The sequence below is a fragment of the Sporosarcina sp. QA0331 genome, from assembly GCF_055808055.1.
The window spans coordinates 573,996-631,666 of sequence record NZ_CM147850.1 but is presented as its reverse complement, the minus strand read 5'-3'; the positions used below and the strand labels follow the sequence as shown (position 1 = coordinate 631,666).

Sequence of the window (57,671 nt, the reverse complement as noted above, 5' to 3'; positions counted from 1 at the left end):
AGCATCAAAGAAGGAAGATCCAAGTGCTATCAAGTAACCCTCTTTGAATTTCTCCTGATCTCTTAGCTCCGTAAAGCTGCTCCATTGCAACAAATTCATTTCTGTATGGATGCCTGCTTCTTCAAGCATTCCTGCGATCAATTGCATGACTTCACGGTCTTTAATATATCTACCTGTTGGACCAGCCAACTCAATTGTCAAGCCATCCTTATATCCCGCTTCTTCCAACAATTTTTTCGCTTTATCAACATCATAATTGTATTTATCATACAAGCTTTCTTCAAAGCCGATATTACCAGGATTCACCCTCGTCAAAGTCGGTGTTCCTCCGCCGTCTAATAAACTTTCGACTAACGCTTTGTCGTCAATTGCATAGTCGATCGCTTGACGCACCTTCACGTCTGACGTCGGCCAGCCTTCTTGTGTACGAAGGAAAAGCATATACGTACGGTTGGACGGTCCGTTAGCTATTTGACTATTTTCAGAGTCATTGATCCGTTTCCAATCACTTGGCGGAACATTGGCAATAATATTGACACTATCTGTCAATAGTTCAGCTACACGTGTCGAATCCTCCGGGATAGCTCTAAATACAACTTCATCCCATTCGCCTTTCTTCCCAAAATAGTCATCGTTTTTCACTAAAGTGATTTGGTTGTCCTTTTTCCATTCTTTGAATTTATATGGGCCTGATCCAACCGGAGCCCTCAGAAATTCATCCATCCCTTTTTCTTCAATGTAATTTTTTGGAAGGATACCTGACGCTTGTCTGGAAATACGGCTGATCAGCATCGGATCCGGCTCGTGCGTAATGATTTGAAAAGTTAGCGGATCAAGCACTTTTACTTCTTTAATCGTATCGAAATCACCATGGCTTTTTAATGTCTCGTCGTTTGCAACGCGCTCTAACGTGAATTTAACATCTTCTGCTGTCAGATCATCACCGTTATGGAATTTGACGCCTTCCTTCAATTTGAATTCAAACGTCGTGTCATCCACCTGCTCCCATTCTTTTGCAAGATGCGGTTGGATTTCCCCTTCCGTGTCTCTCATTAACAGATAGTCAAATACGTTAACGTGAATAGCCTCTGTAGCGGTTGTCGTATGGTTATGAATATCCCAAGTCAGCATATCTGGTCCTAATGAAATCGTTAATGTACTCGTATCTTTACCGCCTAATGCTGAATCATTACTTTGATTGGAAGGCTTGCTCGTCGTCGTACACGCAGATAGCACTACCATTAAAGCCGCCATCATCAAATATAAAATCTTCTTGGCCATAATTCTTCCCCCTCTTATTGTAAAACCAAGTTTTCTTGTATCTCTTTTTCTGCAATAAATTGTGCCTTAATAGCGTTCAGCAACTCCGGAGACGAAAGTACGTCTACGCAAGTGGCTCCCATTGTCTTGGCCGCTGTAATGATCGCTTCGTTCCCATCTTTGCTATTAGAAGCCGCTACCCATTCTTTTGTATGATTCGGCGTGCCTTGCGGAACAAACGCAACGCGGATGCAAGCACCTGGAACCCTATGTGTAACGATACTAAAATCCGTGGACCCTGTTTGCTCGCGAGGCGGTGTAATATTTTTCGCTCCCACCAATTTGGCATTCTCTAAAAGTACATCATTCAACGCTTGAACGTTCAACTTACTCTCCAACGATTTCTTCGGATGGATATGAACCTTCGTTCCCGTAGCTAGTGCAGCACCCCTGGCAACATTCAATGCTCGTTCCACTACTGTATCCAAGTATGGACGATTGATAGCGCGAATTGAGAACCTTGCAGCAGCCCTCTCTGGCACGATATTCGCCGCTACTCCGCCGTCTGTAATGATGCCATGGATTCGAACGTCTGAACGTACATGCTCCCGCAAATACTCCATCCCATTAAAAGTCATTAGAACGCCATCCAAAGCACTGATCCCTTTTTCAGGAGCTACAGCAGCATGGGAAGCCTTGCCTTCAAATACAAATTCAAAATTATCAACGGCTAGGGAGCGTCCATCCACAGTAGTCCGATCTCCCCCATGCATCATCAACGCAATATCCAAGTGATCAAAGTATCCTTGCTGAGCCATAGGGATCTTTCCACTTGTTGTTTCTTCAGCAGGTGTTCCTAACACTTCAATTGTACAAGGTGGCAGATCTTCTAATTGGGACAAAGCTATTGCTGCCCCTAGTACAGATGGAGACTGTAAGTTATGACCGCAGCCATGACCCAAATCCTTTAGCGCATCATATTCGCATAACAGGCCTAACACAGGTCCTCCAGATCCAACCTTGTATGTAGCACGGAAAGCCGTATCCAAGCCAGCCAAACCTTTCTCAACCAAAAAGCCATCACGCTCTAAAATCCCTGTAATGCGATCCACTGCCTGAAACTCTTCATTACCCAATTCAGGATTCGCATGCAAAAATTCACCTAACTCCAATAACTCTTGTGACATTTCCTCAACCTTATGAAACAAAGCTTCCTTATTCATCACTAATCGCTCTCCTGCCCTTCTTTGTTGTAATCGCTTTCACATGAGGAGCGAATACTCTGTAAACAAATCGTACAAGAGATTTTTAGAAAAAGGAAATTGAAAAAATTTAAACAGACGATAAAAAAATTTTATACCAGCTGATTTTACTACATTCATTATGTATAAGGTCAGCACGTAAATGGCTAAATGAGAAAGGAGATTTTGGTGAGTTGAGAAGATTTAGAACTTGCGTTGCATAAAAAAAGCCTTGTAACCAGGTTCGGAAGTTTTCTCCAAAGCCTAATTAAAAGGATCTAACACATGAACTAGAATAACATAAGAAACAGCTTTATTGCACTCCAAAAATAGCTGGGCTGGAAGGAGACACTTCCCTCTATTATTGTCTGTAGTATCGGTGTGTGTTCTACGGATTGCGTAGCTGCAATTTATAAGCGAGCGCGAAACAAGTAAGTATGTACACAGATACGGATTTTATGAGCGTTCATCAAGAAAATAAGCATACATTTTCGATGTCGTTTCAGCCAGAAATAAGCAGTCGAAATTCCCCGGTTAAATAATTCTTAATCCTATAGGGAAATCTACATAAAAGTTGTATAATAAGAGTTAGATTATTCTATCAACAAACCTCTTTTTACAACCACACACGGAAAGGGAGACTTTTCTCGAAATTGTGGGGAAATAGATATGTAAGACTATCCAGATATTAGCGATAGACTACTATTCCAACAAATGCGCCCGTTGCTGGCACGTTAGACAGAAAAGATAGAGATGGGAATAGTAGATTTTGGGGAAAGCATGCATAGGGGGCTTTGCTTACTTTACATTCAGAAACAGAACTGTTAAATAGAAGGGATGGATGAATCATGATTTCTTTAAATGATGTTAAGGCTGCAAGGGAACGCATTAGCAATATCGCACATATAACACCGATCCTACAATCAGAGCAACTCTCTACACTATGTGGTAATCAGTTATTCTTAAAATCGGAGCACTTACAAAAAACAGGCTCCTTTAAAATACGAGGAGCTAGCAATAAAGTCATTCATGCGATTGAAAATGGTGCGAGGTATGTGACAGCAGCATCTTCGGGCAACCACGGTCAAGCCGTTGCCTACGTCGCCAATAGATATGGGATTCCGGCTACAATTGTCGTTCCTGAAAATGTTAGCAAGTGTAAGGTGAACGCAATCCAGGCTTACAATGGCAAAGTCGAATTATGCGGGACAACTTCCGCAGAGCGTTTACCAAGAGCACAGGAGATTGCCGATCAAGAAAACGGCGTATTCATTCCCCCTTATGACGACCCATTTATTATGGCCGGGCAAGGGACGGTTGGGTTAGAAATTTTGAACCAAGTGAAAAATGTCGATGCAATTATTGTCCCTATCGGTGGCGGAGGGCTAATTTCCGGAATCCTCACTACAATTAAAGAAACGAATCCGAGAATAAAGGTGATTGGTGTTGAGCCCGAGCTTGCCAATGATACATACCTATCACTGCAAAACAAGAAAATCACTGCGATTGATGCTACTACTACAATTGCGGATGGATTAAGATCCAGTCAGCCAGGCGACCTCACTTTCCCTGTACTTATGAAATATTTAGACGACCTCGTCCTTGTAAGCGAAGATGAAATTCGTCAGGCCTTCAGTTTTGTTATGGAACGTACGAAACAGCTGATCGAACCATCAAGTGCCACAACGATCGCAGCAGCTATGTTCAATAAGCTTAACTTCCAAGGTAAAAACATCGTAACCGTCATCTCCGGTGGTAACGTAGATCTAGATAAGGTTAATCAATTGATTGTAAATGTTACGGAATGATGTAAAACATTATACCTGTAAAAGAACGTCCAGTGCGGACGTTCTTTTCTTATATATATCAAAAAAAGAAGGACATCCGGCTTGCTCCACAGTGAACTGTGACGTTTAACTAAAATCTACCCTTCCATGCGAACGTTCATTCGTGTACACTTAATACATACCTATTAAAGGAGAATAAATGATGAACTCAATCGATTTAATTCTTTTAAACTTTAACGAAGTACGAAGAAGAAGTATTAAAGTATGGACATCTATTCCCCAAGAAATACTAAACTGGAAGCCCGATGATGAGGCAATGACTTGTATAGAGATGATTAGGCATGTGCTAGAAAGTGAACATTATTACCATCTAGCCATCCAAAATCGAGGTAGTTTAGCGGTATTTGAATCTCCATTCGAAAAACAACCTTTTTCTACCGTAGATGCGGAATTGAGGTTTGCAGAACCATTTAGAAATCAGTTCTTACAAACGATTAAATCATTCTCAGTAGAGGATTTAACTACTATTAATATCGATCGTTCTGAATCAGGTTACATAAGAGGTTTGGGTGACATGTTGCTAAGAGTCGCCTATCATGAATCGGTCCATACCGGTCAATTGCTGGATTATTTAAGAATGGCAGAGGTTCCAAGAGTACGTGTTTGGGATTAATTTATCTAACTTTTTATTTTGGTCGTACCACTTAAAATACTATTTGAATCGGAGGATCATATAATGCTGTCTAATGACTTAAAAGCCTCAGTTGTACTTGTTGAGTACACCGATACATACGATGAACATTTATTGAACTTCCATCTACCAGAAGAACAACTCCAGTTTACAAGTTTGCCTTTAGAGAAAATTAATAATCCCATTGTTTCTAGGACTGCTAAACATCTCTTAATTCTCGAAAACGGCGTTCCTGTAGGTTATTTTGCTTTAGAAGATGGCGAAAAGCTTTTAAAGTATAGTACTAATCCAAATGCTCGTTTGCTGACATCTTTCTCAATCAATTCTAGAAATCAAGGAAAGGGATTAGCCAAGATCGGGCTGCAGCTATTACCTGAGTTTGTTAGAAACAATCTTTCCGGAACTGATGAAATTGTCCTCGGCGTCAATCAGAGAAACACGCCTGCGTATAATCTTTATTTAAAAACAGGATTTGTAGACGAGAACGAATTTTATGAAGGCCCCAATGGCCCTCAACATATTTTGCATTTGAAAGTTTAATAATGATATCTGCAATTTTAAAGGATTTTCTTAAGCTATGTTGAATATGCAACTTATACTAAATTAAAGGATGGGATATTATGAATACAATGGTTTCACCAATCTCTTGTAAGGTAAATAATGTTTTTATCCATGTTAGTAATCTTAAAAAGTCTGTAGAGTGGTACAGTAACTTGCTTGGAGTATCATTTGATGAAAACGAAGTTAATTCACCTGTTTATAACATCCCTGTTACTACCGAAACTGGACTTACATTAGACGACCACACTTTCGATCCAAGCTTTAAATTGAATCCTTCAGATCATGTTTTATTTAATTTTTTTGTCAAGGATATTGATGAAGCATACAAATTTATAAAGGACAATGGAATTACAATTGTTAAAGAAATAGAGCGTATCGATGAATTTGCCTACTTTAACTTTCAAGATTTAGATGGAAACGTATTAATGATTTGTAATTGCTAAATGATTTGAGCAAAGGTAGACTCTTCTACCTTTGCCCTTTTCTTATTGCACATTATTTTGTCTGATCTGCAGCAACAAATGGTCGAACTACAAAGTTTTTAGCTCACACCATTTATACAATACAGACGCCCGCTACCTTCGTTTCGTCCTCCTCATCCTTAACAAAGAAATTAATCTCCTTTAAGTGCCGATTATGTTCTACATAATAAATCCGGATAATATTTTTCTGAATTTCAACCCATTTATTTTTATGCTAATACCATTGACTCCTACCAGAGTCCAGCCTTATTATATTTATATTGACTCAATCTGTTATAAATAGTCATTAAAGGAGTAGAGCGTATGCCAAAGATCATAAGTGAGCAGGAGAAGGAGCATATCAAAAATGCAATGTATATCAAAGGAATAGAGCTCATTCGTAAGAAAGGTATGAAACGAGTTACGGTTGACGATATTGCAGCGGCTGTTCAAATAGCCAAAGGTTCTTTCTATTCCTATTATCCTTCCAAGGAGGAATTTCTCTACCACGCTATGAAACAAAATGAACAAGCTTTATTTGACCGAATTCTTGAAATCGATGCTAGATCCGGGAATTTTAAGGACAAGATTAAAAACGCACTTCATGAAATTTACTTAGCACCAGATAGTCTTGCACTCTATGTTCAGCCATCGGATCTGGAATATTTGCTGCGCAAGCTTCCAGATCCTATTAACAGAATGGAACAGGATAAATCCAAAACAAATTTTCAGCGTACATTGAATTGCTTGGGAATAGAGGATGCCCAATGTGATTATAGCGTACTTGCGAATTTAATGGATGGCTTGCATTTTATCGCTTCTAATCAGAACCAATACGGTGAACAAGGAAGGGAACAAGCATTAAGCATTCTTGTAGAAGCAATTGCGGAATATCTAAGCAAGTCCAAGCAGAATTCAACCAAAAATAACTAGAGGAGGCATTCACATGAATCAACCTTTGATTATTTTCATAGCGGCAATTGCCTGCGTCAGTCTGGCGATTTATTGGTTTCTCTACACAAAGAAGAGTGCAGCAGCCTGTCATATCAAAACACCAAACGGAATAGATGAGGGCGAGTATGTGACGATTGGTGGAATCAAGCAGTTTTTATATCATCGTGGTGAAAATAAAGATCATCCCGTCCTCTTATTCCTGCATGGTGGTCCTGGCAGTCCGATGCTTCCATTTGCCCAAGACTTTCAGTTTCCTTGGGAAGATAAGGTAACCGTTGTTCACTGGGAACAGCGGAACAGCGGTAAAACCTTCTTTGCGAATGATCCCCAAAAAGTCACGCCTACAACAACGATTGAACAAGCATTACAGGATACCTATGAAGTTGTGAGCTATTTACAAAAGAAATATAACATTGAGCGAATCCTTATTCTTGGTCATTCATGGGGTTCTGTCTTAGGCAGTCTATTCACCTTGCAGTATCCGCAGATGGTTCAAGCCTATATTGGAGTTGGGCAAGTTGTAAATATGTTTGAAAACGAACGAATTGGCTATGAGAAAGCATTGGAATGCAGCAGACAAGCAAAAAACCGGAAAGATATTAGCACCTTACAGGCTTTAAGCCCTTATCCCGAGCACCAATTTAGTGATGCCTTGACCAAGAAGCTTATGAAACTCCGAAAGTTGCAAGGTAAGTATAAGCTTGCGATGCAACCCTCACCTCAACTAGTCATGAGCGTACTAAGTTCTCCCTTTTATTCGTTAAAAGATATTAAATACATGTTAAAGAGTGATGTATTAGAAGTAAAACAGCGTGCTATTTTGGAATATTTGTTTATGTCCTATGATCTGAACAATATAACTTCAGACTATCAAGTTCCAGTATTCTATATTCATGGCGAGGATGACTGGCAAACTCCTTATTCTCTCGCTCGAACATACTTTGATCAAATCAATGCGCCAATGAAACAATTTTACTCCATATCAAATGCTGGACATGTGACGATGCTTGATCAGAAGGAGCTATTCAACGAAGCTTTATTTGATATTATTAATCGAATCGAACATTAATTTACAATGCCATCCCATCATACGCCACTATGATGAAGCGGAACTCTAATATCTCAACCAAGTCAGTGTGCAAAAGCTGCACATTATGTGTCTGATCTACAGCACCTAATGGTCGAACTGCAAAATTTCAGCTCACATCATCTATACAATACAGGCACCCATTTCTTCTCTTTCAATATGATGTACTATAATGCTTTTGAAGGAGTGAAGACGATGCCATGGCATCTGAAAATCAGATATCTGATTGGTCAACCTGTTGGTGTTTCATTTACAAACGGTCAAGGGACGTCAGGTGTTTTGTGCGGTGCCTCTAATGGTAAACTTCTTGTTATTGAATATTTGTACCAAACTCAATTTGCTTTAAAGCAATATGTTTTTTTTATGATTCAAGATATTAATGGGTTTCCACGTTGTCAGAACCAACAACCTCTTTATTAAAGTATAGTCCCTCTCTTATAGAGAGCTTTTTCTTTCTTCGCATTATGCAGCAATAAGTGATTTTATTTCTTTTATTTGTTCGATGTGGCGCTTTTCGTGCAAATAGATCATTTCAATCCATTGATCTAGTGGCAGTTCACCGAAAGCAGGATGCTTCACTGATTTCTCCGCCAATACAGATTGATCCTCTATCGTACTAAGAAAAGTCATCAACTTTGTTCTTGAAGTGTTCAGCAAATCAATTATTTGTTGAACTTCAAAGGGCTCATCATCTGGTTCAACGATTTTTGGAGCATTAATCTTTCTCGTCCTATCCAATATAAGTTGTATTTGTTTACGTTCTTTTTGATGACTTTCAATCTCCTTAAGTCCCCATGCAATAGCCTTTATTGTTGACTCTTCAACTAACACTAAGTGATGACATACTTGCGCTATACTCCACTTATTCAAATCGGGTTTACGATTAAATTGATCATCATTTAATGAAGTAATCTCCTTCACCAAGTTAGTTCTCGTTTCATATAGATGGTCATTTATTAACTTAGTCATGAAACCTCTCCTTTCATATTGACTCCTATATTTATTTCAACACGAAGGAGATTATTACCTCTTAGAAAAGTTCATGAATAATAACACTAGCTAATGCTTCGTTTTCGATTGTTGTCTTAAATAGGTTACACATCCGGACCTCCCATATTGTATGTAGTTAGACCACAGTTGACGGCTGGATTCCTCTCCCGATACATACTCGCATCGGATGCAATCAGAACAGTTCAGTTCGTATTTTTGTAATACGCTGTAGACAACCAATGCAAGCAACTTAAGCTCCGTTGTGGCAGCCGATAAAAAAAGAAAGCGCCTAACCGATGATCGATTAGACGACTCCTTGGATTCTTTGGTACGATAGTATCTGTCACCTAAAATTTTTCCAAATCAGCACAAGATCGTTCCTAGTCGATTCACGGATACTTCGAATTAAAAAAGACCATCCCTATCAAGTTACAATCTGCCCAAAACACTGAGATCCCTCCGAACGCAGTTCACATTTTAGAGGTATTCTGAATTGTACCGGTGTCAGGTACCAAAATTAAGCCATACAAAAAGAGCTTGGTCATTTCCTCGGCGAGTTCCTCTGGAGAATGGAGGCCCTTCCATAATTTTGTTAATGTCAGGTGCTCAATAACACCAACGATCGCTATGGCAACCGTATTTAAATCTACATTATCGTGGAAGTACCCATTTTCAACTTCCGTTGCAAGATTTTCTTCAATCTGTTTTGCCATTTTCTTCTTCATATCAAGTGCCTCTTCTGAACCGAAAAAGCCGATACGGGCTATTTGTTCATTATCTTGGAATAGGTGAAAAATCGCGGTAATACCGTTGGCAATTCGATTCTGTAATTCCGACGACTCGATACCAGAAGATAATCGACTTTGCTCCACTAATGTATATAACTTTGCTTTAAACATATCGACCAGCTCTTGAAAAATGGCATCTTTGCTTTTGAAGTATAGATAGAACGTTGGTTGCGTGACATGCGCTTCCTTAACAATCGTACTGATTTTCGTTTCATGGAAACCATGAAGAGCAAATTGTTTTGCAGCAATTTCCAGTAAAAGCTCCCTGCTTTTCTCTCCATCCGCGCCTTTTTTCCGTCCTCTATTATTCAATTAGAACAACTCCAACCTTTATGCTTTTTCTAGATGTTGCCTCGATTGCAAGCTGAGTAAACAACTCTATGGTAACAATATTGTACTATTAATCGAGACTAATTAAAATTACTACCGATGCATCATCATATCCATCTGCTTTCACAGTAAATTCATGCGCCCCAGGATTCAATGTGGCCTCTTTAAAATCAATTATGATCATACCTTCGATGGTCGAAACCCTTGAGGGGTGTATTGGAATCGAGTTTCCATCTTTATACACACCTATAAATTTGTCTCTCCAAGTTGCATCCTCATTAAATGTAATGTGGACGGTTTCCGGATTTGGCGCTATTCCGGACAAAGTAGGCGGTTCCATTGGTGCAGGTACTTCGAATATCACTACGGCATCCGCATACCCTTCCGCTTTTACAATTAATCTCTGAATGCCTGGACTAAATGGAGCACCTGAAAGGTCGATCGTAATCATGCCTTCAGTCGTTAGGTTCACTCTTGAAGGATGAATAGGTGAGGTACTTCCCTCTTTGTATACACCTGTAATTTTTCCTCTCCACTCTGGATTTTCGGTAAAAGTGATGTTTACGGTTTTCTGGTTTACTACTATTCCAAATAATTCAGGTGGTTGTAATGGTGCAGGTACTTCGAATATCACTATGGCATCCGCATACCCTTCCGCTTTTACAATTATTTTCTGAATGCCCGGACTATACGGCGCACCTGATAGGTTGATCGTGATCAAGCCTTCGGTTGTTAGGTTCACCCGAGAAGGATGAATAGGTGAGGTACTTCCCTCTTTGTAAACGCCTGTGATTTTTCTTCTCCACTCTGGATTGTCGGTAAATGTGATTTTAACGGTTTCCTGATTTGTTGCTGTTCCTACTAAAGATGGCGTAACTAACGGCGCTTGTACTTCGAAGGTCACCTCGGCGTCTGCATACCCATCCGCTTTTACAATTATTTTCTGAATGCCTGGACTATACGACGCACCTGATAGGTCGATCGTGATCAAGCCTTCGGTCGTTAGGTTCACCCTTGAAGGATGAATAGGTGAGGTACTTCCCTCTTTGTAAACGCCTGTGATTTTTCCTCTCCACGCTGGATTATCGGCAAATGTGATGTTAACGGTTTCTGAATTTGGAGCAATTCCAGATAAAGTAGGAGGTTCTATTGGCATAGGCACTTTAATTATTACTTCAGCATCTGCATATCCTTCCGCTTTAACGACGATTTTGTGTTCACCGGGACTCATTGGAGCATCGGTTAAGTTGATCGTGATCATGCCTTCAGTTGTTTTTACCCGTGATAAATGTATTGGAGATATTCCATCCATGTAGACACCTGTGATTTTCCCTCTCCACTCTGGATTGTCGGTAAATGTGATGTTCACAGTTTCTGAATTTGGAACTATTCCAGATAAAGTAGGAGGTTCTATTGGTAAAGGCACTTCAATCATTACTTCGGCATCCGCATACCCTTCTGCTTTTATAATTATTTTCTGGATGCCTGGACTCAACGGAGTATCTGTTAAGTCGATTGTGATCAAGCCTTCAATAGTTCTCACCCTTGAAGAATGAAGTGGAGATTCATCTCCTTCTAAATAAACATCCGTGATCTTCCCTCTCCACTCTGCATCATCGGTAAATGTGACATGAACGGTTTCTGAATTTGGTGCTGTTCCGGCTAATTTAGGAGGTGTTAACGGTGCTGGCACCTCAAATGTTATTTTGGCATCAGCATATCCTTCCGCTTTCACGATAAATTCATGTAGCCCGGGGCTCAAATCAGTCCCCGTAAGATCGATCATTATAATGCCAGGTATAGATGTGTTTACCTGAGTGTGATGAATAGGAGAAGATTCCCCATTTTTATACACACCTGTAATTTTCCCTCTCCACTTAGCGTCTTCGATGAAGCTGATTTGGACGGTTTTTGGATCCGATGCTACTGCATTTAAAGCAGGCGGTATAGATAATTGACCAAGTAAACGCTGTGCAATTGCAATAGCTTCCTCTAAGGAAGCTCTGTCAGCCCCTTCAGCCAATTGCTTCACCTTTTCCCAAGCTGCGTCAATATCCGATTGACTTATATTATCTTTCAACTTTGTTTTTGAGCTATCTACAAACAAATTATTGACAGCTTCTGTGGCTAATCGTAGTTTTTTTGCAGCTTCAACTATCGCTGTTAAGAAGTCCTGTGCTTTTTGGAGATCAGCCAGTAAAGATATTTTCTCAGGTCCATTGGCCACTTTATCCACTTTATCCACTTTCTCTTTTGCAGCATTGATTGCAGCTTGATCCACACCTTCTTTTAAAGCTGTTTTATTCCCATCTGAAAATAGTGCAGCAACAGCAGCTTTTGCTAATTGTAGTCTAGTATTCTCAGTGGATTCTGGCGGTACATAGTTTCCTTCCTCGCCATTATCAACAATACTATCTATTGGTAAAGAGCTTTCTATATTGAGACGTCCATTAATCATGAGGATTTTATGCTTATTCATCTCATAGTTTAGAAAAAGACGCTTAACGGCACTCTCGGAAACTATATAGACATTTTCGACTTTCGCATTGTTCTCGAGTGTAATTCTACTATTCATATTTCCAAGATAAAGCGAACGTACAACTACATTCATCGTTACATTAATTAAGTCCTTGGAGTCGATTATCATTTTTGGAATGATTATGCCTTCATCCGCCTCAATGGAAGAATTTGCGGAGAACTTAACTTCCTGAATAGAAGTATCACCTGTTAATTTAATTGAAAATCCATTTGCGTCAACCTTCATAGATTGTATGCCTGAATTATGAAACAGGATTTCCATATTGAACGCGTCGGATTTCGTTGCCAAATCAGAGTTTCCTATCGGCTTCGACAGAATTGTTGCCCCCATCATTCTCACATTATCTATATAAATTTTGTTTTCCCCATTACTGTTTATGCTTAAGTCATTTGTTAAAGTAATATTTTTCAGAGACAAGTTGCCTCCTTCTATGAATATCTTTGCATCAATCACAGCCCCATTGCCATTCAATACTATGTCCACTTTATTTTTTTCCTTAATTGAATTCTGATCTGCACGAAGCATAATCGACTCAATTTTATTGATTGTATTCCCTACAACCCTAACTCTCATTTTTGCATTTTTAAGTGCCGAGAAATTCTCCGGTGTTAACCATTTTCTCTGTTCAGTTGTTAACGAATAAGTTTCGCCATCCAATTGTATTGAATCCTCATTGATGTCTAATACTTTAGATTCAATTACTTTCTCTATCGGTTGTCGCTCCATTTGTTGGGAACGATAAATAAATAAAGCCATTTGCCCACGTTTCACTGGGTCATTAGGTGAAAATGTTGTTGGTGTAGTCCCTGTCGTTATTTGATTTTTAACAAGTGTTCTAACATACGGGGCATACCACTTCATTATATTTATATCCTGAAAAGGATTTATATCTAATTCCTCTTCAGGAAGTTGATAAGCAACTACCAGGATTTTCGCTAGTTGCGCTCGTGTAATCGGTTGTTCAGGCTTGAATGTTCCATCAGGATATCCTTGGAATAAACCAGCTTTCACTAGTGCGGCAATAGACTTGTAGTAGTTGGAGTTCTTCTTTATATCCTGAAAACCTGGATCCTCCACATTTTCCAAATCGAGTTGAAGAGCTCTAGCTAAAAGAACAGCTGCTTGTCCGCGCTTCAAATTTTCTGATGGACGGTAAGTTCCGTCTGAATAACCGTAAACTATACGTTGTTGAACTAGGCTCGCTAATGCTTCTTCATATTGACTATTAGGTGGTATGTCAGTAAAACCTGTGACTTTACTGGATGCTGCAATAGGTCGGTCAGCGACAACCGTGCTAAATGCCAGTGAATAAGCTACAGCTGCGAGAAATAACTTTTTACTTTCTTTCACTCTCTTTCCCCCTCAAATGTCACAAAGAAAAAAAGCAGTAGTTTCCTCTGTGAAATTAATTTTCAATATAATACTCGTGAGTAATATAAATATTACTCACGAGTATTATCCTTAATAGCTGATTTGCTGTCAATTGAAATTTCCAAGTTTCAAACTATTCGGCAGTGCTTTATCGTACATAATTTGGATTGCGCAATAAGTGGAACGGGCTTAGTCCTCTTTGAAGAATTAATTCAGATGGAGCATGCCGAAGGGGTAATCTCACACTTGTACGAACATGTAAAAATAAAATGGCGGTTCGAGGAAGTACCCCGACTGGTGCATCCGGCGATCCAAGCATCGCAACACTGGAAAAAGGTAAGAAACTCGACGAAGTTGTGCTCGCAAATGTTGGAGGTTTTTGTGAGGAAGATGGATGAATGTGGATGGGAGTATGGATTGAAATAGTAATATGATGTATGACCATTTTCTATCAGGAAAGTACAAATTGAGTTCCGTAAAGAGAGACTGCACTGACCTAAGAAAATGAGAAAAATAAAAACACCTTACATTGCAAAACAGTCAGAACTAATTTTGACGGCGCACGGGCAATTATAGAAAAAAGCTGCCACAGAGAATCAGTTTAAACTGACTTTCTGGACAGCCCCTTCCCTCTATCATTATTCAGTTGCATTTTATTGAAAAAATACCGGTCTAGCCAGGTATCTAATTCGTTTTTCGTTAATAACTCGACTTCCCGCATCAAATTAAGCAAATACTAACTTTCCATCCTATTGTTTTAATTAAATATGTTTCGCAGTGTTATCCATTTCAACAAAATCATTGAAAAGCTCTTTAGATGATCGCAACCGTTTTACCTTTTAGAATTAATAAAAATAAGAATAAGTAGTATAATTGAGCTAATCGGATGCTTCCTAGTGTCCTTAGAGGCGGAATAAACAGGCTTACAATTTCTTCAAAATTCATCAGATCATCTTATCATACTACGTTACTATGATGTAGAATTTAACTGTAAAAGGAGCAGATTATGTTCTCTAAATCGGACGTAAAGAGCATGTCGGATATTATCGAAGGCCAATTTTCTTATAATGAATACAATGGATTTGAACATTCTCTTTTACCATATGAAGTGAAGCTTGGGACGAAGCCGGTTCTCATTTCAGCACCGCATTCTGTCAATCATATGAGGAATAATAAAGTGAAAAAAGCAGATTTATATACGGGAACGATTACGTCTATGATTCAACTTTATACAAATTGTTTTTGTATTTATAGTAATCGAATAGCAGATGAAGATCCTAACTACACGATTGGTGGCAAATACAAGGATGCGATTAAAGAGATTTGCGCACAAAATGATATTCGTCTTGTTATCGATTTGCATGGTGCTGCTGCCGCTCGAGAATTCGATATCGATTTAGGAACGATGTACGGAACGTCTATTGATGAAATCAGCGTTTCCTTTATGAAAAATCTGTTCAATCAGAATGGAATTCATGATATTCGAGTGAACGATACCTTCCCTGCTTCCCACAAAGGAACGATCACTCATTTCACAAAAAATAAACTTAATATCAATGCCATACAAATGGAGATTAACTATTTGTATCGCAACCCGAATAATACGGCTCAGTTTTCGACATTACTGCAATCGTTAATTGACATTGTCGAACACTTCGGAAAGGACTCATTGTAATGGAAACACCCAGCTATATTTTGACAAACACGCCTTCATTCGTCGCAAGATATCAAATAGAAGTTCACCCAAAGGATTTAACAAAATTAAAAACGGAAAACTATCTTTTCGTTACAGTTGGGGACGAATACGGCAATGAAGTTAGATGTATGATTCTTTCCAATTCTACTATTAAAATTGGACAAGCAAAGCTATCGAAAAGGTGCTTACAATGTTTGGATTCCAAAACGAAGTCCGTCTTCATTCATCCTGCTGAATTTCAATTTATCAATCGAGGAATTCCGAAAGTGGATGATATTAAAAAGAAAATTGTCTATGCTTCCCCTGATATAATTGCAAAGTACTCGAACCGAGTAGAACTTATTAATACCCAAACTGGTTTTAGAATGAAGCTACAGTTACGTGCAAGAAAAGATAACACGACACCAAATAAAGTCTTTATCAATCGATATCATATGTTACTTCTAAACATAGAAAAAGATAGCGATACAAAACTTGTCATTATTCAATCACCCATTGATAATGTCTCAATGACTCGAAAGATCGTAAAAAAGGTAAAATCTTTTTGTACCAATACAGTAAAAACTATCGGAAATTGGTTCATTGGATATCGTGAGATAGAGCTAAGAATCGGATATATTTATCCGTTCGATGAAAGCCATAAAGTTTCTAGGATACATCCAAACATCAGGAGATTTCTAGGTGTTGAAGAAAGCGAAAAAATCGTTATTGCCTACAACGGGAAACGTGTAAAGTTACCGATACTGGAACTAGATACGAAACATATCGGGGAAGTTTTTAAAGTCGAAGACGAATTTACAGATAGTCACTTATATATCGGTATTCCTGCAACGACAAGAAACGAATTGGACATTCCTAATATAGGGACGGTCGTAAAAGTAAGAAGAAGCATGAAGTTTTTATTAATGAAACATATAAACAAGCTCATTCTACCGATCATTGCGCTTTGGTTTACGATATTTAACTTCGTCAAGGCCGATTCCATTGAAAACATAGTGAAAATAATACTTCTGATTGTGACGATTTCGCCTATTGTTATCTTTGCATCTCTTTCTGTTGAACGATCGAAAGTGAAGTAAATTTTGACGACTGCTCATCCGGTCGTTTTTTGCAGGAGACCATTCGCTGACAGGTGCATTTCACGTCTCTGTGCCTTTTCTCTTTTTAGTTAAAACAAAAGAACGCCCAATTTCGGACGTTCTTTTTTCAATTGACACATAGTAGAATTAATGAGGAGTCAAAAGTGGAATCATATAACTAAAAGTGCTTTCATTTGGCGACTCAAACTTTTCTAACTTTAATCCTTTCGACTTAAAACCAAAACGATGGACAAGCCTCATAAAATTAAAACACATAAACGGATCGTACACATTACACTCCATCGTAGCATAAATCGTTGGTTCTTGTTTCTCTATATACATAGTACCGGCATCGTCAATCACGTTGGATGGATACCCTTTATTCAGAATGAATCCAACTTCGCCAACCATTGTATTCCCTTTTGATTCTAATGTTCTTATAAAAATACCAGGTCTAGCTCCTAGCCCCAATTTTTTAACCTTCTCCAATTCAGAGATCATCAGAGACTGAAAAGGGTTTGTTTCTCTTGGCACTTCATGTCTAAACCATATAAATATTATTGGTTCGTCCCATTTCACTAAATTGATATGTTGCTCTTTAGCAGTCACACCATTTAAATATTGTTTGGCAATCTTCAATGAAGATATCTTCGAGTCTACATCATGTCTCCAATTGGAAATTAAGCGTTCCTTCTCTTCCTCGCTTGAATGCAAGTATTGGTAAATGTCTTCAATGCAAATATCAGCCAAACGAAGCGAATGAATAATCAATGCTTGGGATACTTGATCGTCTGTATAAATTCGATAGCCGTTCTCTAAACGTTGTTTAGGCTCCAACAACCTTTTTTGATCATAAAAACGAAGAGTACTAGGCGGCAGGCCAGTTCGCTCAGAAAACTCATTGATTTTCATCCCCATTTCTCTTCACTTCCTTTTGCTGTTACGCAGGATAAGACCAAACGTTAATGCGATTTCCATCTAAATCAAAGAAATGAAAACCTGCCCAGCCATTATGGGGATTACCAGCAACTTCAGATGGGTGCAAGCCATTTTCCTTAAGTTGATTGTACGTTTCATGAAATAGTTCTGGCCTGATGTCAAAGTAATTACGAACTGTAGGGTTTGCTTTTTCGAAAGGCATATCTTCAATCTTTTCCAACCATATATTGTCATAAAACACTTGAGAGAGCTGCATCCAGTCATATGCATCCTCAACTTGTAAGTGTGCGTAATTGTCATTTTGTTCTACTATTTGAACCCCAAGGTTCTCTTTATACCAAGTGACAGCCTTATTGATATCTTTTACACCTATTCTTACATTAACATCACCAAAACCCGTTACCCTAGCTTCAAGGAATTGCCCTTCCAAAGCTTTATTGTGTACTGCTGTAAGCCTTGCATTATCAAAAGCTTGGATATCAAAACTAACTTGTCCAGCAGGCAACGTAACCATATTCGAAATCTTGATCCCTTCCTTTTCAAAATAGGAAAGAGTATCCTCAAGATTCGCCACCTCAAATCCTACCCTAGTATGTCCTTCAAAACCGCCTTCAGATTTAAAATGTTCAAATTCCCCTTCAAAGGACTTCAATGTCACCACACCTAATCTCGGCATTTTAAGGAAAGCCTTTTTTCCGACAGGTGTAACGACACTATCTAAACAAGTCCAACCCATATGCTTGGTATACCATTCAATCCCCTCTTCAAACTTGTCCCAAGCCACCATAATAAATCCACCATCCCAACGGAAAGCCATTTGTTCCATCCCCTTTTTGAAAATAAATTCGGTATGTTCTACCTATTTTAATTATAAAGGTTCGAGTAAGTTTAAGGTCAAGACCTTCTTATCTCAATTCCTCAATAACTTCCTTTGTCACCGCCAAGAACTGTTCAGTGGCAGCTGTTTGGATAGAGTTTTTTAAAGTAACTAGGTTGAGTTTAGCTTCAATGGTTGGGTTAATTAGTTCGACGAGAGGTGGGAGTTCATAGTTGTTAATATTTTGGAAGAGAGCAGGAGCGAATGCAATTCCGAGATTTTCTCGGACCATGTTAAGCATAGGAAAAGTTTCGGTACCCCAATAGATAATATTAGGCGTAAAGCCAGCTGCATCGCATCCTTCCAATATAAAGTCAGAGATACCATAGCCAAGGGTAGTGTGCGGCATAAGAAAGTTTTCGTTTTTAAGTTCTTTCAATTCAATTGTTTTCCTATCCGCAAGCGGATGTCCGGGCGGCAGCGCAACATAGAGGGACTCAGTCAGTAGGGCGGTCGTATGAAAGTCTTTCTTGTCGAAAATATTACGGACAAGTCCTATATCCATCTTATGCAATCGAAGCTGTTCCAATATAAAAGCAGTATTCCCTTCAAGAACACGGATTGTGATTCGACTTCCGCGCTCATTTAGCCGCTTGACGACCTCGGGAATGATAGTGATATTAGCAATTGTCGAGCATCCGATTGTGACAGTTCCGTATTCCCCGGAATCGTGTTCAGCAACTTCTTTCATAATTTCACTAGTAGATAGCATCAATTGTTTTCCCCGTTTATAAAGGAGATGACCCGTCTCCGTTAACGTAAGTCGTTTGCCACTTCGAATGAACAAACTAACGTCTAATTCCTCTTCCAATTTCTGAATGGCAATGCTGAGAGGTGGCTGTGTCATATTGAGGGCAATCGCCGCTTTTGAAATGGAGCCTGTTTCTACAACCATAATAAAATACCGCAGTCGATCAAAATCCATAAAAACCCTCCTTTATATATTTTTTATATACATACTACTCTTATTATATATTTTACATGTAATCGTTTTCAATATAAGATTCTAATTAGCATCAATTTTTAATCAGATAAAAATATTGGGAGGGAAAATGAATGAAATTCAAAAAAATAATGAGTGTTTTAATGGTTGGAGGATTGGTAATGGGGTTGGCTGCCTGTAATGGCAATGCAGCAGATGCAGACAAAAAAGATAATTATCCGTCAAGGGCAATTTCATTGACCATACCATATGCCGCTGGAGGTAGTGCAGATCTTCAAGCTCGTATTATCAGTGACTCCATTCAGAAAGACCTTGGTCAGACGGTCAACATTATTTCAAAGCCTGGCGGTGCAGGTTCTACAGGAATGACTGCTGTGAAAACGGCAAAACCGGACGGTTATAATATTATCCTCACAGCGGTCGGTCCTTCTACACTCACGCCGAATGCCAACAACGTAGGGTATGACGTTACAAAAGACTTTAAGCAAATTGCACAAATTACAGAAGCTCCCTATGGAATTGCTGTAAATTCAAGTTCTGGCATTAGTAGTTTAAATGAGTTGCTTGAAGTTGCAAGAATAGAGAGTGTGACATATGGAACGACCGGGGCAGGGCTTCACCAGCATGTCGTAACAGCTGCATTTGTTGAAAGTCAGGGAGATCTTGACATGGAGCATATTCCTTTTGAAGGCGGAGCAGAAGCAGTAACTGCAGTGCTCGGTAATCATGTTGATGCGTCTGTTAACACAATTTCCGAACTGTTACCCCATGATGGAAATGGTCTTACGATTTTAGCGGTGACTTCTGACGAACGTCTGAAAGAACTACCAGATGTACCTACGTTCAAAGAACTTGGCTATGAATTGATTAGTACAGGTGCATGGTTCGGATTTATGGCACCAAAAGATACTCCGGACGACATTGTTAATAAGCTTGAGGAAAGTATTAAGAAGGCTCTCGAAGATGAAGAAGTCATTGCTCAGTTCAAGAAAGCAGGCTTGCCAATCTCCTTCCTAAATTCAGAGGATTTTACGAACAAAACATTAGAAGAGAATGAAAAGAATAAAGAAGTAATCAAATCGCTAAACAACTAATCAAGGAGGGATGTGTAGATGAGAAAAGAAATATTAGACATCTCTACAGGCGGAATTCTATTGCTGCTATCAGCAATAGGGTTCTTGATGGCCGGACAATTTGGAAATGGACAAGCTTATGGGCCGGATTTCTTTCCGAAACTGATTTTGACGCTATTAGCGATTACTGCAGCCTTGCTAATTGTGGGAGGAGTTTTACGTCTCAAGAAAGAGAAAAGCGTTTCACATATTCAGTTTGATCGGTCAGCTGTTGGAAAGATCATTTTATTCATCGTATTGTTAATAACTTATATATTACTTTTCTTTTGGGTAGGATTTATCATTTCCACCATCCTGTTTCTGCTTGCAGCCCAATGGATTTTTGGATTACGGAAGGTTGTGTTGCTCGCAAGTGTTGCTGTTGTCCTGCCGATTTTACTCTATTTCATCTTCACAATGGCATTTAAGATTCCATTACCTTAAATTAACGTATCGAAAGGAGGATGCTTCATGTCTCAAGAATTCATCGCTGGCTTATTATTCGCCTTAGCACCGGCCGCAATTCTTGCCAACCTGCTCGGAGTAGGCCTTGGAATTGTTTTTGGCGCACTTCCTGGGCTGACTGCAACGATGGGGGTGGCCCTACTCATCCCGCTTACATTTGGATTAGATCCAGTAGTAGGTTTCAGTGCCCTGCTCGGGGTATATGTTGGTGCGGTATACGCTGGTTCAATCACCGCAATCCTCGTTGGTACGCCTGGTACTGCTGCAGCTGCTGCTACCCTTTTGGAAGGTCCAGCGTTGACAAAAAAGGGAGAAGCCAAGAAGGCCTTGACGATGACAACAGTTGCATCTGTCATAGGCGGATTATTTAGCTGTGTGGCCCTCATTTTCATCGCACCTCAACTAGCAAAAGTTGCTTTGTCGTTTGGACCTCCAGAATACTTTGCTCTTGCCCTGTTCGGAATTTCAATCGTTGCTGGTGTTTCTGGCGACTCTCTATTAAAAGGGGTTATCGCGGGTTTAATCGGTCTGTTCATTGCTGTTATCGGTATGGACCCTATTACAGGGGTCAACCGTTTTACGTTCGGCAATGCAAACTTACTGAATGGCATCGATGTAGTACCCGCGCTTGTTGGACTGTTTGCCATCTCTGAAGTATTAAGCCGTTTGGAAGGGAAAACAGAACAGCTGAGAAGTAAAATCGGCAACTCTTCTATCGGTCTGAAAGCTGTGGAATTAAAGCGCAACTGGTTCAATTTATTGCGTTCATCCGCTATTGGAACATTTGTCGGTATTATCCCGGCAACTGGTTCGGGTGTAGCTTCATTTGTCGCTTATAACGAATGGAAACGAGTCGCAAAAGATAAATCGTCAGTCGGCAAAGGAAATGTCGATGGTATTGCCGCAACCGAATCGGCGAATAATGCGGTCACGGGCGGTGCCCTTGTGCCCCTTTTGACACTCGGCATTCCAGGAGATGTAATAACCGCTGTTATGCTTGGAGCTTTAATGATTCAAGGGCTGACACCAGGTCCTATGCTATTTACGACAAATGGCGATATTGTCTATGGTATTTTCATAGCATTGATCCTTGCAAACATCTTCATGCTTGTTTTAGGTTTAGGAGCATCAAAAGTGTTCCCGAAAATCCTTAAAATTCCCGAAGAAATCCTAATGCCAGCAATCGTTGTACTCTGCTTGCTTGGTTCGTATTCGATTGCGAACTCCACATTTGATGTGCTGATCATGCTCGTATTCGGATTGTTAGGCTACATTATGTTAAAAGTCGGCCTTCCACTGGCGCCGATGTTGTTGGCATTGATCTTGGCACCGATTGTCGAAACAAACTTCCGTCGTTCGATGCTACTATCGCATAATGATTTTTCCATCTTTGCAACCCGCCCAGTGAGCGCAGTAATTCTCGCTATTACTCTCACGATTTTCGCGGTGATTATGATCAAGGAATGGAGAAAAAGGAAATTGGAAGCGTAAGGAGGAGTAAGGAGCAAATGCAGACTGAAGTACTAAAGGAGATCACACGTTACATAAAGGAAAGACAGCCATCGGCGGTTGATTTTCTGGAAGAATTGGTGAATACGGATAGTTCTGCTTTAGACAAGCAGTCAGTTGACCAGGTAGGAAGATTGATTCGTCAAAGGCTTGACCGTGATAGCATAAAATATCAAATCAAGCCAAACGAAAACTATGGGGATACAATCATTGCAACGGTGCCCGGAAGACGGCATGGTAAAATTCTACTCATGGGACATATGGACACAGCATTTCCCATTGGGACGGCAGATGAGCGTCCTTTTGTAAAAGACAACAACATGCTTCTAGGCCCGGGTGTATCGGATATGAAATCTGGGCTTGTGACAATGATGGAAGCCGCTGCGACTCTCAAAGAACTTGCAGAAGAAGATATTTGCGAAATAGAACTTCTCTTCACGCCTGACGAGGAAATCGGTTCTCCTAATTCCCGATCGATTATCGAAGAACGTGCAGCTACTGCACTTGCTGTATTTAACCTCGAGCCCGGCCGTCCGGATGGATCAGTCGTTACTGCGCGCAAAGGTTCAGCCCATTTGAGGATTGACGTAGAAGGAAAAGCAGCCCACTCGGGGGCTTTTATTGAAAACGGTATAAGTGCTAACGATGAACTTGCAAGAAAGATGATTGAAATTAATAAACTAATGGATATCGAAAATGGTATAACAATAAATTTCGGCAAGATTCATGGCGGAATAGGTAACAACGTCGTGTCGCCATCCGCATCAGCTACCATTCACCTTGCTTTTTGGACATTGGATCAGTACGAACAAACAGTAGAGAAAATCCGTAAAATTGTCGACCATTCTTATGTCGACGGATCTAAGAGTACACTGTCTGGAGATATTGGCATGTTACCAATGGAAAAGCACAGTGGTGTGGAAAAACTATTTAATGCAGTAAAATGCGCTGGCAGTGAACTTGGTATTAATATAACCGAACAACGTACAAAAGGTGCTGCCGACGCGGGATTCACTGCCTCCTTAGGCATCCCGACAATCTGCGGAATGGGTCCAGTAGGCGGAAACTGGCACGGGATAGATGAATATATGGAACTTGACACTTTTGAGCCAAGAACCCTGCTGCTCGTCCATTCCATTCTTGAATTTCTAAAAACTCACAATTAATTAGCTGAGCACTGTGCATAAAGCACAGTGCTTTCTATTCAGAAAGGAGGAAACCTGTTGACGCTCGGTTTAATCTTTCATTCTATCGGAATTATCACTTTGATGATTACGATTGGAGTCATTCTGGCGCGAACATTCCATTTTAACGAAGACACGCGGAACGTCTTTATTAGTCTCATTGTAAACGTTGGTATGCCCTGCATCATTTTGTCGAGTATTTTACAAGTGGACATTAACGGGGATCTTCTTCAAAAAATACTACTTGTATTCTTCCTTTCCATTGGTATTAACGTACTGGGCATTGGGATTGGATATCTTTTTGCAATTGTATTTCATAAGAAAGTCGACCGAGCAAAGGAACTTGCCATTCTATCCGGATTAGGGAATACAGGATTTATCGGAATTCCACTATGTGCTGTACTATTAGGACCTGAAGGAGCCTTGTATGCAGCCATGTTTGACGCAGGGGTGGACTTTACAATCTGGACTGTTGGTGCTCTGTTGCTTCAAAAAAACCGTCGAATTGGATTAGGCATGTTGCGTACAATGATCAATCCTCCAATCATTGCCATCATCGTAGGAATATTAATGGCGATTTTCCAATACCGCCCGCCGCTACTCATTGTAGATTTGTTCGATCGTTTAGCAGCCATTGCAGCCCCGCTGGCCATGTTCTACATCGGAATCATGATGATGAACCTCTTTCAAACGAAACCTGCACGAGGGCTGCAAATATCGAGATCGACTCTGTGGCTGCCGATAATGGTCAAGCTCATTTTGCTGCCGGTCTTTACCGTCTTGATCGGCAAAACCTTGTCTCTTAATTTGGTGATGCTGCAAACCTTGCTCATTCAGGCTGCCATGCCAACCTTGACTCTTTCATCCATTCTGTTTGCTAAGTATTCCGCAGACGAAGAGATGGGTGTCATCACGACTATTTTCTCCACGCTCGCCGCATTGCTGACGATACCGATAATGATTTATTTGCTGAATTTATTAATAATCCCTTGATGATTTTTAAGTCGAGCTAATGGTGATTATCGTCATTTTGGTGACTACAAGAAATCACATATAAACAGAAAGCTGACGACATGTTTTAGTCATCAGCTTTCTGTATTACAATTTACAAGTTATAGCACAGGCACCGCATTCAGCTCTTCCAAGTAATGCTGGACGCTTTGGGCTGCAATACTTCCGTCTCCGGTTGCCGTGACAACTTGGCGTAGCATCTTTTCACGGATGTCGCCTGCTGCGAAGATACCAGGTACAGCAGTTTCCATCCGCTCGTTCGTTTCAATATAGCCGTTCTCGTTTGTAATGCCCAGTTTTGCAAACGGGTTGGACAACGGAAGCATGCCGACATAGATGAAGACTCCGCTCGTCGTGAAATCGCACTCTTCTCCCGTTTTCGTCGAAACAAGCGTCACACTGCTTACTTTACCGTTCTCATCATTGACTTGCTTGACGGAATGGCTCCAGATGAATTCTATCTTGTCATTGTCAAACGCCCGCTTTTGCAAGATTGCTTGTGCCCGCAATTCGTCCCTACGGTGGATGAGCGTCACTTTTGAAGCGAAACGCGTCAAATAAGCTGCTTCTTCGACTGCCGAATCACCACCCCCGATGACGACGAGTTCCTTCCCTTTGAAGAACGCTCCGTCACAAACAGCACAATACGAAACGCCGCGGCCTCTGAGCTCGTGCTCCCCCGGCACGCCTAGTTTCTTATACTCGGCTCCGGCCGCAATAATAATCGCCTTTGCCTTGAACTGCTTGGCCCCTGCGAAGATCGTTTTGTATGCCTCGCCGTCAATGATTTCTTTAATGTCGCCGTATGCATATTCCGCCCCGAACTTCTTCGCATGCTCCAACATTTTCTTTGAGAGATCCGGTCCGAGAATCGTTTCAAACCCCGGGTAATTCTCGATTTCCTCCGTGTTTGCCATTTGTCCGCCCACTACGCCACGTTCTATCAGTAATGTCGATAAGTTTGCACGTGATGCATATACAGCTGCCGTCATGCCTGCAGGACCTGCTCCAATAATGATTACGTCATATATTTTTTCTTCATTCATCTCTGTTCACTCCAAGTCAGTATAAAATTATGTCTTTATTTATCCATCATCAATTTCAAAATCCATTCGTCCGTCCGGCGCGTCCCTTCATTTCCTAACGTGCAGAACGCGTCGATCGATTTCTCCACATCATCGTGGATGAATCCATCTGTCGACTGAATTTCTTGTTCGTTCAGTGCGAGTAAAGCGGATTGCACCGCCACGTTCGAACAGGTCGACACTTTCATCGCACAGCCTGCTTTCGCCCCGTCGCAAATCATGCCAGATACGTTACCAATAGTGTTTTTCACAGCAGCCTTCACTTGCTGCAGCGTCCCATCGAGCAAATAGACAATCGCTGCACTCGCACCCATCCCCGCCGTCGTCACGCCACATAACGCGGAAAGCCGTCCGAATTTCGATTTAATATGGATTGTCACCAAATGGCTGAGGGCCACCGCCCGGATCATCTTGTCCTCAGATACGCCAAGCTTCTCTGCGACACCGACGACCGGCAACGTAACCGCAATCCCTTGGTTGCCGCTTCCAGTATTCGCAATGACAGGCATCGTGGAGCCGGCCATCCTTGCGTCCGAGCCGGCAGCAGCAAGCGCCATCGCAGCTGTCGTCAGATCGTCAGAAAGAATTCCTTTCTTGACGTTTTCTTTAATTGTTCTACCAACATTCAATCCGTAATTTCCCGAAAGCCCTTCCACTCCGATCGCCCGGTTCAACTCAATGCTTCGTTTCACGAGAGAAAGCTCGTTCACGTCGGCGCGGAGGACCCAAGCATAAATCTCATCGATCGACAACTCTGCCGGTGCAGAACCCACCGATTGGACGCCGATATCTTCGCAACCACCATGCACGATCGGCTTGCCGTCCACTTCGATCAAGGAGATATTGCTGTGGTTGTCCGTAATGATAATCCTTGCATGCTGTTCATCCGTCTTCACTATCACTTCTATATATAATAGCTTTGGCGTATATGCCTGTTCCGCCTTCACTTTTCCCGCATCAATCAACTCAAAAGCGCGGCGTTCATCATCTTTCGTCAGCCCAGCAAGCACTTCCAACTTCCTCTCCGGGTTCCCCGCAACTGCGCCAATTGCGGCAGAAAAGTCGAGCCCCTTCCCGGACATCCCGGGAATGCCGACCGATTTTGCATTCTTAATTATATTGCCGCTAGCCTTCACGATAACTTCCTCGATCGAACCGCTCACTTGGCTTTTTGCTGTCGCAGCCGCGAGCGCAATCGCCACCGGCTCCGTACAACCGAGCGCCACAACCAATTCCTTTTCAAGCAACGCTAAAAACTTATCCTTCTTCACTTGTAACAAATCGTTTCCCCTCCATTGAACGCAAGACATCCCTTCGCCCACACTTAATATCCTCGCATCCATTTCCAATTCGAATGTTTCAGAACTTCTCTTCATAGCCTATCCTCCGACTTAACAGAGTTCAATAGAGATTGCTAATCATGGTAGGATTCGTGCTAATTTTGGCATTAGTATTTTCTCTATATCCATAAATATCCATTAAAGATATTTTTTTCTCCCTATTTGCATGTGAATATACCCTGATTGGCAAAGCGTATTGTACTTGAACGAAAAGAAAGATATTCTCAATTTACATCATAGAAAGCGTATAGTGATGGCACTTCTATTCACAAGCGCTACCAACCAAAGATGATCTTTATAGAGAAAAGCGAGGGATAAGAATGACGAATTCAAACGTACTTGATATTACGAAAGAACAATTCAATCAAGAAGTGCTTCAATCTGAATTACCAGTGTTAATTGATTTTTGGACCGAGGGGTGTGGACCTTGTGAAGCAATGGTTCCTGCATTGGAAAGTGTTGCAAGTATGCTTGCAGGCAAAGTGAAGTTTGTGAAACATGAAGTGACGATGGAAGATGTGCTGGAAAACCAAAGTGAGATAGTAGCTGCTTATGATGTGATGGCATTTCCGACACTGCTGCTATTTCAAAACGGCGAAGTTGTAAAATCGTTTATCGGTGCTATGTTTGAGGATGAATTACTCGATTTCTTGAAAGATGCATATTAATTTGGATGAAACCTTGTCGGACAAAAAACCACCAACAGTAGTAAATTGGTGGTTTTTCCGTGTAATAAATTAGAAATAGCAAATATGCTTTAGAAAAAGGTTAGTGGATTGTCAATCCCTCTGTCTGTTCCTGCAGCTTATCTTTCAATTCATTATAGTTCTTCCTGCTCAAGGGAACGAGAGAATCATAGCCTTTCAATTGGACCGTGTATGAACGGGAGAAAGAGTCAGGTGTTACGGATATAATAGTGTTAAGCGGGATAAGAAAGGATTGGTGGGTACGGAAAAATCCGAACGGACCAAGAATCTCCTCCAGCTTCTTCATCGTCTCCCGCGTTTCATATCTCATGCCTTCTTTGTTCTCCACAAAGATTTTCCGCCCTTTCTTTTCAATCAGCCGAATGTCACTGACAAGAATCATATGAATACCGCCCGGAACATTCAGACCGATTTTTGCATCTCTCGTAAACGTCATGCCCAGTAAGCGCTCCTCGATCTTATAGAGTGTTTTCTGAAGGCGTCCAGGATTGACGGGTTTGGTTAAAAAGTCGACTGGATGGACTTCATAGCCTTCCAATGCAAATTGGGGATGGCCGGTCACGAAGACAATCATCATTTTCGGATAGAGAGACTCAACTAAGCGTGCAAAATGGATTCCGTCCTCCCCGCCCATTTCTATGTCAAGAAAGATCACATCGACTGGATGAGTTTCCAAAAAACTGACTGCTTCTTCAGAGCTATTCACTTCACCGACCAAGCTGATAATCGGATAAGATGCAAGATAGCCTTTCAAATCGGCAATACAACTATTATCATCATCGACAATTAACGTTCGTGCATTCATGACTCTTCACCCCCTCTTCGTAGAGTACACTTCCGGAATGAACACATGGAAACTGATGTTATCCCCATTCAATTCCGGATAAACGACTCCGTGGTATTTATCCACAATCTTTTTTACTGCCGGCAATCCAAGTCCCTCGTGCTGCTCTTTTGTAGAATAGCCCACTTGGAACAAATCGGGCAATTGATCACCTTTCATGCGAATTTCATTCGTAACCACAATGCTCAACTGATCCCTCTCAGTATTCAGTTCTACGATAATGGGTTGTACAAGGTTAGGGAGTTGCTCGACCTCGTCAATCGCGTTCTGAAGCAGATTACCGATCACTTTATTGATTTCGTAAACTGAACAAGGACAATTCCGCAAATCATTCATGATTATAAAATGAATGGAAATACCTTTCACGGCAGCCCGTTCCTTGAATGTGCTCAACATGGCGGCAGTTGCCGGATGATGAAGAGGCAGCAGATCATTGACAACCGTTGCCGATTTCACGATCTCATTGATGTATGCTTGACATGCCGCATACTCTTTGTTTTGCATAAGCCCATTAATGGCGGCCAAGTGAAAATTGAAATCATGCCGTTGCGACCGGACAATGCTAAAAAAGGACAACAGCTCCTTCTGGTATTGCTTATCCAAGAACAACTGCACTTTTTCATTTTTAAATAATATAATTTTACGCTGAAATAATAAAATGGCAACTGTGACTGCAAGCAGCCATAATGTAAGGAACCAACGATAATTTAAGCGGACATGCTGCAGTTCCAGCAATGTATAATAGAGGCCCGCCACAAGCAAAAACAATATGATAATGACAGAATAGACTTGTCCGCTAAATGATATTTCAGGATCTTCCGCATGCAAAGACTTCTCAAATAATGCTTTTGGAAATAAAACTGGTGACTTAGATGCGATGATGATTGATAGGAAAACATTATTCAACATTACAAAAAGATTGATCGACACTCTCGTCCCCGCATCTAAAGAAGCGCCAGCAATCTCCAGTAACAGATAGAAACCATTGTACTCAAGAAGCTCTATTATGAGGAGATTAAAAATGATTGCAAGCAATACAGCAACTAACACTTGTGTAAACGGCTCTTTCAATAGGATGACAAGTGTTAGAAATAGCCCGATAATGACTGCTATCACAAGCATGTGAGAGGGGTAAAAGTGATTAGCAATCTCATAGACTGCTCCGCCTATAACACTGGGCACTACTAATCGTTTGATGAACTTTTTGACCTTCAAACCAACTAGCGACAGACCAAGCATCAGTCCCGTAAATATCTGAATCGCCCAAACAAGTATATCTAGAATGTTGAATAACACAGTCATACTCACTTCTTCACCTGTTTCCAGTCAAAATGCTCCACTTATCACTAGCACTTGGCTCTCTGTTTCCGTTCAGTTATAATATTCGATCAACATTTATTATTAAAGTATTATATCTAAAAATTTGTCGAAATTCAATTTAATGAGAAGAAATACACAGGTAGTTATATCCAGTAGAGGTTGTTACTTGGAAATCTTTCTATTAGAAAAACGCAAAAAGGACGTCGGCCATTTTGCGTTTTTCTACATTTTATTTCAACTTCTCTTGAAGTAGTTTGTAAATGGCTTCTTGGTCCGGGTGGCCTTCTGCTAAGAAGAAGTAGTGATTATCAATGACCATAACCGGAATTTCTGCTACTTCGCCTTCGAATTCCGCTTGTCCCATTCCCGTATTAGCAGCGTTTTTCAAATGTTCACTGTTAGGATCAATTTCAAAAATTTGCAACGTCAATATATCTTCTCCGTTGACCTCAGCTGAAAAAGCGGATTGCGTATCGGTAAAGAACTCCGGATCTCCTCCCGTAATATTCGTAATCTCATAACCTTCCTCTTTTAGAAGCTCAACGACTTTATTATAGAATTCATTATCCGTCGCTTCTGCAGTTTCTCCATCATCCGATTGTGTGCCCTCTTCCTGTTCAGTTGAGGCCGCCGCTTGACTGTCGTCCTTCTTGTCATCCCCACTGCATGCCGCTAAAGCTGAAACGAGAAATGCCATAAGCAGTACCATTAAAAGTTTTTTCATCTTCTCTTCCCCCTATGAATATGAATATTTATTGAACACTGGTCATCCAGTGATTCAAACTATTTTTTGTTAGCAAAACGCCATTCTCTCATCTTTTGTCGATTGAATATCGACAAGCAGTTTGTACAATTTATTTCTCTTCATTAATTCATCATGCGTTCCCGATCCGGAAATTGTTCCATCATCGATGACGATAATTTGATCTGCATCTTTAATAAAGTTCATGTCATGAGCAATCATGATTGTCGTTCGGTCTTTCATAAGCAACGCCAACGATCTCTCGATATTATGCTCAGATTGTGCGTCAAGACTCGATGTCGCCTCGTCAAGCAGCAAAATCGGAGCATCCTGTATGAATGCACGTGCAATAGCGATCCGTTGTCGCTGTCCACCCGATAGCCTTGAGCCGAATTCACCGACTTCTGTATCGAAGCCGTCCGGAAACTCCTCTATGAATTCCAATGCATCTGCAAGTTCAGCCGCCTGCCGCACTTCCTCGACACTCACTTCCCTTTCGAGACCGTACGTGATATTGTTACGAATCGAACCGGAAAGCAAAGGACTCGATTGTGAAACAGACGCAATGGATCTTCTCCAATCATCCAGATGAATTTTTTCAGCAGGCGTTTGCCCAATGATGAGACGTCCAACGTTCGGTTCATAGAAACGTTCAATCAGCTTGAAGATCGTCGACTTTCCGCAACCGCTCGGTCCGACAATGGCTGTCACCTTGCCTGCTGGGATGGATAAGTTTAAGCGGGACAATACATTCCTATCCCCATAACCGAAGGATATGTTCTCAAGCTTCAAGTCCAATTTTTCCATAGCCGGCATGGACTCTTCCCTTTTCATCCTTTCACTTTCCGAATCTAGGATGCTGGAAATTTTATCGGAAGCCCCTTTTGCCTCCTTCAACGTTTGCCAGAACAACCCATATTGCAAAACGTTGCTATGGATGAATTGGACATATAAATAGAAGGAAATGACTTGACTTACCTTCAACTCCCCTTGGGAAACGAGGTAACTTCCGTATAGCAGCACAGTTCCGACGATGATTGCACGGACACTTTGCATTAACGGCTCTGCATAGAGATCGACGGTGATCCTTTTCTTCTCCGCCTTGTATTGCGCAAGCAAGATATCTTTCCCAAGTCCGATTTCTTCGTTTTCTTTATTGAACGACTTTACCATCCGGATTCTTGGCAGCCGCTCCGCAAAAAACGCTGTCACTCCGGAGTATTGATTTTGTACGTCTTTTTGTGTCTTTTGCGTATAATGTCCGACAATTGCCGAGACGATCAAAATATATGGAATGACCGGCAACAACGCAAATGTCAATTTAGGATTCATACCGTACATGATTGCATATGAACCGACAAGTGAATAAGTTGACGTCAAAACCGTCTTCATCCCGGAAATGACACTGTCAATGTAAAGCGGGTCATCCGTAACCCGGCTGATCAGTTTCTGTGACGGCTGTTTTGAATAGTCTTTCATTTTCATATGCATTATTTTCGACCAAACTGTCTTCTGCACATTTCTCATGGCAATCGGCGGCGTAATTGAGAAAAACAGTGCTGAGAGAGCTATTAGTACGTTTGAGAGTACACCTAGCAAAATATAATTTCTCACAACCTCATTATTAAAGATGTCACCTTCGAATATCCCTTGGATATATTTAGGCATAATTAACCCGACGGTTGTGGAGCCCATTGCCACTATTACACCTATAATATACAAATGCCAAGGCAATTTGGATTTGAAGATCAGCCCAAAAAACTCTTTCCAACTACGTTTTTTCGTTTCAGTTCCCTCCATCATTACCCCCCCTTACTCAGATTGCAGACTTCAGCCTGCAGATGAACCTGTATGGAGTTGAACTAAAAGACGATACAACTCATTTGTTTTTATGAGTTCTTCATGCGTACCTGTACCATCCACTGTTCCGCCATTCAATACAATGATTTGGTCAGCATGCTGTACATTGGATAGGTCATGAGAAATCATGATCGTCGTTCTTCCCATCATCAATGTATCCATTGCTTCTTGAATAGACCTTTCTGCTTGGCTATCCAAGCTTGCTGTCGCTTCGTCCAACAACAATATCTCGGAATTTCGTAAAATAGCCCTTGCAATGGCGATTCTCTGTCTCTGTCCGCCCGACAAATTCGAACCTGCCTCGCCGACATACGTATCGAAACCATCCTTGAATCCTTTGATGAAATCCAAGGCATTCGCTTTCCTGGCGGCTTCCGCCAACTCGAATTCTGTCACACTGCGATTTACGCCGTAGACGATATTTTCACGGATCGTCCCGGAAATCATCGGACTATCTTGAGCAACGCCGGCAAATAAATCACGCCAGTCGGTCAAATGATATTCCGAAATCGGTGTATTGCCTGTTAGGATTTGACCAACGTCCGGTTGATAGAACTGTTGGAGCATGGAGAAGATTGTTGACTTCCCACTGCCGCTCGGACCGACAATAGCCGTCACTTTCCCGACTGGAATAGTGAAGTCGAGATTGCCCAAAACAGGCTTTTCACCGTAGCTGAAGCCGACATCCTTGAATACGATGTCCTCTTTCAAATTTGAAATTCCGAAACTGCTTTCACTTTTTTCCAACTCGCCATCCATCAATGCAGCGATGCGGTCCGTTGCTCCCTGACTCTTCTTGATTTCCACATACATCATGAGGATGGAGCCTAACATTCCCCAAAGCATGCCGATGTACATGAAGAAGCCAAGCCATTGTGAAATCGTGATAATTTCAGTTTTCACGAGGTATCCGCCATACAAGATGACAAGAATATCGGATGTCACGCTCAAAATTCCATTGATCGGGTTTTCCACCCACATGACGATATATCTTCGCATGTTTGCTTTATAGTAATATTGCAAGTTCTTATGACCGCGTTCGTCCTCTTTCGATTCCATCACGAATGTCTTGATGAGTGGAACACTCATGAGCAACTCGGATAGAAACTGCGTCAAAGTCGATAGCCGATTGTACGTCTCCTTAAAAGCGCGGTAATTCCATTTCCCGTAGTACAAGTTGAATAGGAGATACAACGGAATATAAACGATTACGGATAATGCAAGACGCCAATCATATGTGAAGATGACTGCAACGACCCCGACGGTGCCATAGATAGTCGCGGCAAAGGACGGCAAGTACGATCCCAACACTGTACTGATCTTCGTCGCATCGGTCGTAATCCGGGTGACCATCGTCGTCGGCTTCATCTGGTCAAAGAAGCGCAACGGTGACTTGATGAGCCGTTCCCATATCAATGACCGGTAACTGACGTCGATTTTGGCGACAAGCAATTTATTGAAATACCGGACAATACCCGACATCGTGACGTCCGCTACAATAAGTGCGACTGTACCCCAAATGATGTAGGGCTTCAATACACCTGTAGCCACTTTTGAGGCGAAATTCGGAAACGCTAATGTGATAGTTGAAGAAAACATATAGAGGACTGATACAAAGATGATCCAACCCCATGGTAATTTTGCTTTGAACATCAGACGGAAATAGGATTTCCATATTCCCTTTTCAGCATGTTTTTTCAACTGTTTTTCACTGGATGCCATGCGCTATCCCTCCCTTATGTCAAATACCATTGACCTATCGGCTTACAATGCAGCATCCAGGAAATTAATGAGCTCTGATCGATTCAGTGAGCCTAAATGGGTATGTCCCACTTTTCCATCTTTGAAGATGAGTAGGGTTGGAAAGCCCATTACATCATATTTGCTGACGATTTCATTCGAATTATTTAGCACGTCATCCATCGGTACGTAGAATTTTGTGAATTTCAACCGGCCTTCGTATTCTTCTGCCAGCTCGTCCAGGATCGGGGCGATGAATTCGCATGGCCCGCAACCGTCAGCATAGAAGTCGACCAATACGGGATGAGCGGATTTTATGACTTCCTTGTGGAAATTTTCTTTTGTTAGATTGTGCACTGTTGACATTGTTAGTTCCCCCTTAGTGATAGCTCTCTTTCTCTTTTAACTTAAATGATTTTTCAGAAATCAAAAATTGTTATTATACACAATTTATACGGATTGATTTATCGATTCAATATGGTTGGTCGATTGCGTCCTTTTTTGTGTTGATTAGGGTTTCAAAGAGCATACATGTCCTTCTCGAGGACATGTATGCCGTTTTTTATATTGATTGACTTCCAGATACTTGTAGTGAGTTAACTTTAATTGATGGGAGCGTGATGGACCCTCGGATGCGGAGGTCTTTTCCGATTTCGCTTACATCATATAGTACGTCAAAGATATTGCCGGCGATGGTGATCTGGTCGACGGCACGGACGATTTTTCCGTTCTCGATTAGGAAACCGATGGCTGCAAGGGAGAAGTCCCCGGCGGTGAAATTGATGCCGGCATTCGTGCCTTGCAGCTCGACGATCAACAGCGCTCTGTCAGAGTCTGCAATCATTTCTTCGAGCGTCGATGTGCCCGGTTGCAAATAGAGATTGTATGGACCGACCCTAACGGTTGACCTGAAACCGCCTTTGACAGCATTCCCTGTCGATTCCACTCCGTCCTTCTTCGCGGTTTTACGGTTATGAAGGAACGTCATTAGTTTTCCATTTCGTATGAGGTCCTTCTTTCGAGTGGCAAAGCCTTCAGAGTCGAATTGGGCGTAAGTGATAGCGCCTTTCATTAATGGATCATCGACGAACGATATGTTTTCGCCAGCAATTTGTTTGCCTAGCTTCCCTTTCAGCTTGGAGTATCCTTGCTGGACGGATTCGGCGGATAATTGACCTAAGTAGGAACCGACCAGTTCTGTAGCTGTGTCGTAACGGAAGAGGACTGGATACGCTCCAGATACAAGCGAGCTTGCGTGCAATTTGGAGACAGCCTCGTGTACCGCTTTTTCGGCAATCTTCGTCCGGTCCAATTCCGAGAAGGAGGTCATCGTGAAATCGGACTCCCCGCCGGTAGCGGTCGACTCACCATCCTGCGCCGTCAAAAAGATGCCAGCCGCAGCAAATGCAACTTTTGAATGGCAATGCATCCCTTTCGTATTGGCAATTAACATTTCTTTGATGGTTTTGGATGTATATGACGCTTGAACAAAAGCGATGCGTTCGTCTTTTTCATATGCAATCCTTTCCATATCCATTGCAGCTTGAATCATTTCTTCCGTTTCAAGCTGATCGATCGCTTCTGAAAACGGTCTTGGGTCAGCGTATCCATCCGATCCTTCGAATAGGTCTTCACCGTCGTCCACTTCGATGATGAGTGCATTGTTCAACGCTTCTTCCAAAAGAAGCGGGATGGAGTCAATGTCGATCCTTTCGGCATACGCATAGCCCATCTTGCCTTTATATAAGCCGCGGAACGAAACGCCGCCCTCTTCCATAATTGTATAATCGTCGATTTCCTGGTGATAAACAGAGATCGACACCGATTTGCTGGAGGAGTAGAAGATTTCCATTTCCTCGAACCCCATATCATTCCCGACTGCAAACAGTTCTACTTGAAAGTCTTGGATATTCATCTTCCATCCCCTCCTCTTCCGCCAATCGTCAGTTCGGAAACACGGATCATCGGCTGTCCGACCGTGACTGGCACTGTCCCGCTCGATGCTCCGCACATTCCCACACCAAGCCCTAGGTTGTTGCCGACCATATCGATTTTCTTCAAAGTATCGATTCCTTTGCCGATAATCGCTGCCCCTTTAATCGGCTCGGCAATTTTTCCGTTTCGGATCATATATCCTTCACTGACCGAGAAATTGTAATCACTCGTCGTCGGATTGACAGATCCGCCTTCCATATACTTGGCATAGATGCCAAGTTCCGTATTAGCGATAATCTCTTCCGGTGTCGAATGCCCAGGCGCGATGAATGTGTTATTCATCCTGGACGTCGGCGCGTATTTATACGATTCACGTCGACCCGACCCGGTAGGCGCCATATTCATCTTCCGGCTGCCTAATTTGTCGATTAAATACCCTTTTAAAATACCATTCTCAATCAAGTGATTTTTCTGCGTTGCCATGCCTTCATCATCGATATTGAGCGATCCCCAGGCGTTCGGTATCGTTCCATCATCGTAGGCGGTCACAAGTGGCGATGCGACATATTCACCAATCTTATCCGCAAATACAGATGCCTTTCTAGCAACTGCTGCCGCTTCGAGGCCATGTCCGCATGCCTCATGGAAAATGACGCCCCCGAACTCGTTGTCAATGACGACCGGGAAGTTCCCGGATGGCGCATGGTCCGCAAATAGAATCGTTTTTGCGCTTCGTGCCGCTTCCCTTGCAACGCCTTCAATGTCAAGCTGTTCCATGAACTCCAAGCCGCCGAATGATCCGGGACCGAAATCGGAGGACTCCCTGTCATTCCCTGATTCCGCGATAACACTAATACCCATACGGTTATACGCCCTGCGATCCTCGACGAACAACCTTTCCGAGTTCACGATGCAAATATCTTTCACCGTATCAATGAAAGTCGCTGTCGTTTGGGCGATGACTGGATCAAAATCCTTGGCAGCGTTATGTGCCCTTCTAAGCCATTCCACTTTTTGCTGTTTCGATACTGTGTTCGGCAAGACAAGGATATTATGCTTATTGTCAATTACCTTTTTTTGAAAGTTCAACGTGATATCAATCGGGTTGCTCTTGATCGCTTGAGCAGCGGCTTGTGCAACCTGCATCAAGTTCGCTTCCGTGTCATCACTTGTAAACGCATACACCGAATACTCACCTTTTAAAATTCGGATGCCGATTCCATAATCCCGTCCGGCCAATGCCCGTTCGACAACTCCTCCAATCATGCTAATTGTGGAATTCCGCTTATCCTCAATAAATATCTCCGCAAAATCGCCGCCCGTTTCAAGCGCCGCATGGATGATATTTTCCGCCACTGACTGCTGTATCATATCCACACCCCTTATCTAATAACCAAAATAACCATTTCAATTGTTCTGAAAGGTTTGATATAGTACGACCTTATCCCCGATGACTTTCATTTTCAATACGGTTTGACGATATGGGTATTTTTTATGTTTATTCGGACATGGCATATCGCAACCCGTTATATATCTAAATGAAGAGCTCTCTTCTCCTCTATGTTACATAAGAATACTAATTTCCACGCTTGACTAAATAAACATAAAAATGGACGTTATCGTCCAACCATATTGAATCGACCGTACAAAACAGATAATGTTTGCTTTATTAACTCCATAGATATCTGAAAAATAGGAATGGTTCATAATTTCCAAACCTCCATTGTTCAGAGATCGTATGGGATTTACGGCAAAAGTATTTGCCTTCTACCCCACGGCAAAATGGTAGTAGAACTTCTTATATTGCATTATCTAAATAAGGGGAGGAAATAGGAGTGGCTAATCAACCAAAGTATCAAAAGTTTCTGGCCGGCGCTGCATCAGCAGCACTCGTAGCATCTGCAGTAGCACCAGTAGCAAGCGCGAAAGAGTTCTCAGACACAAAAGGCAACACACACGAACGAGCGATCGACGCACTATCTGATGCTGGTATCATCTCGGGTTACGAAGAAGGCTCTTTCAAACCGAACAAAACGTTGACTCGTTCTGACGTTGTTAAATTGATGGGTAAATGGCTTGTTTCTGAAGGCTACGAAGTCCCTTCAGACTACAAAACGAACCCACGTTTCACAGATTTGACATCTGCTTCAAACGACGAGCTTCTAAAATATGCTGCAGTTGTTAAAGACAACGGCGTATTCAACGGAAGCAACGGTCGCCTTCTTGCAGGCGACAACATCACTCGTGAAAACATGGCAGTCGTACTTGTTCGTGCATTTGATACAGTCAAAGAAATCGATCTAGTACAATATGTAGATGGTCAAAACTTCGACAAAGAAGTTACTGACCGCAACGCTGCAAAAGCTGAAGCTCGTCCAGCAATCGATGTTCTAGACTTCTTTGACATCACAACAGTTGCAACTTTCAACCCGAAAGATACAACAACTCGCGGACATTTTGCTTCGTTCCTTAACAATTTCTTGAATGCAGACCTTTCAAACGTGACTGGTACTGAATCAGATATCCCATCAGATGTTGCATCAGTTAATGCAGTTAATGCTACTACAGTTGAAGTAACGTTTGTTGACACTATAGAGAACATAGACTCCTTAATGTTCACAATCGAAGGGTTAACTATATCTAATGCGGCAATAAAACAATCTGACGCAAAAACAGTTGTATTGACTACTGCGGTTCAAGAAGGTGGAAAGAAATACACTGTTTCATACAATGGAAGTGAGTTGGGTAGCTTTGATGGCGTCTCTACTGTAATCCCTACGAAGATTAATATCACTACCCAGTCTGTGCAAGGACAAGTCGGGGAACAAGCTATCATCTCTGCTGATGTGGGAGTAAAGCAAGCAGGAATCCCTGTAACATTCAATGTAATGGCTGATTCAAAAAACACCCTTAACAAAGACCAAGTTTTTGAAGCTGTAACAAATTCTGAGGGTATTGCAACATTATCTTATACTCAGTACGCTGCAGGCGATGATGCAGTAATCGCCTATCCGACTGGGGCACCAACTCTACGCAGCCATGCATTTGTTTTTTGGGGAGTTAATAAAATCCTTACAATTGCACCAGCTGACAAAACAAGTGAAGATAAAGGCAATACACTTAACAACGGCGAAGATAAGACATATAAGCTGACGTACCTTGACCCAAAAACCGGGAAGCCGATTGCCAATCAGCGCTTCTTCGTTACTTTTGAAGAAAACATTAACGTCAACATTGATAAAACTTCAAAAGCAACTGTAAACGGTGTAAACCCCTACCAATTATTGAACAACGATCAGCCTAGCGTTGCTTCAGTGACTACTGATGGCAAAGGGGAAGCCATTTTCACTGTGACAGGTTCGAACGCAAGCGCGACCCCTATCGCCTTTATTGACAACGGCAAGACGGATGCAACGACTTACGGGACAGACAAACTTCAAATACAAACAGAGAAAGTAACCTTTAACGCAGCACAATCCGAATACACGATTGAGATGTTCGGAAGTTTTGGTGAAGATCCGAACACTGCAGCTGGTTTTGAAAACGGTCGTGAATTTACGATAATGGTTTTTGACAAAAATGGTGAGCCCGCAGCAAACGAAGTTGTAAATATTGCCTTTAATGAAGATTTGGATCGAAACATCGCAACAAACACAGAAGCGTTTCTAATAGATCTAAGTGACTACTCATTTAAAAAACAAATCTCCGAAAAGACAAACGAATACGGAGAACTTATATTTACAATTGTGAGTGAAAAAGTCGGCGATTACGCAACCCCACTCGCATGGATTGACGTAAACTCTTCAAATGCTGCAGAAGGAAAACTTGACGAGGGGGAATCGTTCCAAATCGGCCAGATCACGTATTTTGAGAAGTCAATGCCAACCTACGGAACGCTTTTCGTGACAGACGGCAACGGTGCTGTGCCTAGACCGGATAAAAAAGTATTCACTGGCAAAGAAACCGCCATAGTCGAATACTACCCTGCTAATCAAAGCTTCTTCCCATTTGATCTGCCAGAAGAGTATAGCCATATCGATGCAACTTTTACAATATGGAATACTGGTGGAGAAGATGTAGAGATTAGCTACACTACAAATGATGGCGAAACGGAAACTCATGTCATTTCACCAAATCGGAGCATTACTACACCAACATTAAGCGGCTCTAGATACATGAATCCAGAAATCACCATTGAAACAGTTGGCGATACGTCATCTTCCGTCCGTGTAGTTGGTAGTGGTATTGCACAGCCTGATAAAAATCTTGCTAATAACAAAGCTCTTCCGATCATCTTGAATAGTATGGAGGACAAAATTGAATTTGTATCCACTCTATCTGTAGACCCAATCTATACTGGAATTGTTGAAACGATTAATACAGAAAAGAAATCTCTTACATTTTTCGACAAGTCGCCAGTATCCTATAGTGGTGCATCTTTCACTAACGAGAGAGGTGTAACCATTGATATTTCATACTTTGAAAAAATGGTGAAAGAGAATGAAGGCCGAGCGAAAGTCACTTATAAAAAAGAAGGAGATAAAGTTTCTTTCGCATTGATTTCTATAGATAATGTCAACAGCAACTATTCCTTTTTAATCACTACAACTGAAGCCGCTGCAAATGAGACGGGATTTACGTTTTTGGTAAATGCCACTATTGGGAATGAGTTTCCTACTGGTATACCGGACGTAAATGTCACGTTAGTAGATGATAATGATAATGCTATCGAAGTTTCAGAAATTCAGGCAACAGCTTTTACTGAAGGGGCATCGACTGTTACTGTCACTACAGATCCATTGGCTACAGGCGAATATACATTAACCGTAGTAATAAATGGAGTTGAAAAAGTATCTAACTTAACAGTGACATCTGAATAAGGGCAATGTGAATTCACTCACCTCAAAAAGGAAACCCAAAGTATAATGGGTTTCCTTTTTACTTTACTATCCCTACAAGTTTCCCACTTCAATTCACCACATATCTAACCAATCCAGTCGCATTGGCATATAACGCGGCGTGGGTTCTGTCTGCCAGTTCGAGCTTGGCAAGCACCTGACTGACATGTTTTTTCACGGTGTATTCAGTGATGTACATTTTTTGGGAGATTTCCTTATTTGAAAAACCTTTTCCGAGTTCCATTAACACTTCCATTTCCTTAGGCGTTAAGACTTCGGTTTGTTTTTCCGATTTATAAGAGGTGCTCGGTTTCATTACAAATTCGAGCACGCCTTGGTCGTAATAGGTTCGTCCTCTATTGATCATACGTAATGCATGCAACATTTCTTCAGGCAACGCTTCTTTTAACACATACCCGTCGACTTCCATTTCTTTTGCACGCGTGAAATCTTCTTTATCCGTTGAAGAGGTAAGCACAACAAACTTGCAAGTTGCACCTTGCCTTCTTGCTTCTGCAATCAAATCAAGACCTGATTCGTCTCCGAGCCTTAAATCGACAATCGTCAATTCCGGCTTTAAAGAATTCAATACAAGCAGCCCTTCCCTACTGTTTGCCGCTTCTCCAAGAATCTCTATATCATTTTCAAGAGAAAGGATAGCAGTTAAACCTTTTCTTACTAATGGATGATCATCAATAATTACAATTTTCATAGCTCTATCATCTCCCTCATTTCCCCTGTTTTACTTTTTGGAATTTCGATGAGGATAGTTGTTCCAAAATCGGGCGGACTCTCAATGAAAAGATTGCCTCCAAACAAATCAACACTCTGCTGCATATTGTAAAGGCCTATCCCTTGTTCTTTCTTTTCTAGTCCCCTCATTGACTGAAAACCATATCCGTCATCCCAGATTGTTATGACAGTATTTTCACCGGTAATTACAATTTCTAATTCGATTCGTTTACATTTGCCATGGCGCACCGCATTGCCACAAGCTTCACAAACGATTCGATAAATCGCTTCCTTTAACTCGGATGAAAGAATAGATTCATGCCCCTTGAGATTATGGTTAATGCTTATGTCATTAAGTTTTGCAAAATCTTTAACATACTTAGCAATCCTTGAAAAGAATGGTTTCTCTCCCTTTTTGACAGAGCTTAGTCTATAAATAGCTGCCCGTAATTCCTTCATCGTTTCTTGAGCGGATACAGAAAGAAATTTAAACTCCTCATCAAGTTCCTCTTTCGTCATGAATTGATTCTTTCCTCGCAAGCTATGAAGAGAATAGACGATACCAAACAATCTTTGCGACACACTATCATGTATTTCATTCGCAATACGGTTTTGTTCTTCTAAGATAAGCATCTGGTCCATCATTCGATCCATTGAAATCCGTTCTAGCATAATTTCACCAAGTTCTGCTATAACTTCAAACGGACGGTTTATAATTAACGGTTTCCAATCCTCTTGTAAATTGCCGATTTTCACACCTACAACTCCATTATTCGATGAAGTACGAATGACTTTCATCAGGTAAACTTCTTCACCGAAATTCCCCGCAAATGCCCCAGTTTGATTGCGAATCCAATGCCAAGCTTTTTGAAGCTCCAATTCCAGTTCAACAAATTTTGTCCTATTAACAATCTGGCTTTGTTGTTGCTCAGCATTTATAAGCCAGAAAAAAGCCTCCTCATATCGAGTGCATTTCCGTAATGACTCGGTCACTTCTACCATGACTTTTCCAGCGCTTTTTTTGCTCGTCATCCCCTCTGTCAAATGGTAGAACGACATGATATGTTCCATTGTTTCTATATGTTTTTCATTCATTACACTAAGCTTTTCGTTCACGAGTAAAAGTTCATCTTGCTGGATTCGCAGTAAACGAGCATTGGTATCAAGTTCTTTCGTCAGTTTGGAAAATAAACTAACAAGCAAAGTCGTCAACAAACATACTAAATAAAAATAAGATCTTTCCTCGAACACTTGCCCAATAGAATCTGCTCCAGCTAACCAGAACGTGATGAAAGTCGCGCTGCCAAGATAAAAAGTTAATGCTCCCCAACAATATAACGGTGCCAAATATCCTGCCGCTATAAGCACTGGATTCAAGGCATACCAGATGAATGGACTCGTAATGCCACCAGTCGGAATTAACAATAACGTTAACCCGATTGTTTCAGTTAGAACTATAGCTTGAACCACTTTTAAATTTCCTATATATCTTTTTTGCAAATCAGTGATCATCCATGCTGCAACTAGTAAGGCACTAATAATTCCAAGTTTGAAAATCCAGGGCGCTTGGGGGCCGAAGAGAAAAAAGACCGAAGTTAACAGTAGTGATATAGCCCGAAATAACAACGACAAGTTTAGAATATTCCCAGGGCTCCCTGTTAATGCTCGTAAAATCTCCTTACTCTTCCGCATAAATACTTCTACCTTCATCCCACATTTCATCGGTTACGGTCAAGTGCTCTTCAATCGCTTCATATTTATATAATTGGTTCCCGTCCACAATAAAATAGCTAGCCCTCACTACCCCTTCCTGTTGAACGAAAATAGGAAGTTCCTTCTCATCCGCTATTTTTAAAAGCGACTTTATATCTGACAACAGCAATATTGATTTTCCATCCATGCCTTCATTTCTCGATACGGCAATGATTCTATTTCCATACTTTTTATTAATCAATTCAATTTGTGATTTTCGTTTTCTTGGTTTCATAATGTTGTTCAAATAAATCCATAGCAGCGACAATACTATTGTCGACAGTAAACTAGAAATCCTTACAATAGTGACAGGTACATCGACACCTAAAAATTGGAGTGTGCTCGTAACAGTTTCAAGAGAACCGAACTGAATCGATGAGGTAAATTCTTTTTCGCTAGCCAAAACAATGCTGTCGAATAAATAATGGAAAACAAGGTTTTCATTTGCTTGCAATTCCCTTTCATTTCCATCAAAACTAATAGTCCCTTTTATCATCGGAGTTACTATTAAGGAATATTTAGAAGGAGTAATACCAGTTTCCTCTTCCGCCTGAGTAATGAACGCATTTATTTTATCCAGATCAATCGTATAGTTGCCATCAATAATCGAAACGGTTGTCCCTTTCTGTTGGAAGGATTGTTTTTGCTCCAACGGAAATGTCTTTTCCCAAAGATCTTGGGCGACTACTGTTAACTGGACTTCATGTTCCCCCTCAACCTTTACATCTTCTGCCGAGGTAACGATCGTTTTCATATCAATTGGAATTGCCGTTGTAATCTTCTTTAAAATCGTTTCTCCGACTGGAACTGTTCCTCCAGACGTATTGAGGACATTCGGTTTGATGGTAGCTTTATAGTCGTATATTGTCGTTATTTCAATTGGGTTTGAATGGGTCGTCGTAGTTGAAGTAGTTGGTTGTAGGAAGGAGTAGATTAAAATAGCAATGGATACAGCAAGGATACTAGAAAGGATTAAATTCCGTTTATTATTCCATCTTGTCAGAAATTGTTTCAAAACAGCCACTCCTTTACTCTTCGATTTCATCATCTATTTCGGTAGTCATTTCTAATTCGTCTACTTGCAGCGATTCTTCCGCATGTTTTTCAGGAGTATTCTCTTCTGGTTCTTCTTGCACAATAACCGCTTCTTCCTTCTCATCGCTATCTTCTTGTTCAGGATTTTCCACTTCCTCTTCTTCTTTTTCATCCTCTTCTTCCAACAGCTCAAGAAGGATCTGTTCTATGTTAGATTGGGGAATACTTGACTCTACCAATGCATAGCCACCATCCCATTCGACATCCAATAAAATCGATTCGCTTATTTCTTCAGGATGGCCTAGAATTGTAAAACTGGCACTTCTTCCTGGTCCGATTTGAAATGATTCATTTGGGGCTATGCTGCCAGAGTTTCTAACCTGTACAACGTTTTCCATGTTATTTGTAATCCAAAATAGCCGGCCTTCCCCATAATGGACAGATAATAAAGCATGACTTTCAGATACTGAGGACACTGTCGCTTTGTTCCGCAGTTCTGTGTTAGAAAAACTAGTACTTTGTAGAAGTAAAAGTGATAAGAACAATAATAATGCAGCACCATATAAGTATTTTTTCACCGAAATACCTCCCGAAAATAATAAAAACCCAATCAAATCGGACGCTTGTCCGCATTTAATCAGGTCGGTTGCACCATTAACTCCATACGTCCAAGGTGCCCAAATACAGGACGTATTTCATCGTTCCCATGATAAAATTGTAGTATTACAAGTATTATATCGAACACAATTTGAATATTTTGTCATTATTCGTAAGGAGTATAGTTCTATTTTTGATTATTCGGATGTTATTTTGGAACTAAATGTCGAATTTTTCCACTAATCAATAAAAAAGAGAATTGACCGTATAGATCAATTCTCCAAAAGCACTTTCTTCTATTAATCGACAGCCTCTCCACTGACAACAAGGTTCGGAGCAAAATTGCCGAGGCTTGCATTGTTTCCAACAACAATTTTCACATCTACTTTCGCAATTTGATTCATTTGAGCTGAAGGGCCTGAAGCAGCTGTCAATTTCGCAACATCAGCACCTCTTATACTATCGATTTCAGTCCAATTATCGTTTCCACTCTTCACCCAAACACTGATGCCTTCCGGCAAATTATATTCGGTTTTAATAGTTGCATACACAATATTTTCCGAGTTGTTTTCTACAGTAAAGAGCTCGTTCCAAATATACTCACTATTTTTCTGCAATCCAAATGACGAATTATTATTCCCTTTGTTGAAATCAATCTTTAACACACCATCTTCAATCGTTGTCGCATTATGTTTTCCGACATTTAATGCAAGAAGCGCTTCGTCTGTATTGACAACACTCCCTGTCATCGCACTCGTAACAGTTGCGGATGAATACGACATGGCGGCCATTAGGCTTGAAATTGCAAGTAATAAAACAATCATCAAGAGACTTTTTTTCGTTCGCACTACGACACCCCTTTTATTCTTTTATGAAAAAAGAATTGATGACAAATGCCATCAATCCTTTTTTTCATCCTTATTTCGCTTCCGCTGCAACGACTAGGTTCGGATTGAAATTGCCGAGAGATGCTTTGCTGTCTACTACCAATTTCACATCGACTTTAACCTCATGATCATTATTATTCTTAAATGCAACAGGAAGATTAGCAACAAAAGCACCGTTGACGCTGTCGATTTTAGTCCATTCGCCTTTTCCGGCCTTCACATACAAACTAACGCCGGCAGCAGGGTTGTTTTCTGTTTTGATAGTAACATCTACTCTGTTTTCAGAATTGTTTTTCACACTGAAAAGTTCGTTCCAAATGTATTCACTTTGTTTTTGAACCCCATATGAGCTGACAGGCATACTTGTGACATTCCCTTTATTGAAGTCAATCTTCAATACACCGTCCTCAACTTTTGCCGCACTGTGCTTTCCTGCATTCAGTGCCAATAAGGCTGTATCCGTCGTTTTCACAGTTCCTGTCATCGCACTTGTCACAGTTGCAGATGAATACGACATTGCAGCCATTAGACTTGAAATGGCTAGCAGCAACACTACCATCAATAAACTTTTTTTCGTCTTCAAAATACCATCTCCTCTACTTTTATTCGGCTCCTCGCCGTTGTCTAACTGATTTAAGTATAGAAAAGATATTCATAGACTTCGTCGTTCGTAAGAATACTTTTTTAGAACTCTTTCGTCTACATTGCAAGCTACTTTTGATACTTGAGACTACTACGAATGGCTACTAACAAGTATACTTTGGTACCATTCCCCTCCCTCTTTGGAGGGGTTAATTCAGGTGATATTTATCTTACAATTACAGTAAGGGGGAATATATATTGAAGCAATTATCGAAGGCTTTCAACATCCTGCTTCTATTCGTCATCCTGCTTACACTTTGTGCAGCAGTCGGATCTGCCATTATGAAAAAGCCGATATTGCTCACTGTTATACGCTCCGACAGTATGGTACCTGTCTGGGAGCGCGGGGATATGGTAGTCATTGAAAATGTCGGTAAAAAAGATACTATCAATGTGGGAGATATCGTATTCTTTACAACCGACAAAGGAAGTTTATCCACCAAAGGATGGATTGCACATCGGGTAATGGAAGGAAATGATGAAAAAGGATTTATCACAAAAGGGGATGCCAATAAACAGACGGATCAGGAATCAGCAGGTACAGGTTTGATTAAAAGAGAATGGATTGCTGCCAAGGCCGTGACAATCGGAGAATCCCCTCTCGTCATACCAAAAGCAGGCTATTTCTCTCTTTGGATGGAAAAATATCAAGGTAATCCATATGTATTGCCCGTCTTTGCCGTCATCTTAGCATTGCTTATTGGAATCGGAGAATTGAAATCAGGCAAACGGCATAAAAAGAAAAATAAAGGGATGGATTTGCAACTGATCTATATAGGCGGCGGATTTGTTATTGCGATGATCATGGGAGGTGCAATGCTCGCTTCCAGCCAACATGTGAGGCTTATATATGAGGTATCTGAAACGAGCAAGGGGGTCCTCATGGGAAGTTCCTTAGGTATTTTGCAAGTTGGGGATGTTGTAACACAACCGCTATCCGAACTACGAAATGATGGCTTCATTCCGTCAATTGGTGTAATCACAACGAATGATAACCAAATTGTATTAAGTCACGAAAGGCTCAACCTTACAAAAGGACAACTTGTTGAAGCAGAATACACGCTGCATGCCGAAAAACCAGGAAAGTACGAAACAGCCATACGAGTTGGCATCTTTTATCCGTTCCTGCCTTCATCAGTCATCTATTTTCTTGCACAGAAATCTTATTGGCTAGCCCTAATCATTATCTCGGTCATTCCTGCATTACCGCTAATGGCATATCCATTTCTAGACGGGAAAATGAGAAGAAGAATGGGGAATGTGTTTCGTAAGAAGTCGAGAAAACTTCGAGGGACTTTACCATTTTAATCATTCAATATCGAAGCACCTTGTCCAAATGGGCAAGGTGCTTTATTTACACAAAAATATTCCGAATGGTAAATCTATCGACCATTCGGAATCTCGCATTACTTATTCATGAAATTTTTAAATGGATATAGTGAAATGAACAGTTCACCTTTTACTCTTTCCTTCGGTATCAATCCTACATCACTGCTTCGACTATCCAAGCTTTCACCAGGCGTTCTGTTATCCCCCATAACGAAATATGAGTCCTCTACCACTGTCATTTGAGCCATATCATTCGGGACTCCCATGGCGAATTCTTCATTTACAGCTTCACCGTTCACAAGTACTGCCCCGCCTATGATTTCAACCGTGTCATCTGGTACAGCAATAATTCGTTTAATAACATCAAAACCGTTTTGATCTCGGAACAAAATAATGTCATTTCTTTCTAGATCATAGAAAAGGTTGCTCGTTACAACAACGTCATTGTTTTGGATTGTTGAGGCCATTGAATTCCCGCTTATTACTGTTATTCCGATTACGCTACGTACAATGAAAACAATTGCCGCTACTATCAGTACAAATTTTACCCAACCCAATATACCTGTTAGAACTTTATTTGTTTCTTGTTCCTTTTGAGCTGTTGCGGCAACATCAAGTTTGACCATATGCATTATATATCAAGTCCTTTTCTTTCATCAGAACCAACTTCTTGATCTTGTTCAGGTTCTTGAATGACTTCTGTTTCGATTTCAGCTTCTGATTCATCAGGATCGTCTGACTCAACTTCAGGTGTAGTTTCGACCTCTGTTTCGAGTTCCGTTTCGCTACCTTTTTCATCTGATTCGGTACCCTCTTCAATCTCAACTTCGGTAGTAGGCTCAGGCACAGGAGTAGGCTGAGATACCTCCGCTTCAGGTGAATTGCCTGGAATACTACCTTGCATAGCCTTTTCCATTTCCCTAATCGCTTCTTGGTAAATACTATCCAATTCCATTTGAATACTGTTTTCCCCAGCTGATTTGTCAATTGCCATGCTATTGATCAACTCATCGGCATAGCTTCTTAAATTGCTAGTTCGCATTTCCTTCTCAGCAATCGTAAAAGATTCAATGTACTGACTTGCTTGTTGAATTTCTTTTTGCAACTGTTCTTGTATGCGACCAATTTGAATATCACGTTCATTCTCGATAGCATGTCTAATCTCTTCAACCGCAGTTCCTCTTTTCGAAGTAAACCAATTTGTAAGAAGTGAATGTACATCCTGCTTTGCGAAAGCGATTGATACACCGCTTCCAAGTATCCCGGTCAAAAGAACAGCTCCAATTAGGAATTTAACCTTTTTCATATAATGAAATTTATTATTCTTATACCTTGTTATTCTAGTTTCCACTTTGCAACCCCCTCATTAAAATATTAGGGCCTCGTCAAATTGAACGTCAGGCCCTAATAAGTTTTATTTATTCATTGATGCTGGAAACGACTTCGTCCAATGCTGCGATTGCTTCGGATTCTAGTTCCGCTGCTTTCGTGGCAATTAAGCCTTCTTGTGTTGTTACTAGATTGGCTAGAATTCCTTTAACCTTGCCTCGCACTTCGTCAATCTTCCAATTGATTTGGCTCTTTAAGTTACGAGTGTTGATTTCCTGTTGTGTTGCTAACTCGGCAGTCAGTTCTTCTTTTGCAATTCGAATCGCTTCTTCCAATTCAGTGACGGCCGCGTCTTTCGCTGCAGTTAAGTCATTAGTGACTTGTTCAATAGCTGCTTGTCCCTTTTCACCTGTAAATGCAGTTAAATCAGTAGTAGCATATGCTAGCGCTGCGTCTCCAGCTTCTTGAATTTCAAAATAACCTTTAAGGAATTCATTATAAAAAGCAAGTCCTGCACCATCGATCAATTCATCCTTCGTACTTTCCACCGATGCTATCCGGCTCGCTTTTGCTTTTGAGATTTCTGTTGAAGCAGCCCCAATTTCACTATCTCTTTTACCGTTGATTTTTGTTTCCGCTCCAGTTTTCATTCCGTTATATTCATTTTCCAACCCAGGCATTAGTCCTTCCGCATACTCTGATACATCTGAGTTAATGGCCCCTAACGTTGCATTAAACTTCCCATCATACCAAGATTTCAAAGCTCCGCCTGCATCTGTGTTAGCAAATGCCATCCCGACGCCTGATAATAATCCTACCGAAATTGCCCCAGCCAGTACTTTTTTCTTTACAGTGATTTTCATTGTAAAACTCCCCTTTTTTCTTTTTTTATTTTTAGGTTTCACCCATGGAGTGAACCGTAGAAACCTTACTCCGATAAAATGTCTTCCAAAACGTCAAGAAGATCATTATCGATTTCATTAATCATTTCTTGCAAATCTACATCATCCATAACCCATTCGCTATCCAACAAGTATTCTTGGGTGTCTGAAATTTGCTGAAGGTATTCGATCTTGTATTTGCTCATTTCATTAAGCTTATCTTTTATAGTTAATCGACCGAAATTCTCAAGCGTTTCTTCAGCTTTCTTCATTGACTGCTCTTCCTGTGTGGCTACAGCTTCCTCCAGTAAAGAGATCCCTTGTTGCAACTCTTCACTTGACTGATCAGTAATGAATGCAAATTTACCTTTAAACGAATCAGCAATATTTAGAGCAAACTCCGACTTAGCATAGATCGAGGTACTTGCGAGCAAGAAGCAGCAAGTTATGAGTCCGAACGCAATTTTTTTCATTATCACCTACCCCTTCAGTTAACCATGTCTTTTACACTAACTCTCAAGTATTATTTGACCTACCTAAGATTGATTAGTGGGTTTTTCTATCTGTACTCAGTATAGGTCCTATGATTCTACTCCTCTTCCCTCCTTCGGATACTTTTTCATTCCTCTTTAGTGCTCAAATCCATATACTTTCTAATAACTCCTTCTTCTCCCTTTGTGTAAGTCGGTATACTTTTGTACCACCTGAATTGTGTGTAACTTGTTTAGGTGCCTGTGCAGACACATTTATAACCATTCGCCCAGAAGTATTTACATTCAAAAAAGCCATCCGTGTCTTTAACGGATGACTTTCGCTTGCGTCAATATACAATTGTAGTGAATAATCAGGATTGCGTGCTGTACAGGTACCAAAATGGTGAAAGCCCCACGTAAAGTGTTGCAAAGCATATTAACCTATAGCATATTCCGTTCTCTTTCCGAGATCTTTAGTTGGTCTCGCTGGTGGTACATCGGTATTCGGTGCGTATGTGTACACACATAACAGGTCCACTATAAGGTACATTTGTCTATGATCATTATCGTTTTCATAGAACAAAATTGGCTGTTCGATTTCATCTGCAATTTTCAACATAGATGTAAATGTAGCGAAGTGGACGATGGTCTTTTCTGTAAAATCAATTTGTTGTGAAATTGGAATTACTCGCCTTCCGTACTTCTTACTAAGCCTATCCGCTTCCGATGTAATAGCGGTCACTGGACCCTCGTCCAAATATACAAGCGAAAATAGGATGGACAAAATAAGAAGAAGGAATAAAGATGTACTAATAATCCGCATGAGCAGCAAGGAAATCGATAATCCAAGTAGACTGAATGATGTCGTCATAGTTTGATTTTCATTGGGCTGAATAGCAGTAGAGTAGGCTTTCTCACTGGCAAGTTTAATTTCCTCAGGCAAATAATTGAATACAAGCTTGTCCTGGATGTCGATTTCCTTAACCTTATCCGAGTATTGAAGTTCTCCTTGAATAGTTGGAACAACTTCGAGTTCGTATTGGGGATACCTCACTCCAGTTTCATTCTCCACTTGAAGAATAAACGTATTTACTTGGTCTAAGTCGATTTGATAGGAACTGTCTATAACGGATATTTCCGCCCCTTTACCCTCGAAGCTTTGCTTGTTCTGCAAAGGGAAAGCCCTCTCCCAATTATCTCCCGCTTTAATAAGTAGTTGCACTTCGTAAGATCCTTTGGCGAGCACTTCCTCCTCTGCACTTATGACGGATTTCAAATCGAAAGGAATTGCAGTAGTGATGTTCTTATAGAGAGTATCGCCTACCTCAACCGTTCCTCCATTTGGATGAAGAACGTTAGGTGTAACGACTGCTTGATAAGCATATGTCGTTTCAATTCTAGGTGAACTGTCAACGGATTGAAGAGATGGCGTTCTCGGGGTGATCCAAGAATAAATGGACAGGCCACCCATCACGATTAATAAAGACAGTAAGGTGAAAAATAGTTTCTTATTGTTCTTTTTTAGTACAGTAGCTAAGATTCTGTTCAGCATTATCGCACCTCCCAGCCAAAATTCCAGCCTAATTATGGGCTAGTATAACAAAGGAACTAAAAACAATTCGTCGATTTACGCGGTTCGACCCGTTCTATTTTTGTCGAATAAATGAAGGACGTGGCATTAACTTTGCTTTTCATTCCGGCTCAGCATAGACAATATAACGCTTCGGTGCATTTCCAACGTACCTAAATGGATAGCACGTGGATAACGTTAGCATTTCATCAGGGGCTGTAGATCGGATGACTGTTGTATCTCCTTCATCTACAATTTCCGAACCTATAACGTTATATGTAAAAGTACCATGCTGCATCTCTACAATGATCTTGTCGCCATTTTGCAATTTGTCCAATCCAGTAAATACAGTGTCTCTATGTCCCGAAAGTAGAATTTGATCTTTTTGGCCGGGATAAACGGAATTTGTATAGTGACCAACACCATATTTAAGTGCATTCTCATCTGTTCCTTCTACAATCGGAAGCTCTTTGTTGATAAGGGGTATTTGCAGGATACCAATTGTTTCACCGTTCTGAAAGGCATGTTCAGATGCCTGGATTGGTTTTATTATTTTCTGTTCCTCCAAAATTCCTCTCGCTTGGACAAGTGCAGCTTTTTCGGACTGGTGAACGGACTTTAGCTGCATACCAGCGTATCCTATGAAAAGTAGTCCAGCAGCAAATAAAATCAAAGCCATATTTTTCAGCACTCTAAATCCCCCCATCTAAAATGAAAAGCCACCCATGCACGTTTCGCCATGCACAGGCAGCTTCCAAAAAACTTGTCTATTGAGCCGGTTTCATTCGTCGATAATGCCTGACAATCATCAATACAATTCCGGCCGTTAATAGTACAAAACCAGTTAACATGAAATTAAATATATTTGTCGACGTGGCTGGTAAAGTAAAACCTGAAGAAGCTGAACCCCCACTGTCAATCATTCCTTTTGCCATAGCTTGGACCGCTATCTCATCCTTTCCTTCCGCTGCAAAAGTGAAAGTAAATGCAGACGCTAGCCCTTGAAAATCATTTCCGAGATGCTCTGGAAAACGAATCGTAATATCCAAACTTTCCTCATTGCCACTTATAAGTTCTCTTGCTGGAAGAGTTGTAAATTCAGCCAATTTCCCAATATACAATTCCACGTCAGCGGCTTTTATTTCCAGCAATAACTCATTAAATAGCTTCACTTCTCCGTCGTTCTGCAATTCCATCTGATAGTCAAAATCTTTGCTTCCTGAATTTTTGACTGTAATCGTTCGGGGTGCCCAGTCGCCGGGCTTCATATTGCTAATGTCGAATAAAGTACCTGTCGGTGAAAGGCTGATGTCCAATTCATTTGTATCCGTCTCATTCTCACCTTCCGCAAATACACTTGCTATGGGAATGAAACATAATCCGCTAATTAATAATAGAAGTGAAAAAAGTTGAAACAGCTTGCTCATAGTAGTGCCTCCTTACACATCTGCTTGCTTTTTTTGAGGCAGTTCAATTTGAGAAAGAACTTTCCAAATTGTAAAGGCAGAATAGATAAGCAACAGAAAACCAGGGATAAGCAGCAGTAATGCACCATTCTTAGACTGAGCAAAGTTAATAAAGTAACCGACGTAAGGCACTGTGAAACCAGTGTACTCCGCGACCACATTGCCCGATTGGACTGGATTCATATCCTCCGCGTTATTGTTGTCACCTTTTGTGCGGTAAAGTACATTATCACCACTTTTTACTACTTCGGTAATTCTATGTGTAATCAAAATATCTTCTTCCATGAATGTGATAACGTCGCCTTCTTTAAAATTGGTTTTATCTTCGACCAATTTTACGGAAATGATTGAGCCGGTTTTAATTCCCGGTTCCATGGACCCCGAGAGCACTGATTTAAATTGATAGCCGAAAAGCTGCGGCTCCCCGCCAGCTGCTTTCGTGATGACCACGACGGAAGCTACCCCGATCAACAAGACCATGAGTATTGTAGAGACTATGCTATTAATCCACTTCATTATTTTCTTCGTTCTCATTTGTATCCCCCTCTGCTTTCACTGTGTTTTTTGTTCTGGTTTTTCAGGTATACTCATTTCTTTGTCAAGATCACTTTCTATAGAAGGCTTTTCCTCAGTTCCATTTGTAGATTCATCTTCTTTCGGTTGTGTTTGAATGTCTTCTTCAGGATTACCTTGCTCTTCATCTCTGTTAACATCCAAATCATCTTTATCCTCCGTACCATCCGATTCGCTTGGCTCTTCATTTTCCTCGTCAGTTGCCTTGTCATCTTTTAGTTCATCATTAATTCCAGTTTCTTTCTCGGAATCTGCATCGATTTCCTCACAGTCTACCTCTTCGGAATCGCCATCAACCACATCAGTTCCTGCTTCTTCTTGAGGTACGTCTACTTCTACTTGGTCTTCGCCGCCAATTGCATTTTCATCGCCTGGTGATGAATCGTTATTAGTTTCTTCCTGAGGTGTTTCTATTTCATTTTCGTTACCTGCAGTTGTTTCGTCACCTGATGGTATGTCATTTTGGGTTTCCTCCTGAGGAGCTTCTACTTCTACTTCCTCAACGACAGTTGTTTCGTCGCTTGATGGTATATCATTTTGAGTTTCCTCCTGGGGCGCTTCTACTTGATCTTCGTTACCGACAATCGTTTCGTCGCCTGCTGATATATCATTTAGGGTTTCCTCTTGAACCTCTTCTACTTCAACGTCAACAGTTGGTTCGTCAACTGGTGAAACATTGGTTTCGGTTTCTACCTGAGGTACTTCTACTTCACCTTCATTGCTGACAGTCGTTTCGTTATCTGATGTGACATCGGCTTCGACTTGCTCCTGTGGCGTATCTACTTCACCTTCGCCGGACGATGCATCGCTTTCATTTTCCTCACTTGGTGTATCCGCTTGGACACCATCAACAGCTGTTCCTTCGTCTGATTCGTCAATGCTTTCTATTTCTTCTTGGGATGTGCCATCTTTGGCTTCGCCATCGATAATAGATTCTTCATTTGGCACTTCCCCTACTTCACTTTCCTCTATAGGAATGCCTGACTTGTCTTCGTTATCGACAACAGTTTCCTCGTCCGATTCGATTTCTTCACTACATGATTTTGTAACTGGATCCCATACAGCAGTCACCATCTCTGACACTTCTGCCCTGCTGCTAAGATATGCAGATGTGTCAGATGTCATATAACTAGTGCTAAAAATAATTAAATAACCTATGAGTGCCAACTTTAAAGTAAGAAAAAGTCCTTGTCGCCTTTTTCTATGTGTGCGTATACGCTTTCTTCTCAAACGTGATCCCGCCTTTCTAATTTTCGTCAATGAAGTTTCTTAACTATATTCCTCAAAACATAAAAAGAGTTATATGTTGAGAAATATACATAAGGAATATCACCGGCGGCCTAGTGAAATACAATGAGGGAGGAGAAAGGCTCTCCTCCCATTGTTTAAATTACTTTGCTACCCCTTTTGTTTGTTGTGCATCGAATGACCATTTCAGTTCCAATGAAGCACCTTGGTATTCGTTTTGTTCAGCACCGTTATCTACAAATTCAAATTTCACATACATATTGTCTTTTGTGCCAGCTTTGAGACCGCTGTCCTCTCCACCTTGCCATCCAAAAAATGTAGGTGACACGTTCTTAACTGCATCTGGAGTCATGTTTGCTAACTCGCTTAATTTTTTGCTTGTAATTACATTAGAAGGTCCAAGAATGCTTCCTTTGTCTTCGTTTCTAAGGAAATGCACAATAATATGGTCTCCAAAGCCTGGTACAGATTCCGTATATTCAGTAGTTAAAAACACTTTAGAAATATCGAGAGTACCATTGTTTTCCAATTTAAAAGTACGGTTCATCCAGTCACCAGGCTTAATGTTTGTGACATTGATAAATGTTTCAGGGTTCACCGCTAAATCCAATGTTCCTGCAGCAAATGTATTCTGTTCGCTTACCGCAACATCATTGAAATAAGCATACGTTCCCCCACCAATCATACTTACAGCCAATGCACCAGTTGCGACACCCATTGCTAGTTTCTTTTTAAGACCCATTTTAAATTCCTCCAATTATTATCATATTTTTTAATTGCGGTATTGCTATTCAGTCAGTTTCTTTTGCTTCGTGATGCAGATTTGGATCAATGCACCATTTTCATAGTCTGGCAGTTGTTTTGCTTCCACTGTTTCACCTTTTGTCTGGAGTGAATTCTTATTGTTATTCGAAGAAGTTTTAGATTAAGATATCGAGTGCTATTACATAAGAAACTCTTTTCCAGATGAAAGTGCAACTACGCCATTCATCTCCTCCTTTTGCTTCGCTTTATCCACTATGAAGATGGAACTATAGTTAGTATAAACAGAGAAAATCGATTCAACTCCCCTCGAACGGGTGATTTTTCGCACCTCGGCATTCTACTTTAGGATGATTTAGATAATGCACTTTTGTGTCATTCAATTTAATTGTTCTTTTGGTAGAATATTTGTACTAATTCGTTTGTAGGAGTTAAGCGGCAGAGATCCTCATATGTGGAACGCTTTTATTATTGTCGAGGGGGCTATATTGAAATGAGAATTGTAGTGGTGGATGATCAAACACTCATCCGTAAAGGGGTGATTTCGATCCTTTTATTGCAAGAGACATGGGAAGTATCAGGTGAAGCTGGGACCATTAGTGAAGCGTTGATACTAATTCAAAAAACAAATCCGGATTTGACTATTGTTAACTTCCATCTTGGAAAAGATAGTGGTTTGGATGTCATCACTGAAGCAAGAGAAATAGATTCCACTTGCAAATTCGCAATCCTAACCTATTCCAACGATCCCTTGTCTTTCGAACGTGCAAAGGAATTAGACATAGAGGGATATATTTCACTGAATGCACAACCCGAAGAACTCGTCTATGCCATCCAAGTGATTCAAAGAGGTAGGAAGTATTATGACCCGGACATTATAGACTTACTGATGCAAACACAGAAGAAGCCACAAGTGGACGACCATCTTGCGGAAAAACTTACTTCTAAGGAAAGGGAAGTATTGCAAAAACTCGGTTTAGGATTTTCAAACAGACAAATATCCGAAAGTCTATTCATTTCGGAGAATACGGTGAAAAAGCATGTCAGCC

52 protein-coding genes and 1 riboswitch (2 of these 53 cut by a window edge) are annotated in these 57,671 nt (G+C 41.0%); of the genes, 18 read left to right on the top strand and 34 right to left on the bottom strand.

Annotated features, from left to right (window positions below):
• Together AC0L13_RS03130 and AC0L13_RS03125 are read right to left on the bottom strand one after the other, a co-directional pair.
• Positions 1-1,281, bottom strand: partial view of an ABC transporter substrate-binding protein gene (locus tag AC0L13_RS03130; protein ID WP_473643865.1) — the 5' portion only. 273 nt of this gene lie to the left of the window's left edge; the window shows 1,281 of its 1,554 coding nt (coding positions 1-1,281); the start codon lies at positions 1,279-1,281; its stop codon lies beyond the left edge, outside the window.
• A gap of 14 nt (positions 1,282-1,295) precedes the next feature.
• Positions 1,296-2,483, bottom strand: coding sequence for a M20 family metallopeptidase (locus AC0L13_RS03125; protein WP_473646828.1), 1,188 nt, complete (start codon positions 2,481-2,483; stop codon positions 1,296-1,298).
• Positions 2,484-3,349: 866 nt separating this feature from the next.
• Here AC0L13_RS03125 and AC0L13_RS03120 point away from each other — a divergent pair.
• The 7 genes from AC0L13_RS03120 (at position 3,350) to AC0L13_RS03090 (ending at position 8,462) form a co-directional block, all read left to right on the top strand.
• Positions 3,350-4,309 (top strand): threonine ammonia-lyase, encoded by a 960-nt coding sequence (locus AC0L13_RS03120; RefSeq protein WP_473643864.1) that lies wholly within the window; start codon positions 3,350-3,352, stop codon positions 4,307-4,309.
• 181 nt (positions 4,310-4,490) lie between these two features.
• Complete coding sequence (locus tag AC0L13_RS03115) at positions 4,491-4,961, top strand: DinB family protein (protein ID WP_473643862.1); 471 nt, start codon at positions 4,491-4,493, stop codon at positions 4,959-4,961.
• A gap of 63 nt (positions 4,962-5,024) precedes the next feature.
• A complete protein-coding gene (locus AC0L13_RS03110) occupies positions 5,025-5,519 on the top strand; it encodes a GNAT family N-acetyltransferase (RefSeq protein WP_473643860.1) in 495 nt (164 codons plus the stop codon).
• 80 nt (positions 5,520-5,599) lie between these two features.
• Positions 5,600-5,983, top strand: a complete 384-nt coding sequence (locus AC0L13_RS03105) for a VOC family protein (protein ID WP_473643858.1) — start codon at positions 5,600-5,602, stop codon at positions 5,981-5,983.
• Between the two features lie 342 nt (positions 5,984-6,325).
• Entirely contained in the window at positions 6,326-6,934 is a 609-nt protein-coding gene (locus AC0L13_RS03100) for a TetR/AcrR family transcriptional regulator (RefSeq protein WP_473643856.1), read from the top strand.
• A 13-nt stretch (positions 6,935-6,947) separates the two neighbouring features.
• The gene (locus AC0L13_RS03095; protein WP_473643854.1) at positions 6,948-8,024 is read left to right on the top strand and encodes an alpha/beta fold hydrolase; all 1,077 of its coding nucleotides are present in this window, start codon (positions 6,948-6,950) and stop codon (positions 8,022-8,024) included.
• Positions 8,025-8,237: 213 nt separating this feature from the next.
• Complete coding sequence (locus AC0L13_RS03090; protein ID WP_473643852.1) at positions 8,238-8,462, top strand: hypothetical protein; 225 nt, start codon at positions 8,238-8,240, stop codon at positions 8,460-8,462.
• 42 nt (positions 8,463-8,504) lie between these two features.
• Here AC0L13_RS03090 and AC0L13_RS03085 read toward each other — a convergent pair whose 3' ends face one another.
• The 3 genes from AC0L13_RS03085 to AC0L13_RS03075 form a co-directional block, all read right to left on the bottom strand.
• The gene (locus AC0L13_RS03085; RefSeq protein WP_473643850.1) at positions 8,505-9,011 is read right to left on the bottom strand and encodes a DinB family protein; all 507 of its coding nucleotides are present in this window, start codon (positions 9,009-9,011) and stop codon (positions 8,505-8,507) included.
• A gap of 491 nt (positions 9,012-9,502) precedes the next feature.
• The gene (locus tag AC0L13_RS03080; RefSeq protein ID WP_473643848.1) at positions 9,503-10,132 is read right to left on the bottom strand and encodes a TetR/AcrR family transcriptional regulator; all 630 of its coding nucleotides are present in this window, start codon (positions 10,130-10,132) and stop codon (positions 9,503-9,505) included.
• An 88-nt stretch (positions 10,133-10,220) separates the two neighbouring features.
• A complete protein-coding gene (locus AC0L13_RS03075) occupies positions 10,221-14,039 on the bottom strand; it encodes a hemoblobin-interacting domain-containing protein (protein ID WP_473643845.1) in 3,819 nt (1,272 codons plus the stop codon).
• A 1,027-nt stretch (positions 14,040-15,066) separates the two neighbouring features.
• On the opposite strand from AC0L13_RS03075, the gene AC0L13_RS03070 reads away from it, so the two are divergent.
• Together AC0L13_RS03070 and AC0L13_RS03065 are read left to right on the top strand one after the other, a co-directional pair.
• Complete coding sequence (locus tag AC0L13_RS03070; protein ID WP_473643842.1) at positions 15,067-15,735, top strand: N-formylglutamate amidohydrolase; 669 nt, start codon at positions 15,067-15,069, stop codon at positions 15,733-15,735.
• Positions 15,735-16,835, top strand: a complete 1,101-nt coding sequence (locus AC0L13_RS03065; RefSeq protein WP_473643839.1) for a hypothetical protein — start codon at positions 15,735-15,737, stop codon at positions 16,833-16,835. The genes AC0L13_RS03070 and AC0L13_RS03065 overlap by 1 nt, the downstream gene beginning before the upstream one ends.
• Positions 16,836-16,982: 147 nt before the next feature.
• Here the strand turns inward: AC0L13_RS03065 and AC0L13_RS03060 are convergent, their stop codons facing one another.
• The 3 genes from AC0L13_RS03060 to AC0L13_RS03050 form a co-directional block, all read right to left on the bottom strand.
• Entirely contained in the window at positions 16,983-17,753 is a 771-nt protein-coding gene (locus AC0L13_RS03060; RefSeq protein ID WP_473643837.1) for a helix-turn-helix domain-containing protein, read from the bottom strand.
• Between the two features lie 22 nt (positions 17,754-17,775).
• Complete coding sequence (locus AC0L13_RS03055; RefSeq protein ID WP_473643835.1) at positions 17,776-18,591, bottom strand: VOC family protein; 816 nt, start codon at positions 18,589-18,591, stop codon at positions 17,776-17,778.
• Between the two features lie 88 nt (positions 18,592-18,679).
• A complete protein-coding gene (locus AC0L13_RS03050; RefSeq protein WP_473643833.1) occupies positions 18,680-19,576 on the bottom strand; it encodes a LysR family transcriptional regulator in 897 nt (298 codons plus the stop codon).
• A gap of 131 nt (positions 19,577-19,707) precedes the next feature.
• Between AC0L13_RS03050 and AC0L13_RS03045 the strand changes: the two genes are divergently transcribed.
• Genes AC0L13_RS03045 through AC0L13_RS03025 form a run of 5 tightly spaced genes read left to right on the top strand, consistent with a single transcriptional unit; the run spans position 19,708 to position 24,857 of the window.
• A complete protein-coding gene (locus AC0L13_RS03045) occupies positions 19,708-20,688 on the top strand; it encodes a tripartite tricarboxylate transporter substrate binding protein (protein WP_473643831.1) in 981 nt (326 codons plus the stop codon).
• 18 nt (positions 20,689-20,706) lie between these two features.
• Positions 20,707-21,150, top strand: a complete 444-nt coding sequence (locus AC0L13_RS03040) for a tripartite tricarboxylate transporter TctB family protein (RefSeq protein ID WP_473643828.1) — start codon at positions 20,707-20,709, stop codon at positions 21,148-21,150.
• 27 nt (positions 21,151-21,177) lie between these two features.
• Complete coding sequence (locus AC0L13_RS03035) at positions 21,178-22,662, top strand: tripartite tricarboxylate transporter permease (RefSeq protein WP_473643826.1); 1,485 nt, start codon at positions 21,178-21,180, stop codon at positions 22,660-22,662.
• Between the two features lie 17 nt (positions 22,663-22,679).
• Positions 22,680-23,846, top strand: coding sequence for a M20 family metallopeptidase (locus AC0L13_RS03030; protein WP_473643824.1), 1,167 nt, complete (start codon positions 22,680-22,682; stop codon positions 23,844-23,846).
• 57 nt (positions 23,847-23,903) lie between these two features.
• Positions 23,904-24,857 (top strand): AEC family transporter, encoded by a 954-nt coding sequence (locus AC0L13_RS03025; RefSeq protein ID WP_473643821.1) that lies wholly within the window; start codon positions 23,904-23,906, stop codon positions 24,855-24,857.
• A 119-nt stretch (positions 24,858-24,976) separates the two neighbouring features.
• Here the strand turns inward: AC0L13_RS03025 and trxB are convergent, their stop codons facing one another.
• Positions 24,977-25,921 (bottom strand): thioredoxin-disulfide reductase, encoded by a 945-nt coding sequence (gene trxB, locus AC0L13_RS03020; protein ID WP_473643820.1) that lies wholly within the window; start codon positions 25,919-25,921, stop codon positions 24,977-24,979.
• A gap of 35 nt (positions 25,922-25,956) precedes the next feature.
• Positions 25,957-27,231, bottom strand: a complete 1,275-nt coding sequence (locus AC0L13_RS03015; protein WP_473646826.1) for an L-cysteine desulfidase family protein — start codon at positions 27,229-27,231, stop codon at positions 25,957-25,959.
• A 389-nt stretch (positions 27,232-27,620) separates the two neighbouring features.
• Between AC0L13_RS03015 and AC0L13_RS03010 the strand changes: the two genes are divergently transcribed.
• The gene (locus AC0L13_RS03010) at positions 27,621-27,968 is read left to right on the top strand and encodes a thioredoxin family protein (RefSeq protein WP_473643818.1); all 348 of its coding nucleotides are present in this window, start codon (positions 27,621-27,623) and stop codon (positions 27,966-27,968) included.
• Positions 27,969-28,068: 100 nt separating this feature from the next.
• Here AC0L13_RS03010 and AC0L13_RS03005 read toward each other — a convergent pair whose 3' ends face one another.
• The 8 genes from AC0L13_RS03005 to AC0L13_RS02970 all read right to left on the bottom strand — a co-directional run bounded on the left by AC0L13_RS03005 (position 28,069) and on the right by AC0L13_RS02970 (position 37,819).
• Positions 28,069-28,812, bottom strand: coding sequence for a LytR/AlgR family response regulator transcription factor (locus AC0L13_RS03005; protein WP_473643816.1), 744 nt, complete (start codon positions 28,810-28,812; stop codon positions 28,069-28,071).
• Positions 28,813-28,818: 6 nt separating this feature from the next.
• Entirely contained in the window at positions 28,819-30,153 is a 1,335-nt protein-coding gene (locus AC0L13_RS03000) for a sensor histidine kinase (RefSeq protein ID WP_473643814.1), read from the bottom strand.
• A gap of 247 nt (positions 30,154-30,400) precedes the next feature.
• Positions 30,401-30,895: a hypothetical protein gene (locus AC0L13_RS02995; RefSeq protein ID WP_473643812.1), complete on the bottom strand. Its 495-nt coding sequence runs from the start codon at positions 30,893-30,895 to the stop codon at positions 30,401-30,403.
• A 69-nt stretch (positions 30,896-30,964) separates the two neighbouring features.
• A complete protein-coding gene (locus tag AC0L13_RS02990) occupies positions 30,965-32,713 on the bottom strand; it encodes an ABC transporter ATP-binding protein (protein WP_473643809.1) in 1,749 nt (582 codons plus the stop codon).
• A 30-nt stretch (positions 32,714-32,743) separates the two neighbouring features.
• The gene (locus tag AC0L13_RS02985) at positions 32,744-34,495 is read right to left on the bottom strand and encodes an ABC transporter ATP-binding protein (RefSeq protein WP_473643807.1); all 1,752 of its coding nucleotides are present in this window, start codon (positions 34,493-34,495) and stop codon (positions 32,744-32,746) included.
• A 42-nt stretch (positions 34,496-34,537) separates the two neighbouring features.
• Positions 34,538-34,879, bottom strand: a complete 342-nt coding sequence (locus AC0L13_RS02980; protein WP_473643805.1) for a thioredoxin family protein — start codon at positions 34,877-34,879, stop codon at positions 34,538-34,540.
• A 196-nt stretch (positions 34,880-35,075) separates the two neighbouring features.
• Positions 35,076-36,428: a TldD/PmbA family protein gene (locus AC0L13_RS02975; protein WP_473643802.1), complete on the bottom strand. Its 1,353-nt coding sequence runs from the start codon at positions 36,426-36,428 to the stop codon at positions 35,076-35,078.
• Positions 36,425-37,819, bottom strand: coding sequence for a TldD/PmbA family protein (locus tag AC0L13_RS02970; RefSeq protein ID WP_473643800.1), 1,395 nt, complete (start codon positions 37,817-37,819; stop codon positions 36,425-36,427). The genes AC0L13_RS02975 and AC0L13_RS02970 overlap by 4 nt, the downstream gene beginning before the upstream one ends.
• A 464-nt stretch (positions 37,820-38,283) precedes the next feature.
• Between AC0L13_RS02970 and AC0L13_RS02965 the strand changes: the two genes are divergently transcribed.
• Complete coding sequence (locus AC0L13_RS02965; RefSeq protein ID WP_473643798.1) at positions 38,284-41,328, top strand: S-layer homology domain-containing protein; 3,045 nt, start codon at positions 38,284-38,286, stop codon at positions 41,326-41,328.
• An 88-nt stretch (positions 41,329-41,416) separates the two neighbouring features.
• Here the strand turns inward: AC0L13_RS02965 and AC0L13_RS02960 are convergent, their stop codons facing one another.
• From AC0L13_RS02960 to AC0L13_RS02935, 6 genes are all read right to left on the bottom strand, one after another.
• A complete protein-coding gene (locus AC0L13_RS02960) occupies positions 41,417-42,058 on the bottom strand; it encodes a response regulator (protein WP_473643796.1) in 642 nt (213 codons plus the stop codon).
• Entirely contained in the window at positions 42,055-43,548 is a 1,494-nt protein-coding gene (locus AC0L13_RS02955; protein WP_473643794.1) for a sensor histidine kinase, read from the bottom strand. Before AC0L13_RS02955 ends, AC0L13_RS02960 begins: the two co-directional genes overlap by 4 nt.
• A gap of 208 nt (positions 43,549-43,756) precedes the next feature.
• Positions 43,757-44,845, bottom strand: a complete 1,089-nt coding sequence (locus tag AC0L13_RS02950) for a DUF5305 family protein (protein WP_473643791.1) — start codon at positions 44,843-44,845, stop codon at positions 43,757-43,759.
• A gap of 13 nt (positions 44,846-44,858) precedes the next feature.
• Complete coding sequence (locus tag AC0L13_RS02945) at positions 44,859-45,443, bottom strand: hypothetical protein (protein WP_473643789.1); 585 nt, start codon at positions 45,441-45,443, stop codon at positions 44,859-44,861.
• A gap of 54 nt (positions 45,444-45,497) precedes the next feature.
• Positions 45,498-45,580, bottom strand: a riboswitch (cyclic di-GMP riboswitch).
• Positions 45,581-45,761: 181 nt separating this feature from the next.
• Positions 45,762-46,310 (bottom strand): DUF1102 domain-containing protein, encoded by a 549-nt coding sequence (locus AC0L13_RS02940; protein WP_473643787.1) that lies wholly within the window; start codon positions 46,308-46,310, stop codon positions 45,762-45,764.
• 70 nt (positions 46,311-46,380) lie between these two features.
• Positions 46,381-46,932 carry a DUF1102 domain-containing protein gene (locus tag AC0L13_RS02935; protein WP_473643785.1) on the bottom strand — a complete coding sequence of 184 codons (552 nt, stop codon included), beginning with the start codon at positions 46,930-46,932 and terminating at the stop codon, positions 46,381-46,383.
• A 257-nt stretch (positions 46,933-47,189) separates the two neighbouring features.
• On the opposite strand from AC0L13_RS02935, the gene AC0L13_RS02930 reads away from it, so the two are divergent.
• Positions 47,190-48,299 carry a signal peptidase I gene (locus AC0L13_RS02930; protein WP_473643783.1) on the top strand — a complete coding sequence of 370 codons (1,110 nt, stop codon included), beginning with the start codon at positions 47,190-47,192 and terminating at the stop codon, positions 48,297-48,299.
• A 98-nt stretch (positions 48,300-48,397) separates the two neighbouring features.
• On the opposite strand, the gene lepB is transcribed toward AC0L13_RS02930, so the two are convergent.
• The 10 genes from lepB to AC0L13_RS02880 all read right to left on the bottom strand — a co-directional run bounded on the left by lepB (position 48,398) and on the right by AC0L13_RS02880 (position 56,602).
• Positions 48,398-48,952 carry a signal peptidase I gene (gene lepB, locus AC0L13_RS02925; protein ID WP_473643781.1) on the bottom strand — a complete coding sequence of 185 codons (555 nt, stop codon included), beginning with the start codon at positions 48,950-48,952 and terminating at the stop codon, positions 48,398-48,400.
• On the bottom strand, positions 48,952-49,671 hold the full coding sequence (locus AC0L13_RS02920) for a hypothetical protein (RefSeq protein ID WP_473643779.1): 720 nt from the start codon (positions 49,669-49,671) through the stop codon (positions 48,952-48,954). The genes lepB and AC0L13_RS02920 overlap by 1 nt, the downstream gene beginning before the upstream one ends.
• Positions 49,672-49,738: 67 nt before the next feature.
• Positions 49,739-50,512: a hypothetical protein gene (locus AC0L13_RS02915; protein WP_473643777.1), complete on the bottom strand. Its 774-nt coding sequence runs from the start codon at positions 50,510-50,512 to the stop codon at positions 49,739-49,741.
• A 65-nt stretch (positions 50,513-50,577) separates the two neighbouring features.
• Positions 50,578-51,003: a hypothetical protein gene (locus AC0L13_RS02910; RefSeq protein WP_473643775.1), complete on the bottom strand. Its 426-nt coding sequence runs from the start codon at positions 51,001-51,003 to the stop codon at positions 50,578-50,580.
• 436 nt (positions 51,004-51,439) lie between these two features.
• Complete coding sequence (locus AC0L13_RS02905) at positions 51,440-52,555, bottom strand: DUF5305 family protein (RefSeq protein ID WP_473643773.1); 1,116 nt, start codon at positions 52,553-52,555, stop codon at positions 51,440-51,442.
• Between the two features lie 139 nt (positions 52,556-52,694).
• Positions 52,695-53,264 carry a class D sortase gene (locus AC0L13_RS02900; RefSeq protein WP_473643771.1) on the bottom strand — a complete coding sequence of 190 codons (570 nt, stop codon included), beginning with the start codon at positions 53,262-53,264 and terminating at the stop codon, positions 52,695-52,697.
• 76 nt (positions 53,265-53,340) lie between these two features.
• Positions 53,341-54,000: a TasA family protein gene (locus AC0L13_RS02895; RefSeq protein WP_473643769.1), complete on the bottom strand. Its 660-nt coding sequence runs from the start codon at positions 53,998-54,000 to the stop codon at positions 53,341-53,343.
• A 12-nt stretch (positions 54,001-54,012) separates the two neighbouring features.
• Positions 54,013-54,573, bottom strand: a complete 561-nt coding sequence (gene sipW / locus AC0L13_RS02890; RefSeq protein WP_473643767.1) for a signal peptidase I SipW — start codon at positions 54,571-54,573, stop codon at positions 54,013-54,015.
• An 18-nt stretch (positions 54,574-54,591) separates the two neighbouring features.
• On the bottom strand, positions 54,592-55,842 hold the full coding sequence (locus AC0L13_RS02885; protein WP_473643765.1) for a hypothetical protein: 1,251 nt from the start codon (positions 55,840-55,842) through the stop codon (positions 54,592-54,594).
• Positions 55,843-56,002: 160 nt separating this feature from the next.
• The gene (locus AC0L13_RS02880) at positions 56,003-56,602 is read right to left on the bottom strand and encodes a TasA family protein (protein WP_473643763.1); all 600 of its coding nucleotides are present in this window, start codon (positions 56,600-56,602) and stop codon (positions 56,003-56,005) included.
• Positions 56,603-57,115: 513 nt separating this feature from the next.
• Between AC0L13_RS02880 and AC0L13_RS02875 the strand changes: the two genes are divergently transcribed.
• Positions 57,116-57,671 carry the 5' portion of a LuxR C-terminal-related transcriptional regulator gene (locus AC0L13_RS02875; RefSeq protein ID WP_473643761.1) on the top strand. The gene runs 77 nt beyond the window's last position, so only the first 556 of its 633 coding nucleotides appear in the window; the start codon lies at positions 57,116-57,118; its stop codon lies beyond the right edge, outside the window.

Bases quoted from the DNA above. Each gene is read 5' to 3' on its own strand.
- AC0L13_RS03125 (WP_473646828.1), bottom strand. From the start codon at position 2,483: ATGAATAAGGAAGCTTTGTTTCATAAGGTTGAGGAAATGTCACAAGAG.
- AC0L13_RS03120 (WP_473643864.1), top strand. From the start codon at position 3,350: ATGATTTCTTTAAATGATGTTAAGGCTGCAAGGGAACGCATTAGCAAT.
- AC0L13_RS03115 (WP_473643862.1), top strand. From the start codon at position 4,491: ATGAACTCAATCGATTTAATTCTTTTAAACTTTAACGAAGTACGAAGA.
- AC0L13_RS03110 (WP_473643860.1), top strand. From the start codon at position 5,025: ATGCTGTCTAATGACTTAAAAGCCTCAGTTGTACTTGTTGAGTACACC.
- AC0L13_RS03105 (WP_473643858.1), top strand. From the start codon at position 5,600: ATGAATACAATGGTTTCACCAATCTCTTGTAAGGTAAATAATGTTTTT.
- AC0L13_RS03100 (WP_473643856.1), top strand. From the start codon at position 6,326: ATGCCAAAGATCATAAGTGAGCAGGAGAAGGAGCATATCAAAAATGCA.
- AC0L13_RS03095 (WP_473643854.1), top strand. From the start codon at position 6,948: ATGAATCAACCTTTGATTATTTTCATAGCGGCAATTGCCTGCGTCAGT.
- AC0L13_RS03090 (WP_473643852.1), top strand. From the start codon at position 8,238: ATGCCATGGCATCTGAAAATCAGATATCTGATTGGTCAACCTGTTGGT.
- AC0L13_RS03085 (WP_473643850.1), bottom strand. From the start codon at position 9,011: ATGACTAAGTTAATAAATGACCATCTATATGAAACGAGAACTAACTTG.
- AC0L13_RS03070 (WP_473643842.1), top strand. From the start codon at position 15,067: ATGTTCTCTAAATCGGACGTAAAGAGCATGTCGGATATTATCGAAGGC.
- AC0L13_RS03065 (WP_473643839.1), top strand. From the start codon at position 15,735: ATGGAAACACCCAGCTATATTTTGACAAACACGCCTTCATTCGTCGCA.
- AC0L13_RS03060 (WP_473643837.1), bottom strand. From the start codon at position 17,753: ATGGGGATGAAAATCAATGAGTTTTCTGAGCGAACTGGCCTGCCGCCT.
- AC0L13_RS03055 (WP_473643835.1), bottom strand. From the start codon at position 18,591: ATGGCTTTCCGTTGGGATGGTGGATTTATTATGGTGGCTTGGGACAAG.
- AC0L13_RS03050 (WP_473643833.1), bottom strand. From the start codon at position 19,576: ATGGATTTTGATCGACTGCGGTATTTTATTATGGTTGTAGAAACAGGC.
- AC0L13_RS03045 (WP_473643831.1), top strand. From the start codon at position 19,708: ATGAAATTCAAAAAAATAATGAGTGTTTTAATGGTTGGAGGATTGGTA.
- AC0L13_RS03040 (WP_473643828.1), top strand. From the start codon at position 20,707: ATGAGAAAAGAAATATTAGACATCTCTACAGGCGGAATTCTATTGCTG.
- AC0L13_RS03035 (WP_473643826.1), top strand. From the start codon at position 21,178: ATGTCTCAAGAATTCATCGCTGGCTTATTATTCGCCTTAGCACCGGCC.
- AC0L13_RS03030 (WP_473643824.1), top strand. From the start codon at position 22,680: ATGCAGACTGAAGTACTAAAGGAGATCACACGTTACATAAAGGAAAGA.
- trxB (WP_473643820.1), bottom strand. From the start codon at position 25,921: ATGAATGAAGAAAAAATATATGACGTAATCATTATTGGAGCAGGTCCT.
- AC0L13_RS03010 (WP_473643818.1), top strand. From the start codon at position 27,621: ATGACGAATTCAAACGTACTTGATATTACGAAAGAACAATTCAATCAA.
- AC0L13_RS03005 (WP_473643816.1), bottom strand. From the start codon at position 28,812: ATGAATGCACGAACGTTAATTGTCGATGATGATAATAGTTGTATTGCC.
- AC0L13_RS03000 (WP_473643814.1), bottom strand. From the start codon at position 30,153: ATGACTGTGTTATTCAACATTCTAGATATACTTGTTTGGGCGATTCAG.
- AC0L13_RS02995 (WP_473643812.1), bottom strand. From the start codon at position 30,895: ATGAAAAAACTTTTAATGGTACTGCTTATGGCATTTCTCGTTTCAGCT.
- AC0L13_RS02990 (WP_473643809.1), bottom strand. From the start codon at position 32,713: ATGGAGGGAACTGAAACGAAAAAACGTAGTTGGAAAGAGTTTTTTGGG.
- AC0L13_RS02985 (WP_473643807.1), bottom strand. From the start codon at position 34,495: ATGGCATCCAGTGAAAAACAGTTGAAAAAACATGCTGAAAAGGGAATA.
- AC0L13_RS02980 (WP_473643805.1), bottom strand. From the start codon at position 34,879: ATGTCAACAGTGCACAATCTAACAAAAGAAAATTTCCACAAGGAAGTC.
- AC0L13_RS02975 (WP_473643802.1), bottom strand. From the start codon at position 36,428: ATGAATATCCAAGACTTTCAAGTAGAACTGTTTGCAGTCGGGAATGAT.
- AC0L13_RS02970 (WP_473643800.1), bottom strand. From the start codon at position 37,819: ATGATACAGCAGTCAGTGGCGGAAAATATCATCCATGCGGCGCTTGAA.
- AC0L13_RS02960 (WP_473643796.1), bottom strand. From the start codon at position 42,058: ATGAAAATTGTAATTATTGATGATCATCCATTAGTAAGAAAAGGTTTA.
- lepB (WP_473643781.1), bottom strand. From the start codon at position 48,952: ATGCATATGGTCAAACTTGATGTTGCCGCAACAGCTCAAAAGGAACAA.
- AC0L13_RS02915 (WP_473643777.1), bottom strand. From the start codon at position 50,512: ATGAAAATCACTGTAAAGAAAAAAGTACTGGCTGGGGCAATTTCGGTA.
- AC0L13_RS02910 (WP_473643775.1), bottom strand. From the start codon at position 51,003: ATGAAAAAAATTGCGTTCGGACTCATAACTTGCTGCTTCTTGCTCGCA.
- AC0L13_RS02905 (WP_473643773.1), bottom strand. From the start codon at position 52,555: ATGCTGAACAGAATCTTAGCTACTGTACTAAAAAAGAACAATAAGAAA.
- AC0L13_RS02895 (WP_473643769.1), bottom strand. From the start codon at position 54,000: ATGAGCAAGCTGTTTCAACTTTTTTCACTTCTATTATTAATTAGCGGA.
- sipW (WP_473643767.1), bottom strand. From the start codon at position 54,573: ATGAGAACGAAGAAAATAATGAAGTGGATTAATAGCATAGTCTCTACA.
- AC0L13_RS02880 (WP_473643763.1), bottom strand. From the start codon at position 56,602: ATGGGTCTTAAAAAGAAACTAGCAATGGGTGTCGCAACTGGTGCATTG.